Genomic DNA, 57,671 nt, shown 5'->3' on the forward strand with positions numbered 1-57,671 from the left:
CTCAGAAACGGTATGGCGATGACGGCTGACGTATTGCGCCGCATCTTGTGCTTCAGCAACCTGTTCACGCAATTCATCTACTCTATCCGCTAAATCATCATCAGCCAGTAAATGCATTTGAGCAACTAATCGGTTTACTGTCACTAATTGCTCTTTACAATTGGCAACTTGCTGTTGATTTTGTTTATCAATCGATTCTTGTGATGTTAATTGACGTTCAATTTCATTGCGTCTTGTCGCTAATTTTTGCGCCTCAGCTTCGGGATCGATATCAAAGGCAACCGATAAATATTCACCAATAAATTGACCAACATTTTGCTCAATACGTTGTAATTTTTGTAAATCAAATGAGAGATTAGCATAACGTTCATGCAGTTCATCTCGCTCTAATGATAGTTTTTCAAGATGAATTTCACGTGCTGCTCGCCCAAATAACGGAACTTTTGGAAAACTGGAGAAGCGCCATTGGCGTTCACCTGTTTTAACCAATACAGCCTTATTCATCTCTTCACAATCAAAAACACTATCATCAAATGAGGATGGATCACCTTCAATAAAATAGATATCTTCTGGATAATCTTCTTCACTGGTGGTCAGATTTTCAAGTTGTGCTTTAACTTGCGACAAATCCGGTACCACAATTGCTTGACGTGATGGGCCATATAACGCTGAGAAGTAAGGTGCATCATCAATGGTGACATCTTCGTAAATTTCAGAAAGTAATACACCATTAAATCGCTCAGCTAATGCCGATAAACGACCATCATCAACCCCACTTGGTTGATTAAGTTGTTCAATTTGAGTATCTAATTGATTTCGTTTGAACGTTATCTGATCGCGTTCTGTAACTAATGCGCGTTCTTGTTCAAGTAGCTGTTGCATATGTTGCGTAACAGCTTGACTGTGGGTAAAGCTTTGTCCAGTTTGCTCTTGTAGGGCAATTAAGGCATCTTGTGCTTTTATCCACATTGGTGCTTTTTGTCGATAATCCGCTATTTTGGATTGAATTTGTTCAAGTTCTTGTCTGAATTCGATTCGTTTTTCACTTGATTCATTGGCCAATATTGCGTTTTCATCAAGTTGTATTTCAAGTTCTTGTTTTAACTCGTCAAGTTGATCATATTCAATTTGGCGACCAATACGTTTACAGAATTGGGTTAATAGTGATTCGGCTTCTTTTTGTTCAAAAAAGCGTTGTTCTAATTCATCAAGTTGGAGTTGTAAATGTTCAGCTTGTTCAGCTTGATAACATTGTGACGGCCATTGTCTTAATGCTTCTTTCGCTGCACGCCAAGCATCACTACGAACAACATCGCCAACTAATTTCACCACTAATTGATATGCCCGATCAAATTGATTTATCGCCGCATCAGAAACACTGAGTCTTTGCTCCATTTCAAGCACTTGATCAGTTATTTCTTTTTGTTTTTCTTCAAAAACTTCAAAATGATTTTCGATATTACTTATGCCTAATTTGGGTAATTGACATAAAGATTGAGCATTTTTTAGTGCTTGCAGCGCTTGTTGATATTGAATTGCACGAGTTTGTTGTACATCAAGTGCTTGTTGATAATCCGCTAATTGCGTTTTGATTTCATCAACTTCGTGTTCGGTGTGTTCCACTTGATCTCGATAGGTTTGATACTGTTCATTCGCTTCAAGTACAACTTCATTTTGCTCTTCAAGTTTTAAATTGAGATCATCTAAATCAGCTTGATAACGGTCAATTTTTTCTTGTTGGCGTAGCGCTGTTTGCGCTAAATTAAGGTGATCATTGGCTGCTTGTAAGTCGGTTTCTAAGTCACTTTGTGCATCTTGGAACTCTTTAAGTTCTTTTGCCATTTCAACTTGGCGGAACTGGTTACTAATGAGCAAATCTTGTGTTTTGAACATATCACGACGTAAACCCAGCACCGATTCAATATGTACACGACGCTCGTTAGCATGACGCATATAATCCGCAGCCACGTAATCGGTTGATTCAGTGATAAGATGTTTAAATAGGTCCCGGTCAGATTGAGTCACCCGAATAGCTTCTAGTGTCATTCGGTTTTCACGAAGTGCCGCTTCCATATCCTGAAACGCTTTACGTACACCACTATTTTCAGGAAGTAAGTAATCACGAAGTGAGCGAGTAATCGCACTTGAAATACCACCATATAGTGACGCTTCAATCAATCGGTAATATTTACTACGATCGGATGAGGAACGTAAGCGCTTAGGTAATACACCAAAGTCAAACATAACCGAATGATAATCGGTAATTGAATTAAATTGCTTAAAGATAACGCCTTCTATTGTTTCGACTTTATCTTTTAATTCAGGCAAGGATAAAATTCTAGCTTGTTTATCATTTAAACGTTCGGTTACCAGTTCAGTTGGGCTAATGCCAACAGGTAAACCTTGTAATAGAAAAGGTTTGATATCGACTTTTTTATCACGCCCAGCCACTTGCTGTAATCGAACACCACATATAATTCGCTGATTACGTGAATTAATGACATCGAGCATGGAATAACAAACGCCAGGTTTTAATTTACCGTGTAAACCTTTATCACGTGATCCTGATGTTGCACCGGCTTCAGTAGTATTTCGAAAGTGTAATAGTGTTAAATCAGGAATTAATGCGGTCACAAACGCCGCCATGGTTGTGGATTTACCTGCCCCATTCCCTCCTGAAAGCGTGGTGACAAGTTGATCTAATTCAAATGTTCTGGCAAAAAAACCATTCCAGTTTATTAGGGTTAATGAGTGAAACTTACCGTGTCCAATCATAATTATTCAATCTCCTCATTAACATCTTCTTCTTGTTCTTCGTTATTATCATCGTCTAGGATAAGCGATGATTCGATTTTGATTGCTTCACCGTCTCGAATTAAACGTAATTGCGCTTCTTGTGCATCATCACTACTGCGCACATCCGCCCCAAAACGGAAGATAGATTCGTTGATACGAAAACGGCTACTGTCATTTCCTACAATAAAATATATCATGCCTAAACGACGTAATCGATTAAGTGCCGTTTTGACTTTATCAAATAGCTTTTGCCGATCCAAATCTGATCCAGTCGACCGTTGATTAACTAATTTAAGTAATTTACTTTCATCCGCTAACGAAACAAGTTCATCAAAGAGTTCTTGTAAAGTAAAAATACCTTCATGCGCTAGCCGTTCAGGACTTAGATATAAGTAACAAAGGACTTTACCGACTAACATATCAAGTTCTGATAATACCGAACGTGGGATTAATGTTGTTGAACGAGGACGAAGGTAGAAAAAGCCTTCTGGTGCACGAATTAATTCGACATTATAACGTTGATAAAATTGTTCCAGTTCGAGTTGAAAATCCATTAAAAAGGCGTGATTATCCAGTTCATCTATACCGATATGACGTCCGGAACGCAATAAACTATCAAGCTCAGGAAAAAGGGGATTGGCAATTGCCTGTGCTAATTTAACGGGCATATATTTATCGATAGATGCTTGGGAACTTGACGCAATGTGCCCCATGACTTCATCAAGATGATGAGCTGTTTGTTCTAATTCTAAATCTTTAGTATCTGTTGATGACATGTGCTTGTACCTTAGCTCCATAATCGTTAATAGGTTTCCATTCGGCAGGGATACCGAGTAAATCATTTTCGGCAATCCCTAAACGAATAGCCTGATCGATAAATAATCTTGCAATATCAAAATGTTGTTCTCGAGGGAACTGTGCGAGATAACTATGAATAGCGATACTCATATCCAGTGGTTTATTTTCTTGTTTGAAGACCAATAAATTTTGTTCGATATGGGCAATAATGTGTTCTTGAATCTCTTCAATCATTTCAAATTCAAGTTCTGACGGTAATTCACCTGTTACTTCTGCTTCATGTAGTGCAAGTTCTTCATCACGCATATCAAGTAGGCGATCAGCATTGGCAAAAATAAGTGACCATGGTAAATCGAAATAGCCTTGTATTGATTTACGTAATCGCTGTGAAAAGACTCTATTTTTATCTAAATCAATAGCGGTACGGATAAATTTATGAACATGGCGATCATAACCAATCCAAAGATCAATCGCCTTTTGTCCCCAGCCAATAATACGATCAAGTTTGCCTTGTAAATCCATAACCACATTATTGATTTTATCAAGTTCAGGATTATCCATGGTTGCATCTTGAATCAAGAGCAGACTTGCTTGGAGTTTATCGCCCGCAGCGGCTAGCGTATCTTGCAATTCTCGTAATGTTTGTGACGTTTCAGTGAGTAAGCCTTCACAACTACTAATTGCTGCTTGCCAATCTTGGCTCAATAATGCCGAAATATTTTGTTTTACATCCGCTTGTTGCTCATCCATTACCCGTTGGGTAATATCAATACTATCAAAAATCTCTGCAACGGAGTATTTCAAGGGTGCAAAAACGTTACGATGCCAGTGAAGATCATCACCACCTTCAAGTGCTGCATCAGCCGCACGTTTTAGCTCTTGAGCAACAATAGAAAGCTGAATTGATAAACGTAACGTAGAAAATTCTCGTTGACGAATATAGTAATCCGAAATGCCAATTCCTAAAGGGGTCAAACGATAAATTGAATAACCATCAGTCATTTCGCTAGCAAAACGCGTAATTAATCGCTGGCGTACTAAATCATTAATGGCATTATTTGCTCGAACAGCAATGGTATCTTCACTCTGTTCAAAAATTTGTGATACATGCCTGAAAGCATCAATTAATTCAGATTCAGTCATTTCACCATCAAAGCGTTCGCTATTTAAGACGGCTATCGCCAATAAAAAAGCGAGCCGTTCAACTGGCAAATTAATTGAAAAATCATTTTTTTTTGCCCAAGAGACCAGTTCTGGCACTGATTGGGAAAAATCCATCATAGTGGTTCCTTAATAATAGATGCTCAATTGTTGAATGCGCCCTAAATATAAATGAGTAAGACAATATATTGCGTTAAGGACAAAATACTTTTGATTATATAACAAATTGTAATAGTTAAAAATAGCAAGTTTAAGATTTGTTATTCATAATATGTTTTTATATATCAAAAAAATAAAAACACAATTTGGTTATTTATATTCAAGAATTGTAATGCAATTATTTTATTACTAAAGCGATCAAAAACGAACAAAACATATTTTATATTTAATTATCATATTAAACATTTTTTGATGATCAATAATTACACAAATAGCATTGACTTTTTTTATATCGATATGATAATGATTATCATTTTCATAAAATATAAGGATTTTTATCATGCGTAAATTATTTGTACTCATCTTATCAGGAAGTGTTATTTGTATGATATCACAATCGCTTTCTGCTCATGGTATTTGGATCGCTAATCGGGTTGATCAAAAGCAAATCGTTTTAGGTGAAGGCCCGTTAGATAATGGTTATCAAACGGAAAATGTAAAACAGATAAATGCTTATAATGATAATTGGGCTTCTTTACCGATTAATCAAAAAAAACATCAAAATTATGTGACCGTTAAACCGACAGACAATACCGCTGTTGTAACAGTTAGTTTTGATTATGGCTATTGGACGAAAAATGCACAGGGTAAATATGTTAATCTTCCAATGAATAAAGTAGAAGGAGCGAATAAAGGAACCCATGCCATTAAATACAGTGTCAATTATTTATCATCCGTCAACGCACCTAAACGGGTTGAAGATATTCCGTTACAAATAGTACCAGCAGTTGATCCAACCCAATTAAAACGCGGTGATAATTTACTTGTAACGGTCTATAAAGATAATCAGCCATTAACAAATACTGCTGTTATTATCGATGTCGTTAATAATTTAGATAAAACGGTTATAACTGATGATAAAGGTCAAGCGACCATTACTATTCCTAATCAAGGCTTAAACGTAGTAGGTGTCGAAATAGGTTTTCCCCTAAAAGATAGCCAACTTGCGACTCAAGAAAAATTTTTTACAACACTAGTTTTTACACTCATGCCAGAAGAAGATTAATTTAAACAATAAAAACGGGATTAAAAAATCCCGTTTTTATCTTGATTTTATACTTCAGCTTCGACAGGTCGAGGAATAAAGAAACTACAAACTAAGGCTAAAATTGTAATGATTAATCCTAATAACATTCCATTAAAATAACCCTTAACGGTATAACCACTTATCATTTGTACAGCAGGCAATAAAGCAAAACTTAATCCTGCACCTAAATTAAAAGCCCCTGCATTCATGCCTGGCAGAAAACCTAAGTTTTCTTTAGGCGATAAGACTATACCAAGACCATTTAAAATGATATTCGCCATTCCTGCATAAAAAATACCTAATGCAATAACACCAATAATTAATATCGGTAGTGAATCAATCCCGTAGAACATGATCATTAATTGACTAATGACACATCCTATTAAACCTAATTTAAGTACCTTATTGTAACCTAAACTTGGCGCCAAACGTCCAGAAAATGGTCCTATCAACCACCCAATTAAGGCATAAGGTGTTAATAAAATAAGTGAAGCCCAATCAGCTTCTAAACCAAATCCGATTTCAGTATTTTGCGCTAATGACATCACTAACCCATTAACGACGGCAAAAATCCCTGTCATAGTTAATAGTGTGGTTAACAATATTGCCCAAGTTGCTCTGGTTTTTAAATGTACTATCGTTACTAATGGTTGTTTACTGGTTTTTTCTGTTTTCCAAAATAGAATAAAACAGATACCAGCAAAAATAGTTAATCCTATGACTTTAAACCAGTTGGCAAGGGCTAAATTCCCTGCTTCATTTAGCGCTAGTAACAATGCAGCAACGGTAAGCACAATGAACAGCACGCCTAACCAATCCATTTTGGTTCCTTCAGAAGGTTTAGACTCAGGTGCATAACGATGAACAAAATAGGTAGATAGCGCTGCGGAAATCGCAATAACCCAAAACACCGAACGAAAACCGCAATAAGTTGCAAGCAGACCGCCGGCAATTGCATCTATGCCAGCAATACCGCCATTTACAGCGGTCACAATGCCCATTAACATGCCATATTTTTTGACATCTTTAACTTCATGACTGAGCATCAGTAAACAAAGTGGAACGACTGGCCCTGATACACCTTGAATAATTCGCGCAATATATAATACAACGATATTCGGGGCAACCGCTGCAAGCACCGTACCTAATGTCATAATAAACAACATAATCGTTAAGACTTTTTTACGACCTTTTATATCACTTAAACGGGGTAAAAATAATGAAAACAGTGCAGCAGAGGTAAAAAAAGCGGTTTGGGATAATCCGACTTGAGCGTCGTTGGAACCTAATTCTTTAGCAATAGTGACTAATACTGGGCTTAACATACTCGCATTGAGTTGAAATGCTACACAAGCAGCAAGCAATGCAAACATTAATGTTAGCATACTATTTTTTTTCTGGCTTAATTCGGCCATATTTTACCTCGTTAATACTTATTATTGGACAATACTTGGTTTTACCATAACCTCAACAGCAAATTACAGGGCTATTAATTGTTACGTATAAATCAAAACAACACTGTTTTGTGTTTATAAGACTGACACTAAAAATCCCAACGATTTAATATCAATTGGGATAGGTTGACGTTTTATCTCGCCAGCATTATTTACCGATTTTTCCATAAATCTTTTTAATTGAACTATTTTTATTGAATGTTCTGATAAATTCCAAGTTTTATACGATGAATCACAAGCCAACTAAACCTGTTTTCTTTCTAATAAATGCAAAGCTATCAGTAGAAGGAATGATCAATTTTAGGTAAACTAACACATCTATTTCTTCCTTAATTAGTTCACTATCAAAAAGATTTAATCACATTGGTTGCAGGGTAAATATTTTAATTTTAATTCACAGATTTAAAATCCAATTATTATTAAATTTAATATTAATATTTCGATAATAAAAAATAAATTCCCTACTCGCACCGTCGCTAATTTATGCTAAAATCGAGAAACATTTACAAGCTCACTTAACATAAGGACGTAACGCAATGCATATCGGTATACCTAAAGAACGGTTAGCCAATGAAGCAAGAGTTGCTGCTACACCACAAACTGTTGGACAACTGTTAAAACTTGGTTTTACAGTTTCAGTTGAACAAGGTGCTGGACATGCTGCTCATTTCGAAGACCAAGCTTTCATTGATGCTGGAGCCACAATTCAAAATACTCAAGATATTTGGCAAAATGACTTAATTCTTAAATTTCACGCACCAACTGATGAAGAAATCGCGTTGATGAAAGAAGGATCAACCCTCATTAGCTATATTTATCCTGCTCAGCATAAAGAGTTATTGGAAAAACTTGCTGCCAAAAACATAACAGTCATGGCAATGGATTGTGTGCCACGTATTTCACGAGCACAATCACTTGATGCATTAAGTTCAATGTCTAACATCGCTGGTTATCGTTCAGTTATTGAAGCGGCAAATCAATTTGGTCGTTTTTTTACCGGTCAAGTTACCGCTGCAGGTAAAGTCCCACCAGCAAAAGTTTTAGTCATTGGTGCCGGTGTTGCCGGTCTTGCTGCAATCGGTGCAGCGGTGAGTTTAGGTGCAATTGTTCGGGCATTTGATACTCGCCCTGAAGTTGCCGAACAAATTAATAGTATGGGCGCTGATTTTTTAGAATTAGATTTTGAAGAAGAAGCCGGTTCAGGCGACGGCTATGCAAAACAAATGTCAGCAGCTTTTATTGAAGCTGAAATGGCTTTATTTGCTGAACAAGCCAAAGATGTAGATATCATCATCACAACCGCTCTTATCCCCGGTAAACCTGCGCCGAAGTTGATTTCTAAAGAAATGGTAGAGTCAATGAAACCAGGTAGTGTGATTGTAGATTTAGCGGCACTAACAGGTGGTAACTGCGAATTAACCAAACCAGGTAAAGTTTTTGAAACCAATAATAACGTTAAAATCGTTGGTTATACTGATTTAGCTAATCGTATGCCTGCGCAAGCCTCACAACTTTATGGTACGAATATTGTTAATTTGCTAAAACTGCTCGCTAAAGAGAAAGACGGCAATATTGATATCAATTTTGATGATGTTGTTATTCGTGGCGTGACAGTGGTTAAAGATAAAGAAATCACTTGGCCTGCCCCACCAATACAAGTATCGGCTCAACCGCAACAAAAAGCGACAACACCTATGGTGAAACCCGAACCGAAACAAATGGCACCACAAAAGAAATTTGGAATTCTGGCACTATTAATCATCGTCTATTTTTGGATTGCTAATTCAGTTCCGGAAAGCTTTTTAGGTCATTTTACTGTTTTTGCCTTATCCTGTGTCGTGGGTTATTACGTTGTTTGGAATGTCACCCACTCTTTACATACACCACTTATGTCTGTAACAAATGCGATTTCGGGCATTATTTTAGTCGGTGCCATATTGCAAATCGGTGATGATAATGGTTTAACGACTGCCATTGCTTTTGTGGCTATTTTGATTGCTAGCATCAATATTTTTGGTGGATTCTTTGTTACTCAAAGAATGCTAAAAATGTTCCAACGTGGCAAATAGAGGGGAGTATCAATAATGTTCAGTAATGGAATTATTCAAGCAGCCTATGTGATTGCTGCATTACTTTTTATATTTAGTCTACGTGGACTTTCAAATCAAGAGACAGCTAAATCTGGCAATATTTACGGTATGATCGGCATGGCTATTGCACTTATTGCTGCCGTTGCAAGTATTAAAGGTGGATTGCATTGGATCATTATTGCCATGATTCTGGGCGCTGCTATTGGTTTATACCTAGCCAAAAAAGTCGAAATGACGCAAATGCCAGAACTGGTGGCATTACTTCATAGCTTTGTTGGGATGGCAGCAGTACTTGTTGGTTTAAATAGCTTTTTAGATTTAAATAGTGCAATACTGATATACCATAGTAGTGAAATGACCGTCCATTTAGTCGAGATTTTTGTCGGTGTCTTTATTGGTGCAGTAACATTCTCAGGTTCTATTGTCGCATTTGGCAAACTTAATGGACGCATTAGCTCTAAACCGTTATCTATTCCAAATAAACATTATTGGAATTTAGCTGCAATTGTTGTCTCAATCATTTTAATGTTTACGTTCATTGAGCTAAAAACAGGCGCTGGCGCACTGGTCTGCTTACTTGCCATGACCATTATTGCATTCGTATTTGGCTTCCACCTTGTTGCATCTATCGGTGGTGCAGATATGCCTGTGGTTATTTCGATGTTAAACTCCTATTCAGGTTGGGCTGCCGCCGCTGCCGGATTTATGCTAAGTAATGATTTATTAATTGTTACCGGCGCATTAGTTGGTTCTTCAGGCGCCATTCTTTCTTATATTATGTGTAAAGCAATGAATCGCTCTTTCATTAGCGTTATTGCAGGCGGTTTTGGTACTGACGGTAGCTCAGCTAACACTACTGATGAAGAACAAGGTGAATATCGTGAAATGCAACCTGCTGAAGTTGCACAAACGTTAAAAGAAGCGCGTTCTGTCATTATTGTACCAGGTTATGGTATGGCAGTTGCGCAAGCACAAGGCGCTGTCAGTAATATTACAGAAAAACTACGTGGTATGGGAATTGAAGTAAGATTCGGGATTCACCCCGTTGCAGGACGTTTACCAGGTCACATGAATGTATTATTAGCAGAAGCTAAAGTCCCTTATGATATCGTACTAGAAATGGACGAAATCAATGATGATTTTCCTGATACAGATGTTGTTTGGGTCATTGGTGCAAATGATACGGTTAACCCTGCGGCAGAAGAAGATCCAAATAGCCCTATCGCAGGCATGCCTGTACTTGAAGTTTGGAAAGCGAAAACGGTGATTATTTCTAAACGTTCAATGAATACGGGTTATGCAGGCGTACAAAACCCACTATTTTTTAAAGAAAATAGCTATATGTTATTTGGTGATGCGAAAGATAGTGTTGAAAAAGTATTACAGAATCTTTAATGATTATTGATTAAATCATTTTATTTAACTGCGGTTTAAACCGCAGTTTTTTTATAACCAAATTATAGGTTTTATTAAATAAAAAAATTAAATTAGCGATTTTCGAGTTTAATTTGTTCTTTATGATAAAGATAATAGGCGCCACGTGAAACCATACGAAGTTGAAATATCAGATCTTCGATAAGTTCCTGACGTTGAACGATATCAAAATCAATTGCTTCCGCACCCGCATTAAATGCAATGGTTACCATTGCCTCTGCTTGAGCTTCATTATAGTAATGGGGCATGTTATTGGCATTATCAAGATAATCAACCAGTTCAACAATAAAATGTTGTATTTCGCGAGCGATAGCGGAGCGAAAAGCTGATGAGGTTCCGGCTTTTTCACGTAGTAATAATAAAAAAACTTTCGGATTTTTATCAATAAACTCAATGAAAGTTGTGACAGAGGTGCGTAAGACACTGCCTCCTTTCTCAATACGTTTTCGAGCTTGACGTAATAATTGACGAAGTGTTAGACCACTTTCGTCAACCATTGCTAAACCTAACTCATCCATATCTCGAAAATGACGGTAAAAAGAGGTCGCTGCAATACCTGCTTCACGTGCAACTTCACGCAAACTTAAACTTGCAAAACCTTGCTCTGCGTTAAGTTGATTAAATGCTGCATCGATTAAGCTACGGCGTGTTTTTTCTTTTTGTTTTGCACGCACGCCACCTGATTTGCTATTTTTCATTTTTATTTTTAATAACTTTAAATAAATTGATTCGTTCTAAAATAATTATTTCGCCACGTTAAGTAATTTTTCTTTTTCAGCAAATACTTTTGGCATATGATCACGAATTGTTTTAGCAATGGTTTCATAACGAGACCGTAATGGTGAACCTGGTCGATAAATCAGCTCAATACTTCGTGAAGGAACAGGATCAGTACAAGGGATATAACAAATATTATCACGAGTTCGCTCGTTTGGCGCGGCTAACTCAGGAAATAAAGTAATTCCACGACCGGCTGAAATCATACTGCGTAAAGTCTCAAGACTTGTTGCTTTAAATTGCTTGTCTTCGTCGATTCCAACTTGGAAACAATAACCCATAGCGTGTTCACGTAGACAGTGTCCGTCTTCTAACATGAGGAATTTTTGCCCTTTCAAATCTGAAAGCTTGATGGTTTTTTGATTAGCTAAATCGCTATTTGTAGGTACAGCTAAGAACATTGGTTCATCAAATAAAGGTAATTCAATAAATTGTGCTGTCTCTTTAACTTGAGCAACAATCGCACAATCAAGTTTACCACTTTCAAGTTGTGCAACAATATTGGCCGTTTGAGCTTCGTGCAAATAAAGTTCTAATTGAGGGAAAGATTCATGTAAAACCGTGATGACATGAGGCAATAAATAAGGTGCAATGGTGGGAATTAATCCAATATGCATTGGCCCTGACATCTCTTCACCTTGGCGGCTTGCCATCTCTTTCAAAATTTGGATATTACGTAATATCTCTTTGGCTTGTTCTACAAGCATCATGCCAGTTTGAGTAAATAAAACCTTGCGACTAGTGCGTTCTAACAACATTACGCCAAGTTCATCTTCCAATTTTCTGATCTGTCCACTTAAGGTTGGTTGACTTACATTACAAGCATCAGCTGCTTTACGAAAATGCCGGAATTCAGCTAAAGAAACAAAATATTCTAAATCACGAATATTCATAATGCCCCCGATAAGTTATCAGTTAATAGTATATACTCAAGTGATTTTGGGAACTTAATTGCAGTATAAAAATTAACGGTAAAAATGTCTTGTAATCATGTTTTAACGTTGTGTCTGTTGCTGGAAATTATTGTTTCCCTACAATTAACTCAAAAAAATTCAAGTATAAGTTTAAATAATTATAATCAGTTCCATGATATTACATAGATACAAACGAAATTAAATAAGTCGTTTTGATTGAACGATATTACTATATTGTACTATATAAATAAATGTTATTTTTGATAATTGTATTTAAAAAAATCAGATAGAAAAATCATTGACTGTTTTACGACGACTTATTCAAGGAGTTTAATGATTACTTAATAGTTATTGGTTTGAGCCGTGGAAAGTTAAATTCAATTAGGCTATAATTCGGCATTATATTTGGTTTACAATTTATAACAAATTTTGAGGTGCGCTATTTTTAAACAAGTTTCCCGCTTTTATCGTAAAATGTTTTGCCATGATAAACACCCTGAATCACATTATGTGTCCATTCCTCGTAATGAACATAATATCTCTCGCAAAGAGATAAGTGAAAATGCGCTTAAAGTACTTCATCGATTAAATAAACAAGGGTATGAGGCTTATTTAGTTGGAGGGTGTATTCGGGATCTTCTTTTAGGCAAAAAGCCAAAAGACTTCGATATTACAACCAATGCGACACCAGAACAAATACAAAAGATTTTCCGTAATTGCCGTTTAGTTGGAAGACGTTTTAGACTTGCCCATATTATGTTTGGTAAAGAAATTATTGAAGTGGCAACTTTCCGTGGTGAACATGATAATCAATTGGATCAAACCAATATGTCTAGACGTTCGCAATCCGGAATGTTATTACGCGATAATGTGTATGGAACCATAGAGCAAGATGCTATCCGTCGGGATTTCACCATAAATGCACTGTATTACAGTTTAAAAGACTTTAGCTTACGTGATTATTGTGGCGGTATTGCAGATTTACAAAAAGGTCTAATTCGCTTAATCGGCGATCCTCAAGTACGCTACCGAGAAGATCCGGTCAGGATGTTAAGAACGGTACGCTTTGCCGCTAAATTGGATATGGAAATTGAAGCACAAACAGCAAAACCCATTAAGCACCTAGCACCATTATTGAAAAATATTCCAGCTGCTCGACTTTTTGATGAGTCTCTCAAACTTTTACAAACGGGAAATGGTTACGCAACTTATAAATTATTAAAAGAATATCATCTTTTTGAACAACTTTTTCCAGTTATTCACCGATTGTTCACAAATAATCAAAATAGCTTTTTAGAAAAAATCATTGAGCAAGTTCTTAAAAATACCGATTATCGCATTGCTAATAATAAAAGGGTTAATCCGGCATTTTTGTTTGCTGCATTTTTTTGGTACCCAATTATTGAGCAAACACAATTAACTTGTATTGAAGGTGGTTTGCAATTTCACGACGCTTTTTCTGTTGCTATCAACGATGTTCTTGCTGAACAATGTAAAGTGCTTGCCATCCCTCGACGGTTAACCTCTATTATGGGCGATATATGGCGTTTACAGCTACGCATGAAGAAAAGAGAAGGCAAACGAGCATTTGCAATTTTAGAAAATCCTAAGTTTCGTGCTGCTTATGATCTTCTAGAAATGCGAGCATCAATTGAAAAAGGCGAATTACTTGAACTGGCTAAATGGTGGGATGAATTTCAATTTACATCACCTGAAAAACGAGTAATCATGGTCAAACAACTCAATAAAACATTTAAACGCAAAGGAAAACGTTAATTTTTCATTCGCACTTTTATAAATAACCGTTATAATGTGTTAATTATAAAAAACATAATTAATTTTAATCATTGATGAAAAAATTAACGCCATCACTAATCACATTAACCATAGTTTTTTCCTTATATAACAATGTTTGTTACGCTATTGCTTTGCCAAAATCTGATAGCAATAACGCTCAATGTCTAAATAATTTGCCTAGATTTGATCGACCATTAGTCAATGGTAATATCAATACATTACCGGTTAATGCTGAATCAAACGAATTTGAAGCTAATTATCCAAATACAGCCACTTACAAGGGTAATGTATCAATTGAACAAGGCAATCGGGTTATAAAAGCCGATAAAGTGACAATAAACTCAGAAAATAATACCCAAACCGTCACCCTCGATGGCAGTATCAATTATCAAGATAATTTAATTCAAATGAAAGGCGATCATGCATCGATGAATCTTAATAATAACGATACTGCAATAACATCAAGTAAATACCATTTGGTAAATCGCCTTGGTCGTGGTCAAGCCGATGAAATCAAACTTGAGAATAATCGTTATGTGATCTTGAAAAATGGTAGTTTTACGTCTTGTCCTATTGATAACAATACTTGGAGTATCAAGGGTACAACCGTAATTCATGACAATAAAGAAGAATTGCTTGAAGTTTGGAATGCGGTTTTTCGAGTGGGAAAAGTACCTGTTTTATATTCACCTTATTTACAATTACCTACCGGAAATAAACGACGTTCAGGGTTATTAATGCCGAATCTTAGCTTTAATAACAAAGATGGCGTTGATTTTTCGCTACCTATTTATTGGAATATTGCACCTAACTATGATGCAACTTTTCAACCAAGAATCCTAGTAAAAAGAGGATTTCAATTAAAAACTGAGTTCCGTTATCTTAACGAACTTGGTGCTGGTACGCTTGCCTTTGATTGGCTACAACATGATAGTCAATATAATAAAGACCGTGATAATAAAGCCAATGGTATTAATTATGATGATAATCGTCAACGCTGGTTATTCTATTGGAAAAACGATGAACTGATTAATTACAATTGGCGACTAAAAATTAATGCTACACGTGTCAGTGATAACCAATATCTTTCGGATTTAGATTCCGATTATGTTTCATCAACGGCGGGTTACCTTTCTCAGCTTTATCAGTTGGGTTATAACGACGAAAATTGGGACATTACATTAAGCCAATTAAACTTTCAGACTTTCCGTACTAATTTAAAAGATAATCTTTATCAAACTCAACCTCAGTTAGATATTACCTATTACAATTATGATTTCGGGCCATTTAAATTTAAAAACTATGCGCAAATCAGTCATTTTGTAAGTAAAGGAAAAAATGAACCTAAAACTTGGCGTACTCACATCGAACCAACATTAAACTATACGTTAACTAATTCTTGGTCTTCGATATCAACTGAAGCTGGTTTTATGGCCACTTATTACAATCAAGATTTACCAAGTAATAGTAACCGTTTCAAAAATCTTGATAAAAATGTCAGTCGATTTATACCCAAAATATCGATTGATGGTAAAATTATTTTTGAACGAGATACAACCCTCATTGAAGGCTATACCCAAACATTAGAGCCACGTGTAAAATACATTTATATACCTTATAAGAAACAATCGAATATATTAAATTACGATTCGACCTTACTCCAATCAGACTATATCGGATTATTTAGGGATCAACCTTATAGCGGTCTAGACCGAATTCCATCTACTAATAAAATTTCAACCGGTATAACAACACGTTTCTATGATATAAATAAAGTTGAACGATTCAATTTTTCGATTGGGCAAACCACGTATTTTACTAAATCAAGAACCAGTGAAAACAATACCAAATTGGATAGAAATTCTGATACGGGTAGTATAACTTGGGCAGCAGACAACTTTTGGCAAATTTCAGATGAAATTGTATTTAGAGGTGGGGTGCAATATGATACTCGCCTTGATGCAATATCATTAGCCAACAGTATTTTTGAATATCGTCCTTCGAGTAATAAATTAATTCAATTATCATACCGTTATGCAAATCATAAATACATCGATACGGTTGATTTAAACTCGATTTATAATAACTATAAGCAAAATATTTCTCAAACTGGTATTATGACTACTTGGCCACTATCTGAAACAGTTTCAGCAGTTGGGTCGTATTATCATGATGTCAAAAAAGGACAAATGGTCGATGGGTTCGTTGGATTACATTACAGCGACTGTTGTTGGGGGATGACAGTGCAATATGGACGAAAACTAACTGATTGGAATATCGATACGCATAAAAGTAAATATGAAAATAAATTGTCTTTAAACTTTGAATTACAAGGATTTGGACGCCGAAGTGACGCAAAAGCAAAAATGTTAAATTACGGCAAACTTCCTTATGTCTCAGCGTTTGAATAAATTGTTCAAAAAAACATAATCAATTAATTTATTACTATAGCAATGACACTATAGCAAAAAAATGAGTTAAAAATATGAAATTATTAAAACTAATTATTGCGTTAAATTTAAGTTTAAGTATTGGTTTGCTTAATCCTTTAACAGCAAATGCTGCGCCACGCGTTATTGAGCAGGTTGCTGCTGTTGTCAATAATAACGTCATTTTAGAAAGTGATGTTCAAGAAATGCTTAAAACCATTAAAGCAAGCACAAATCCTAACAATTTACCGAATGATAAAATACTTCGTCAACAAATCATTGATCGTTTAATTGTTGAAAACTTAATATTACAAAAAGCAGCTAAAGCTAAAATTACAGTCAGTGATGATGAAGTAACTAAAGCAATAGCTCAGATTGCAAGTGAAAATGGCATGACCGTAAATCAATTACGCAGTAAGTTATCAACGATGGGAATTAGTTATTCAGCTTATCGTGAACGTATTCATAACGATATGCTAATTGATCAAACCCGTATGAATGAAGTTAGACATCGTATCAATATTTCTGACAAAGAAGTGGAAAATCTATCAAAAAGTTTGACCAAACAACTCACGAATAATTTAAGCGTAAAGATTAGTCACATTTTAATTGCTATTCCTGAGAAAGCGTCTAAACAACAAGTTGATGTTGCAACCGAAAAAGCACGGGATGTAATCAATCGAGCTAAAAAAGGCGAAAATTTTGCTAAACTGGCTGCCTCATATTCAAACGATGATCTTGCCTTAAAAGGCGGTAACATGGGGTGGCGTAAACTCAACGAGCTACCAACGATATTTGAAGAACGTTTAGTTCGTGCACCTAAGGATAGTATCATAGGACCAATTCGTTCTGGGGTAGGATTACATATTTTAAAAGTTGATGATACTCGCACTGAAAAACCAAAAGCAATTACTGTTCAAGAAGTGGATGCTCGTCATATTTTGATTAAAACAAATGTCCTTGTTACTGACCAAATAGCTAAACAGAAATTAACAGACATTCGAAAAGCAATCGTGAGTGGTGCTACCACTTTTGAAGCAGCAGCGAAAGCGTATTCTGAAGATCCCGGTTCAGCCGATAACGGCGGTAATTTAGGTTGGAGTATGCCAGAACGTTATGATACCGGCTTTAAAAATGGATTACTTAAACTTAAAAAAGGTGAAATCAGTCAGCCTGTTCAATCTGCTTATGGTTGGCATTTAATTCAGCTACTCGATACCAGAAAGGCAGACAAAACCGAATCAGCAAAACAAGATCATGCTTATCGACTTATATTTAATCGTAAATTTGCTGAAGAATCTCAAATCTGGATTCAAGAGTTAAAAGGTGACGCATATATCAAAATCAAAGGTGTAGATGATAATGAATAATCGAGTTCACCAAGGACATTTTGCCCGTAAACGTTTTGGGCAAAACTTTTTACATGATGATTATATTATTGAAAGTATTGTTGCCGCAATTCAACCTAATAAAGATCAGGCACTTGTTGAAATTGGGCCTGGTCTTGCAGCACTAACTATACCCGTGAGTAAACTTGTCGATCACCTTACTGTCATAGAAATTGACCGTGATTTGGCGGAAAGACTAAAACAAAATCCTTTATTAACTGACAAGTTGACCGTAATCGAACAAGATGCACTTAATTATGACTTTAATATACTTGCAACTGAATTAGGTAAACCATTACGCGTGTTTGGTAATTTACCTTATAATATTTCCACACCTTTAATGTTTCACCTTTTTGAATTTGCAAATATCATCACTGATATGCATTTTATGCTACAAAAAGAGGTGGTTACTCGCTTGGTCGCAGCGCCGAATAGCAAAGATTATGGTAGATTGAGTGTTATGGCACAATACTATTGCCAAATCATTCCCGTTTTAGAAGTTCCTCCGAGTGCTTTTAAACCTGCGCCTAAAGTTGATTCGGCGGTAGTTAAATTAATCCCTTATAAGCAAAAACCTTACTTAGTTAATGATGTTAAGATACTTTCTCGATTAACTACTGAAGCCTTTAACCAAAGACGTAAAACGATTCGTAATAGCTTATCCAATATGTTCTCTGTAGAACAACTCATTGAATTAGATATTGATCCAACGCTACGAGCTGAAAATTTAACTGTGCAGCAATATTGCCAGCTTGCCAACGCATGGAAATGATGTCATGGCAAACTTACTTATCGGTGATATTCATGGTTGTTATGATGAGTTTATGCGATTGCTTGAAAAAGCTGGATTTTCCTCAACCGATACGTTATGGCTAACAGGTGATCTTGTAGCACGAGGTCCTAAATCATTAGAAGTTTTAAGATTTGTCAAAACGAATACCAGCCAAATTCGGCTGGTATTAGGTAATCATGATCTTCATTTGTTATCAGTTTATGCTAATGTTACGCCGCCTAAAAAGAAAGATAATCTTGAAGAGGTGATCAATGCACCAGACTATGATGAATTGATGAACTGGTTACGTAAACAGCCTTTAGTTCAAATTGATGAAAAGTTAAAAATCATTATGACCCATGCAGGTGTCTCACCGCAGTGGGATATGGAAACATTAAAAAAATGTGCTGATGATCTCAATAAAATATTATCTAGTGATTCTTATCCCCTCTTTCTTGACAAAATGTATGGAAACTTTCCGGATGAATGGTCATCTGAATTACAAGGTTTTGATCGTCTACGTTATGCCACCAATGCGTTAACACGTATGCGATTTTGTTATGATGATGGTCGACTTGATTTTTATTATAAAAAACCACCTGAGCAAGCGCCAACCAAACTTAAACCCTGGTTTTTAATTCCTAGCCAAATACCGCCTGAATATTGTATCGTTTTTGGACATTGGGCGGCACTGAATGGTAAAGGTACGCCAGAAAATATTTTTGCACTTGATACGGGATGTTGTTGGGGTGGAAAATTAACTTGTTTAAGATTTGAAGATAAGAAGTATTTTAAGAAAAGAAATATTGAAGCTAAAAAATTAGATAAATCATTATGAAAGGGTCATTTACTATGTCTGTTTTATCCGTCATTAAATCCATATGGAAAGTTATCAATTTCCTAAGAGAGCTTTTTTTTAACATTATATTCTTGATTGCCATATTACTCATTTCAAGTTTTATTGCATTATTTAAAGAATCACAAAGTTTAGACGACGTTCCACAAAATGGCACATTAGTTTTAGATCTTGAAGGTGTTATTGTTGATAGCACACTTTATAATGATGATATTTATCATTTACAAAACAAGATATATGGAAAACGAGTAAATCTTGCTCGAGAAAACAGTTTATTTGAATTAACACAAAAGATAGATCAAGCTGCCGCAGATCCAAATATTGAAAATATGGTATTAAGATTAGATAATTTTGTTGGGGCAGATTTGAGTTCACTACAATATATAGGTAAATATCTCACTAAATTTAAAAAGGCGAATAAACCCATTTATGCCTCAGGCACAAACTTTAATCAAAGCCAATATTATTTAGCAAGTTATGCTGATAAAATTTCTCTTACCCCGCAAGGTGCCATTAATGTCTATGGGCTTGCTGCTAATAACCTATATTACAAGACTTTACTGGATAATTTAAAAGTGAACACGCATGTTTTCCGTGTTGGTACCTACAAATCAGCTATCGAGCCTTTTATCCGTAATGATATGTCTGCTGAAGCAAAAGCGAATACCACAAGATGGTTAACATTGATGTGGAATAATTATTTAAATGATATTGCTTCCCAACGAAAACAAGCACCATCACAACTGGTTCCTAGTCCGGAAATCATGCTATCTAGATTGCACGAGGCTAATGGCAGCATGAGTCAATATGCGTTATCAAATGGTTTAGTGGATTTCGTAAAATCGGATTACCTTTTTGAACAAGATTTTTATGAATTTGTTCTAAAAGATAAAGATTTACCTGAAGTCAGTATTTATGACTACAAATTAAAAGATGATAAAAAACAGGATACTAATTCTGTTTCTAAACCGCTTATTTCTATAGTTTTTGTAAATGGTACGATTTCAGATGGTGAAAATGATAGCAATATCGCCGGCAGTCAAGAAATTGTTGATCAACTCAGAACAATTCGTGAAAATTTAACCGACAATAACATTCAAGCTGTTGTGTTAAGAGTCAATAGTCCTGGTGGCGGTGTAGAAGCATCAGAAGCCATTCGTAGCGAACTTGAAGCATTACATGAATATCAAATTCCTATTGTGGTTTCAATGGGTGGTATGGCTGCGTCAGGAGGATACTGGATTTCAACGGCATCGGATTATATTGTTGCTAGCCCTAATACGATAACTGGATCTATTGGTATTTTTGGTATGATTCCAACTTTTGAAAACTCGCTTTCTCATATAGGGGTTTATAGTGATGGCGTGTCAACTTCTCCATTGGCAAATAATAACTTTGCTAAAAACTTGCCTGAAGAGATGAATCAACTCATACAGATGAATATTGATAATGGTTATAGTACATTCATTTCTTTAGTGGCAAAATCACGTAAAATGACCACAGAAACAGTGGATAAAATTGGTCAAGGCCAAGTTTGGCTAGGTGAAGAAGCCTTTAAAAATGGGTTAGTAGATAAACTAGGTGATTTTGATGATGCCATTGAAATCGCCGCAACGTTAGCTAATTTAACTGACTATCGAATTGATTGGCAAAAACCGGAAGTCAACTGGTTTAGCGCCTTTTATTCAGATATGATTGCTATGTTACCAAAATCAACGGCGGAAGTTTTATTTGAAAAACTTCCTGAAGTAAAAAAAATTCGTGAACAAGTCTCTTTATGGGATAAATTTACCGATAAACAAAATCGCTATATTTATTGTCTGAATTGTGCTGATGTTAAATAACATCATCTTATGCCACCAAAATTTTGGTGGCATAATTTTATTTATTACCTTCCTGATAAAAGTATCGCATTTTATTCATCGCATCTTGAATGTATTGATAGTTTGGCGTTTGATCAACTTCATGATTTCGTGAATCCATATAATGGCTAATACCCATTCGATTAACAAAATAGATATTATCCAACGTTCGTACCGCATAAGAACTGTAATTTGACATTAACAACCAATTTCTATCTGTGATTGGACTAAATAAATCATACCCTGTTGAATAATCAGATACGTCATTTTGAACATGTAAATAATGTTTCATTAACGAAGGTACAACATCTTCATGACTTGTCAAACGTTGACTATTTTCCTGAAGAATTTTTAGATCTTTCGCTCCAATGATAATAAAAGGCACCTTAGTTTGTGCATCGGTATAATTCCCATTATGCCCCCAAAACCCTAGTCCATTATCATTGATTTCTTGAGAATGATCACCCGTAATAATTATTAACGTATTATTGAGTGTTCCCGATTTTTTTAGTTCATCATAAATATTTTGCATCAAATAATCATCATAATAGACACTCTGTTTATAACGATTAAGAATTGGCAGTGGGTTAGTATTATTATTCAAGGTGATATAATTTATATCGCCTACGGGTTTATACTTTACTTCAAAGTCATTCGGAAAATCATAACCATGAGGAGCATCATAAAATAAAAACGAAAAAGTCGGTTTAGAGGTATCCCGATTTTGATACCAAGCTAGCCAATCATTGGTCATCTGTTTATCACGATATGAAGGCGTACCATTTGGACTGCTAATTCTCAAATTTTTAATGGTTACAAATGCTGTGCGGTCAAATTCAGGAGACGAAACTTTAGCAGAGGTAAAAATACCAATATTATAATTTTGTTGCTGTAAAGTAGTAATAAAAAGTGAAGGAATACTATTACGCAAAAATGCATCCCAATAAGTACCAGGGATACCATAAAATAATCCAAAAATTCCAGTACGGGTTGCATTACCTGTTGAATAATGATTATCAAAAATGACACCATTATTTTGTTTAACAAATCGATAGGTATTGGGTGAATTATCTTCATTGAAAGTATCGTAACGCCATGAATCTAAGACGATAAACATAATATTCATTTTTTCTTTATTTTCAGGATCAATCACTAAACTATTTTTAGGATAATAGATATTTGCACTTGATTTGGTGTACTGATTAATCACTTTACGCTCCCCTGCTTTATCAAAAAAACCCATGATTTTTTTTGAAGTAAAGGGACGATAAAGAGGAAGATACTCTTTAACTACCATAATGGGTGAATAAGCATAATAGAAAGCCACCATATGGATTACATGACTAATTAACGCAGAACCCAATAACATGATTGTGGCTATAACAATCATTCGTGTCTTCTTTCGATGAGCTTTTGATTTAGTCATCTTTTTATCTAAAAAACACAGAATAAGTAATTCGATACAAAATACTAAAGTGGCAAGTGCTAACATTACAATATAAGTAATAGTTGAAAAGTCTACCACTTGTCCAGAAAAGACTAATGAAAGAACCGATTGATTAATATGAAAGCGATATTGTTGAAAAACAATAGTATCACAAAATAATACTATCTGCGCTAAACTAACCAACAAAGCAGCAATAGTATTAAAATAACATTTTTTTAACCAAATTAAAGAAACGAGAATCAAAAAAATCAGAAGATATAATGAAAAAAAATGCCCTAGCACGGCAAAAAATGAAAAAAAACCACTTTGCCATGAAAACGTGATTCCTGGTATCAAAAAGTATCTGATTGCAATTATGGATGAGATAAAGGTATTGATTAAAATAAATGTATATAATTTTTTCATAATAATTGATTACTTTTAAAAATATTCAGCCATATATCAATTAGATAATACAGTAAGATATAATTAAAATTCCATTTACAGAAAAGTTGATGCTTAAAAGTTGGATTACAACGAGAGCAATAAGGGCTCAAAAGAGCCCTTACTATATGAATAAATTTGAAACTATCGACGATCAGCAAAAATTCTTAACAACAAAATAAACAAGTTGATAAAATCAAGATAAAGCGTTAATGCTCCAAGAATAACATAACGTCTAAACATATTCGGGTCATCTTGTGATATGTTTTCGCCTAATTCTTTTAATTTTTGAGTGTCATACGCTGTTAACCCTGCAAAAACAAAAACACCAATATAGGTTACTGCCCACATTAATGGTTCACTTTGTAAAAATATATTTACGATCGAAGCGATAATAATACCAACTAATCCCATAAATAGGAAACGCCCAAAACCGGATAAATCACGTTTTGTCGTATACCCATAAAATGCAAGTGCACCAAACATACCCGCAGTGATAAAGAAGACGCTTGCTATTGAAGATGAGGTATAAACAAGGAAATAAATAGAAAAAGTACAACCATTTAAGACTGAATATAACATAAATAATGTTGTCGCCGCTGCACCTGATAATCGGTTAATTAAACCAGAGATAACAAATACTAATCCAAGCTCAGCAATCAATAGAACCCACATTATGTTATATAATACTCGCATAAGATGCACATTCGTTGATGCAAACCACGCAATCATTGCCGTTAAAAGCAAACCTACCGTCATCCAACCATAAACATGACTCATATATGTTTGCACACGGCTACCGGATTGTTCAATAATTGAACCATTAGGAGTATATCCTGCCATTCCTTACCTCTCATTAAAAATAAATTGACATAACATAGCTATTATATAGTAAATAGTAATTAATACCATTTTTTCAATGCATCAACATCAGATTTTTTTGCTTCAACCCAATTATTACCATCAATAGTATTTTCTTTTTTCCAAAACGGCGCTTCATTTTTTAATATATCCATAATAAACTCAGCTGCCGCAAATGCATCTGAGCGATGTGCACTACTCACCCCAACGAATACAATTTTTTCATTAGTTTTAATATCACCCACTCGATGAATGACAGCGATTCGACTCAATTGCCAACGTTGTCTAGCTTGTACAACAATATTGCTCACTACCTTTTCTGTCATTCCCGCATAATGCTCTAAATAAAGTCCAATGGTCTTTTTTTCTGTACAACGAACTTTACCAATAAATGTTACCACCGCACCATCTTGTGGTAATTCAGAAAGCCAGCTAATAATGTCATTAGTATTAATCGATTCATCGTCAATTTTAATTATCTCCATTTTATCCTCCCGTTACGGGCGGGAAAAATGCAATTTCATCGCCTGATTGAATAATATAGTTAACATCCACAAATGTTTGATTCACTGCACATAATACTGTTTTTTCTTTTAATGCCAATGCCCACTTATCACCGCGTTGACTAAGTTGTCCAATAAGTTCAGAAATAGACCAGTGTTCGGCATTCAATTTAATATTATCTATTCCAACTAACTCTCTGGTTTGAGCAAAAAAAATAATTTTATTCATGATGTTCTTTTTCTATGTTTGTGCAACAAAATCACCAGATTTTCCACCGGTTTTTGATAGCAACCTTACTTGTGTTATTACCATATCTTTTTGAACTGCTTTACACATATCATAAATGGTTAATGCGGCAACCGAGGCAGCAACCAGCGCTTCCATTTCAACGCCGGTTTGCCCATTTAATCGGCAAAAAGATTCAATTCTTATACAACTTCTATCAATATCTGCTTGAATATTGATTTCAATTTTAGTTAATAATAATGGATGACATAAAGGAATCAGTTCCCAAGTTTTTTTTGCTGCTTGAATTCCAGCAATTCGTGCTGTTGCAAACACATCCCCTTTTTGATGCTTTTCTTCTAGAATCATATTTAATGTTTTTTCACTCATTAAAATTATTGACTCTGCTTTCGCTTCTCGCGTTGTTATTTTTTTTTCTGAGACATCAACCATGTGCGCATCACCACGCTGATTAATATGTGAAAATAACTCTGACATCTTTTATCCCTTTCATAGTCATCAAAAATCCGATAAGATCAAGATAGCAAATTTTACAACTTGAAACCACTTTTCACATCTTAAAATTAGATTTCATGGTGTAGCTTTTGCGAGTTCATTTAATTTTACGTACAATACGAGTTTAATTTAACCATTGATGTGATTTTTCATGCTTATCGCTCATGTAGCTTTACCTGTACCATTACACCAACTTTATGATTATCAATTAACTATGCCTGCTCAAATTGGTATGCGGGTGAAGGTTCCTTTTGGTCATCGTGATGCAATAGGCATAATTGTTAATATCGATAAACATACCGATGTTGATATTAGTCATTTGAAATCCATAAAATCAATTGTTGATGAATCACCCATATTTAATGATTCAATATGGCAATTATTAAATTGGGCAGCAAGTTATTATCATTATCCAATAGGTGAGGTGTTATTTCATGCTTTACCCATTTTATTAAGACAAGGACGAGCAGCAAGTAAGGATGAAATTAAAAAATGGCAATTAACTGAGCTTGGTAAGCAGTTCAATATAGACTCAATGCCTCGTGCGACCAAACAAAAACAACTATTATTAGCATTAAAAAATGATACGCTACAAGAAACCGACTTTAATTCAGCTGTCTATCTTGCATTACAGAAAAAACAGTTAATAGAACAAGTCCGTTGTTTACCAGACAGTACTGAATGGCAAACTTGCTATTCAACAAATACAACTACAATTGAACTCAATGCACAACAATCAAATGCCATTCAAAGCGTCAATAAACAGATTGATAATTTTAATGTGTTTCTTTTAGAGGGAGTAACCGGTTCAGGCAAAACTGAAGTCTATTTAAATATTTTATCTCACGTGTTATCAATGGGAAAACAAGCATTGGTATTAGTACCTGAAATCAGTCTTACACCGCAAACCATTACCCGATTTAAACAACGTTTTAATGCACCGATTGACATTTTACACTCAGGATTAACGGTCAAAGAAAGACTGGGGGTATGGTTAAGAAGTCGTAATGGCGAAACAGCTATTGTCGTTGGAACACGCTCTTCACTTTTTACACCATTTAAAGAGTTAGGTATCATTATTATCGATGAAGAACATGATAGCTCTTATAAACAACAAGAAGGTTGGCGCTATCATGCTCGAGATTTGGCAATAATTCGAGCCAAAATTGAAAATGTTCCGATTTTGTTGGGTTCTGCAACACCTTCACTTGAAACGCTCAAAAATGCTATCTATCATAAATATCAGTTACTCCAGCTTACTGAAAGAGCGGGTAATGCAACGCTGGCTAAACAGTCTATTTTAGATATTCGAGGTTTAAACCTCGATGCAGGATTATCACAACCATTAATTGAGCAAATCCAGAAACACTTATTTGATAATAATCAAGTCATGCTCTTTTTAAACCGACGGGGTTTTTCACCATTACTGATCTGCCATGACTGTGGTTGGATTGCAGAATGTCCTCGTTGTGACAGACCCTATACTTATCATCACAAACAGCACAAATTGAGTTGTCACCATTGTGATACACCACGAGCTGTTCCTCAACAATGCCCTAAATGTGGATCGACTCACCTCGTGCCAATTGGATTTGGAACTGAACAGCTTGAAAAAAGACTCGAAGTTTTATTCCCCGATATTAAAATTAGTCGCATTGATCGCGATACAGTCAGTAAAAAAGGCGCATTGAATAATTATTTACATGATATTCAACAAGGCGGAGCTCATATCTTAGTTGGCACTCAAATTTTAGCGAAAGGCCATCATTTTCCAGATGTTACTTTAGTTGGAATTATCGATGTAGACGGAGCGCTATTTTCAAGTGATTTTAGAGCAACAGAACGATTTGCACAAATTTATACTCAAGTTTCTGGTCGGGCAGGTCGGGCAACTAAAGCTGGCGAAGTTATTTTGCAAACCTATCATCCAGATCACCCACTTCTTAATATTTTATTAAATGAGGGATATCAAAAATTTGCAAGCGTAACACTACACGAACGTCAATTAACACAGTTACCCCCTTTTAGCTATCAAGTATTGATCCGTGCAGCAGATCGTAATAATCGTTATGCTCCCATTTTTTTACAAAAAATTCATGACTGGTTAAAAGCAAACTGTGATTTAGGTTTATGGCAACTTGGCCCGATGCCTGCAAATCAAGCTAAAAAGGCAGACTACCATCGGTGGCAATTACTTTTACAACATACTAATCGCAAATTGTTACAAAAAATATTGGATAAACTTATTCTCAACATTGAAAATTGGGGAGAAAGTTCACGAGTACGTTGGAATATAGATGTCGATCCGGTAGATTATTAGGGTTAGGCATTTTCCACCAATATGAATTGGTGGAAAATAATATCACAACGCTATTTTCCCGATGTTTTTATCAAGAGTGGCTTGCCCGATACCAGAGACTTCTTTAAGTTGTTCAACCGATACAAATGGTCCAAATTTTTCACGATATTCAACAATTTTTTGAGCTTTACTTAATCCAATTCCTGTTAATATTTTTGTCAGTTCTTGCGCTGACGCAGTATTAATATTAACTTGAATGGTCTGCTTTTGTTCTTGCTTAACGGGTGATATTGGCGTTGGTTCCGCTAAACTGATTGATGAAAAGATAAAAGACGATAGTAAAATACCAAATAATGAAATTCGTTTCATATAATTAACCTCTAAAATAGTTACGCAATTAAATTTGCGTTAGCACTATCTCATTTAATTTAATGAAACGATTTAACTTGTTATAAAAATGAGAAAAGCCACACAAGTGGCTTTTAGTTTTAACAGTGTCTATATCAAATTTTCGATGTATATCACAAATTTGAGTTTGGCATAATTTCAATTTTTGCTCTAGAACGCATATCCGTAGCTAAAGAATTATAGGTATTTTGCAAATAATAACGCAGTAAATAAGATGAAACATCTTGCCACTCACCATCTTTAACTTGTGTTAATACCGTGATATAAGCATCATGTTTATTGATGTATTCAACCCCATATATACGTTTATCGGTTGCCGAAGGAACTAAATTAAACACCATATCAACCACTTTCCTATCAAGTTCATTAGAATCTCTTTTCAAGGTATAATTGGTAGAAAATTGTACTTGTTTTGATGTGCCTTTTTCATTTAACTCTTTCACAATATCATCTACTGTTGATTTAAAACGACTATCAACAATATCATCATAAAGTTTTTGATGTATTTCGTTTTTTACCTCTTCAAATGAAGCAATTCCTTCAGGTTTATAATCGACAACTTGAATGATAAAATCTGACATGTCTAAATCTCGTCCTACAGGTATTATTTCTGAAATTTTACCCGTCACTTTATCATCAGCAATCATGTCGCTACTAAATATGACATCTCGTACTTCTGGATAACGAGCAATTGAACTTGCATCATTATAATAAGTCCAATCTGTTTCTTTAACGTCTAAACCAGCCTCTTTAGCTATCGCATCGAAATCGTTAGAATGGTTAACTAGCGCTGACTTCATTTTATCTTCAGCATTTTCAAAATGTTGTTGAATTTTGTTTTCTTGAAGCTTGGTCTTAATTTGGTATTTTGCATAATCATAATCCATAGATTTAGCTTTTTGTAAATCATCTAGTTTGACAATGACATAACCACCTTCGACTTGTATTGGTTTAGAAACTTCACCAATATTATGTAAATTTGCCTCTTTAAAAGGTTGTGGTAAGTCATCATTATCAGCAAACCAACCTAGTGAACCATTTTTGCCATAAGGGGAAACATCTTCATTCTGATTAATATTCTTCAATACTGTTGAAAATTCGGTTCCCGATGATAGGTCTTTGACGATATCTTCAGCTTGATTATAGTCTTTTACAAAAATCACACTAAACGATTTTTTGGCAGGATAGGTATATTCCTTTAGGTTATCATTAAATTCTTTTTTAATGTCTTTATCATCAATACTGATAGTGTTTAGATAATCTTGCTTAGAATTTGTTATGTATTTAAATTTAACTCTTTCCTTTCTAAAAAAAGAATTTTTATGCTCATCATAGTATTTTTGCTCATCTTCAGTCGTAATATTGACATCATCCATTTTGACAATAGAAGAACTGATTGGCGCGGCATAAATAGTTCTTGTTTGATCAAGTAATTGTGACAAATCAGAATCATTTGGTACAACAAAATCACTATAGATTAATGAACTGATAAGCTGTTGTCGCTGTGCAGCTGCTCTAATAGACTCCGCATAAGCCTCTGGTGTAAAGTTATTTGCCGCAAGAAGATTTAAATATTTTTGATTACTAAACTTTCCGTTTTCAAAAAATTCCTTTTGCTTGCTAATCATTTCTTTTAAACGATCGTCACTAATATTAAGGTTGAGCTCTTTAGATAATTGGTAAGCGAGATAGTTATTAATTTGATCAGCAAGAACATCTCGACGAATTTGTTTAATAAAAGTGCTATCACCCATCGCTCTTGATGATTCTGCACTAGCCTGAGCCTCAAATTGCGCTCGACTAATCCCTTCACCATCCACTTTCGCTATATATATTTGTTCATCACGTGCACTATTACCGCCACTGAACACGCCGGTAAAAATAAAACTTATAATAATTATAGCGAATATAATTTTAACAGCTACATGGTTTGCAGCTGCTCGGATTGTTTCCATCATTTCTAAAGATTCTCCATAAAACCAATAATTAATTTGGCAAGTATAGCATATTTACTAAAATAGGCTATTGTCAGAATGTTAAGCAAAAAAAAGATCAACATGCGTTGATCTTTTTGAAATTTAGATAATTAATTTAATCGAGCTGGCACTTCAACATTCCCTTTTACTTTTTTAATCGCCTTTTTAGTCGGTTGTTTTAAAGTAACTTTATTGGTAACAGGTTCCATTCCAAATGGGTTATTTTGAAGTGCTACGGTTATAACATCATCAATCCATTTTACAGGTATAATTTCAACTTCAGATTTAACATTGTCTGGGATGTCTTCCAGATCTTTGACATTATCCATTGGAATTAACACAGTTTTAATGCCACCACGATGTGCTGCAAGAAGCTTTTCTTTCAAACCACCAATTGGTAACACTTCTCCACGCAATGTGATCTCGCCTGTCATTGCAACATCAGAACGAACAGGATTACCCGTTAATGTTGATATTAATGAAGTACACATAGCAATGCCTGCACTTGGACCATCTTTTGGTGTCGCACCATCTGGCACGTGCACATGAATATCACGTTTTTCATAAAAATCACTATTGATACCCAATTTCTCCGCTCGAGAACGAACAACTGTTAATGCAGTTTGAATGGACTCTTGCATAACATCACCTAATGATCCAGTATAGGTAAGTTTTCCTTTACCTGGAACACTGACAGATTCAATAGTTAACAAATCACCACCGACCTCTGTCCAGGCAAGTCCAATAACTTGTCCTATTCGGTTTTCATTATCCGTTTTTCCATAATCGAAACGTTGCACGCCTAAGAACTCTGCTAAATTAGCTTGAGTGACTTTCACTTTTTTCAATTTACTATCTAGCGCTAATTGTTTAACAACTTTGCGACAAATTTTGGCTATTTCACGCTCTAAACTTCGCACACCTGCTTCACGAGTATAATAACGAATAATACCGATAATGGCAGAATCTTCAATGTCAATTTCTTTTGATTTTAAGCCATTATTTTCAATCTGTTTAGCAATTAGATGTTGTTTAGCAATATTCAATTTTTCGTCTTCTGTGTAACCAGAAAGTCGAATCACTTCCATTCTATCAAGTAATGGAGCAGGAATATTCATTGAATTTGCCGTTGCAACAAACATCACATCGGATAAATCATAGTCAACTTCCAAATAGTGATCACTAAATGCATTATTTTGCTCTGGATCAAGAACTTCTAATAAGGCAGAAGCAGGATCACCACGCATATCAGATGCCATTTTATCAATCTCATCTAATAAGAATAATGGATTTTTCACCCCAACTTTAACCATACGTTGAATTAATTTACCCGGCATAGAACCGATATAAGTACGTCGATGTCCACGTATTTCTGCTTCATCACGTACACCACCTAAAGCCATTCGGACATACTCTCGCCCTGTTGCTTTAGCTATTGACTGACCAAGCGAAGTTTTACCAACACCTGGTGGCCCAACTAAACATAAAATAGGGCCTTTTACTTTATTGACTCGTCCTTGCACAGCTAAATACTCTAAAATTCGGTCTTTGACTCTCTCAAGTCCATAATGATCCTTATCTAGAATCTTTTGAGCAGCTTCAATATCTTTTTTCACTTTACTTCGTTTATGCCAAGGAACTTGTAACATCCAATCAATATAACCACGTACCACGGTCGCTTCCGCTGACATTGCTGGCATCATCTTAAGTTTATTAAGTTCAGCCATAGCTTTTTCTGTGGCTTCTTTTGGCATTTTTGCTTTAGTGATTTTGGTTTTTAACTCTTCAAACTCATCAGGTTTATTATCAATATCACCCAATTCTTTATGAATAGCTTTGATTTGTTCATTTAAGTAATATTCTTTTTGCGCTTTTTCCATTTGTTGTTTTACACGCTGACGAATATTTTTTTCAACTTGCAACAAATCGATTTCAGCTTCCATCATTGCAATAAGCAATTCGAAACGTTTTTCTAAATCAGCTGTGACTAGAATTTGTTGTTTCTGATCCACTTTCAAAAATAGCGTTGCCGCAATAGAATCTGATAATTGTGAAGGTTCTTTTATTAAACGAATTGAATCAACCACTTCTTGTGTGATTTTTTTGTTGAGTTTTGAATATTCTTCAAAATTAGATAATACAACGCGGACAAGCGCTTCATTGAGATCTTGAGCACGTTTTTTCTCACTAAGTGGTTTAATATTAGCAATTAAAAAGTCATCATCATTTTGATCGACAATATCAACTATTTTAGCTCGCTCTACGCCTTCGACTAAAACTTTCACTGTGCCATCTGGCAATTGGAGTAATTGTAGAATATTCGCTATCGTGCCAATTTCATATAAATCTTCAATATCTGGATCATCTTGCGATGGATTTTTTTGGGTAACAAGAAAAACTTGCTTATCCATTTCCATTGCACTTTCAAGGCAACGTATAGATTTATTTCGTCCTACAAAGAGAGGGATCACCATGTGTGGGAACACAACAACATCACGTAATGGTAAAATAGGCATAATCATTGATTTAGTTTGTTTTGTTTTCATATTGTTCTCTCTGGTAATACAAACTTATTAGGTAGATATTGGGATTGTTTTGAGATATTCAAGCCTATTTTATTATTGTTTAAAACATATTATTCCTTAAAAGCCTTGACGAATTCAATCACACATAATGTTTAGTTTTACTTATACAATTTTTTCATCGGTATACTGCCACTTTCATGGCAGTTTATTTCTATCATTAAGCTAAAAGTTTCGTGTTATCTCGATACACTAGCTTAGGTGGTTGAGATTTTTCAACCGTGTCTTGTTCAACAATCACTTGTTTAATATTTTTTTCTGATGGTAAATCATACATCGTATCTAATAAAATATTTTCAACAATCGAGCGTAAACCACGCGCCCCTGTTTTACGTTGCATCGCTTTGACGGCTATGGCGTCTAATGCTTCTTTAGAAAACTCAAGATCTACACCATCTAAATCAAACAATGCTTGATATTGTTTAGTTAATGCATTTTTAGGTTCAGTCAATATACTGATTAGCGCATCTTTATCCAGTTCAGATAGTGTACCAATCACAGGTAACCGTCCAATAAATTCTGGAATTAAGCCAAATTTCACTAAATCTTCAGCTTCGATTTGGGCTAACAGTTCAGATTCAGAAGCTTTTTGCTTGGTACTTTTAACATCAGCGCCAAAACCGATTCCTGTATTAGTTGAAACACGATTTTCAATGACTTTATCCAAGCCACTAAATGCGCCACCACAAATAAATAGGATTTTTGATGTATCAACTTGTAAAAATTCTTGTTGAGGATGTTTACGTCCCCCTTTAGGTGGAACGGATGCAACCGTACCTTCAATAATTTTTAACAATGCTTGTTGAACTCCTTCGCCCGACACATCCCGTGTGATTGATGGATTATCTGATTTTCGTGAAATTTTATCAATTTCATCTACATAAATAATACCACGTTGCGCTTTTTCAACGTCGTAATCGCAATTTTGTAGTAATTTTTGAATAATATTCTCAACATCTTCGCCCACATAACCCGCTTCCGTTAGCGTTGTGGCATCGGTCATTGCAAAAGGAACATCCAGATATCGAGCCAATGTTTCAGCTAATAATGTCTTTCCACTACCTGTTGGTCCAATTAATAAAATATTACTTTTACCTAATTCAACATCTCTCGGATTAGAATAGTTGCGTAACCGTTTATAATGATTGTAAACCGCTACAGATAATACTTTTTTGGCGCGATCTTGACCAATAACGTACTCATCAAGATGTGCACGAATTTCATGAGGGGTTGGTAAAGGTTTACTGATAAACTCTTCATGGGAAAGAAAGTTTTTAGTTTCCTCTTTCAAGATATCATTACACAAACCAATACATTCGTTGCAAATATAAATAGATGATGGCCCTGCAATGAGTTTACGAACTTCATGCTGACTCTTACCACAAAAAGTACAATAAAGTAATTTTTCGGAATTTGTTTTATTCACTTTAACCACCTACCTAGTCTGTTATTAAGATCGTTTACTGTATATGGCATCCACTAAACCATATTCAACCGCTTTTTCAGCAGACATAAAGTTATCACGATCTGTATCTCTTTCAATCACGCTAATATCTTGACCTGTATGCATCGCCATAATTTTATTTAATCGACTTTTAACCTGTAAAATTTCTTGAGCATGAATTTGTATATCAGAAGCTTGACCTTGAAAACCGCCTAATGGTTGATGGATCATCACTCGAGCATTAGGCAAGCAGTAACGTTTTCCTTTTGTACCGGCAGTTAGAAGTAAAGACCCCATTGAACAAGCTTGGCCTAAACAAATAGTGCTAACATCAGGTTTGATAAATTGCATCGTATCATAGATTGCCATTCCTGCTGTTACTACACCACCAGGTGAATTGATATAGAGATGAATATCTTTTTCAGGATTTTCGGCTTCTAAAAATAGCATTTGAGCAATAATTAAATTAGCCATGTTATCTTCAACTTGACCTGTTAAAAATATAATCCGCTCTTTCAATAAACGTGAATATATATCATAAGCCCTCTCTCCACGAGAACTTTGCTCAACCACCATTGGTATAACACTCATAAATGGTTCTAACGGCATTTTTATCTCCTAATTAAACAAAATAGCCCAAACAGATAATCCTTATTTGGGCTTTAAAGTAATTTTTTAAACTGAATAAAACTGCTAATTAAGCCATTTGCTGATTCATTAATTCAGAAAATGAAGAATTTTTATCAGTTACTTTTGCACTAGCTAATAACAGATCAACAACTTGATCTTCTAGCGCTACAGAACGGATATTGTCCATCGCTTTTTTATCTTTGCGGTAATATTCTATCACTTCTTTAGGATCTTCATAAGCCGTTGCTATTTCATCAATCAATGTTTGCACACGAGCCTCATCAGCTTTGAGTTTATTACTTTCAATGATTTCACTGAATAATAATCCAATACTGACACGTCGTTTTGCTTCAGCTTCAAATAACTCTTTTGGTAGTTCCATTGGTTGTTTCATGTTGCCACCAAAACGTGATAAAGCCTGTTGACGTAATACATCAACTTCACGATCGATTAACGCAGTTGGAACGTCAATTTCATTATTTTTAACCAATCCGTCGATAACTTGTGATTTGATTTTGTTACGAATTGTCGCATTAAGTTCACGTGTCATATTTTTACGAACTTCAGCGCGTAAACTTTCGATTGTTCCATCAGCAATACCAAAACGTTTAATAACATCTTCAGTCAGCTCAGGAAGTTCAAGCTCTTCAACTTTTGTCAATGTTGCAGCAAATACAGCTGGTTTACCTTTCAAGTTTTCAGCGTGATAATCTTCCGGGAAGGTTACATTAATATCAAACGAATCACCTGCTTTATGCCCAATAATCGCATCTTCAAAACCGGGGATCATTCGACCTTGCCCTAAAACTAATGCAAAATCATTAGCTTTTCCACCTTCAAACTCTTCTCCATCTACTTTACCCACAAAATCTAAAGTCACTCGATTTTGTTCGCCTGCAGCTTGTTCTGTTACTTTCCAAGTACCTTGTTGTTTACGTAGTGTTTCAATCATAGTTTCAACATCTGCATCGACAACTTCTGCAACAGGTTTTTCAACTTCAATTTTATCTAAATCTTTAACTTTAACGTCAGGATACACTTCGAATTCAACGTTAAATGTGTAATCTTCTCCATTTTTATATTCTTTAGGAGTATAAGTTGGAGCACCAGCTGGATTTAATTTTTCTTGAATAATCGCATCAATAAAACTTTTTTGCATTAAATCACTTAATGCTTCTTGTAAAATTGAAGCACCGTAACGCTGTTCAACAAGTTTTAAAGGCACTTTTCCTTTACGGAAACCATCAATACGAACTTTTTTAGCCGTATTAACTAATTCTTTATCAATAGCTTTTTTAATATTTTCAGCTTTAATAGTAATTGACAAACGTCGACCTAAACCTTGTGTTGTTTCTACCGAAACTTGCATCTTTATACCTCGGAATTATTGAATATATTCAGCCCATAAATAAATCATCAATGATATTTGGGCTTAAAAAAATTATAAAATAGGTTGGCATTATACCGACCGAAACTGGCTACGTCGAGCTATTTAATAGTTTCTTCTCAAGTGATTTCAAGCGTTTATTCATTTCATCAATATGTAAAACTAATGAAGCGGTTTTTCGCCATATTTTATTCTCTTGCAATGGAATACCTGATGAATAAACGCCTGGCTTAGTGATCGGGCGCATAACCATGCCCATTCCAGTCACAGTGACTTGATCACAAATTTCCATATGTCCATTGATTACACTTGCGCCACCAATTAAACAATGACGTCCTATAGTCAGACTTCCTGCCATTATTACACCACCAGCAACGGCAGTATGGTCACCTATAATATCATTATGGGCAATTTGGCATTGATTATCAATAATCACCCCATTACCAATCACGGTATCATCAAGTGCACCACGATCTATCGTAGTTGATGCCCCAATTTCGACATTATCACCGATAATAACACGTCCAAGTTGAGGGATTTTAATCCATTTACCTTTGTCGTTCGCATAACCAAATCCATCAGAGCCAATAACGGTTCCAGATTGAATCAGGCAATTTTTACCAATAACGCAATTATGATAAACAGTTACATTAGCCCACAATTTAGTGTCGGCACCAATAGTCGTATTTTTTCCTACAAAACAACCCGCTCCGATAATGCAGCCATCCCCTAAATGTACACCGCTTTCGATAACGGCATTAGCACCGACCGAAACATTAGCGCCTAATTGAGCGGTAGGGTCGATCACAGCAGAAGGCGCGATATCTTTGGCAGGATCGGGGGTTGTATCAAGATATTGTGCTAATTTTGCATAGGCAAGATAAGGATTTTTAACAATCAATGCAGCACCGTGCCAATACTTAAGGCTATCTTCAGTCATCACAATAGCAGAAGCTTTACATTCTGCTAATTTGCTTTGCAATTTTTGATCCGCCAAAAAAGTGATTTGCCCAGATACAGCGCTTTTCATTGAAGCTATACCGGTAATGAGTATATCTGCATTACCGTGTAATTGTGCGTCAAGATAGTTTGCTAGTTGCTCTAAACGACAAGCCAACATTATTTTTTGACCTTTTCCAATACTTTTTCAGTGATATCAACGGCATCAGAGGCAGAAAGTGCTGCTTCGGCTTTCAAAATAAGATCATATTTTTCAGTAGCAACAATCTCTTTAACTGCACTTTGAATTTGTTTCAATAATTTTTCTGCTTCTTCATTTTCACGTTTACGATATTTTATTGAAAAATCTTTTGCTTTACTTTCAAAATCAGCAATTGTTTTATTCAATTTGCTTTTTTCCGATGCAGATAGTGTTGGACCATCTTTTTTCAAACGAGCGCTTGCATTCTTCGCTTTTTCTTCTTGATCTTGTAACGATTTGATTTGTGATTCAAATTCCTTATCTAATGCTTTACCAACGGCTTCCCGTTGAGGCATTTGTTGTAATACAGACATCACATCTATAACACCAATTTTTATTTCTGCATTAGCTATACCTGTATAGAGAAGCGCTGCACTAAGACTAATAATAGATATAATTTTTTTCACTTTTTTCACCTATGTGTATTTCATTTAATTACAACATGGTTTTACCATGTTGAACCTATGTTAAACTGGAATTGTTGAGACGAATCGCCGTCATATTTCTTAAGCGGTATTGCGTAAGAAAATACTAATGGTCCAAGTGGTGACATCCACTGTACTGCAACACCTAGCGAAACTCGTATATTTGAAGGAGAACTGTAATCATGCAAATGATTACCTTTTAAGTTCCATTCGGTATCCCAAACCGTACCTGCATCAACAAAGAATGATGTTCGAATACTATCGGAATACTTTTCACTAATAAAAGGCGTTGGAACAATTAATTCAGCACTTGCAAATGCTAATGCATTACCACCTACCGCATCCTTAGACTCTACACATCCTGAAGTATTATTTAAATTACTACAGTTTGCTCTATTAAAATAGACTGCTTTAGGCCCAACAGTATTGGATTTAAATCCTCGAAGCACGGTCGAACCACCTGCATAAAAGTTTTCATAAAATGGTAGCTGTTTTCCACCAAAACCATTTCCATAACCTAATCGACCACGCGTTAAGAATACCCAATTATGATCGTTATCAAGAGGATAATAATAAGATGCATCTGCAACCACTTTATAGAAGCGGTTATCAAATATTGGAGCCGTAATTTTTGCGTTAGCCGATACTTTTAAACCTTCTGTCGGGAAATAACCACGATTTAATGAATTATATGTCCAATTCGCATTTAATAATAAATCATTAGTATCATAGGTCATGGAGTGTTTATTTTTAGTGTTTTCACCCATTGAATGGAAGTAACGCCACATACCATATTGTGGTTTCATATCGGATAATTTCCGATTAGCATACTCGCTACCAAAACGGATAAAATTATTTTCACTAATTGGGAAACCTAAATTAGCTGATGCACCCCACAACTTACTTGAATAAACAGATTCATCATCATCATCATCTGCTTTATAAGTATTGTAATAAATGCTTCCACCTAAGCTCACCCCATCAATAGTAAAGTAAGGGTTTACAACTGATATCGATGCAGTTTTATCGGTATTTGTCGTATTTACATCGAATGAAACACTATTACCCGTACCTAACCAGTTATCTTGCGAAATACCAGCATTAAAACTAATACCACTATCAGAACCAATACCGACACCAAGTTTGATGCTACCTGTGTTACGCTCCGCGACTTTGTAAGTAATATCAACTTGATCTTCGGCCCCCGGAACACGCTCAGTTTCAACATCTACTGATTCAAAAAATCCTAGACGACTTAAGCGATCTTTACCTAATTCTACAAGTCCATTACTCAGCCAAGAACCTTCCATTTGACGAAGTTCACGACGGATAACACCTTCACTTGTTATGGTATTACCTTCAATGTTGATATTACGAACATAATAACGCGGCCCTACATCAACAAACATAATTAATTTTACGGTATGCGTTGAATCATCCATTTCAGGTTGAATACTGACTTTTGGATAAGCATAACCAAAATTTGCAAGTAGCTGTTTTACATTATCTTCAATATCAGTAATTTTTTTACCATTATACAAATCACCTGTTGAAACACGCTCTTTTGCTATTTTAGTAATCGCATCCTTATGTCCGGCAAAATCCCCTTTGAAGTCAAAATCAGATAATTTATATTGTTCACCTTCATGAATATTGATAGTGACATAAATACCTTTCTTATCTGGCGTTAAACTGACTTGCGTGGATTCAATATTAAAACGTGCATAACCTCGATTTAAGTAGAAGCTTTGTAATTCATCTAAATCAGAAGCTAATTTTTGTTTTTGATATTTACGATCGCCAAGCATGTTCCACCACGGCACTTCATCACGCAGTGAAAAGCGTGAAATTAGCTCTTCGGACGAAAATGCCTTAGCCCCAACAATGTTGATTTGATCGATTAACGCTGATTTACCTTCCGCTACAACTAGCTTTAAATCAACGCGGTTACGAGATAATGGTGTGACAACAGCTTTAATTCGAGCATTATATTTACCGACGCTATAATAAAAATCTTCTAGCCCTTTTTCCATGGCAGAAAGCATGGTTCTATCAAGTGCGTCGCCTTCCCGAATACCTGAGCTATCTAAATTCTTTTTCAGCATATCATCTTTAATTGATTTATTACCTGAAAAAGTAATACTCGCAATGGTTGGACGCTCTTCAACATGAATGATTAGGCTATTACCATCTCTAGAAATAGTAATATTATCGAAGTTTCCACTCGAGTAAAGTGATTTAACAATATGCCCCAAATCAGACTCACTGACATAATCACCAACTTGGATTGGCATATCAAGCAATGCTGCCCCTTGAGTTACCCGTTGTAATCCTTCAAATTTGATTTCTTTTACTACAAAATCATCAACACAAAATGCATTGGAACTATATACTGCTGTTGTGCTAAACAGCAAAGATGCTATAAGTAATTTATTTATTTTTTTCATTGTAAATGTTTATAACCTCATTCCATCACAATCGTAAAACATCATTAAATAGTGCAATCCCCATTATTACCAGTAAAAAAGCAAATCCGAAACGATAAAAACGTTCTTTTGCTTTAATTGATAAGCTTTTACCTTTTATTTTTTCAAATAATAAAAAAATTAGGTGCCCACCATCTAGCATTGGTAATGGAACAAGATTGATTACCCCCAAACTTATACTAATAAATGCCAGAAAATATAAGTAAGGTGTGAAACCATAACTTGCTGTTTGCCCTGCGCTTTTTGCTATTGTTATTGGTCCTGATAAATGATTAAGTCCAATAACACCTGTTACTAACTGATAAAAAGAACGAATTGTTAACTGAGTAGTTAACACTGTTTGTTCTAATCCTTTGCCAAACCCTTCTAAACATCCATACTGCTTAATGACTGCTTCCGAGGTAAGATATAGCCCCGCAATACCTTCACCATTTGCCTGTATTGACGGCGTTAAATCAAGGTAAAGATTTTTATTTTCACGCTCAATTTTTAATCTTATTTGATTACCTTTCTTTATTATAGCTGAAAAATCATTCCAATCTACATAAGGGTGTTCATCATAACTTAGAATCTTATCACCAATTTGTAAACCCGCTTTTTCGGCAGCTGAATTTGGTATAATTTTACTCACAATTGGATAAATTTCCAATGTTTTAGGTACCAACCCAAAGGTCTTTATTGCTGATTCTTTTTCAATATCAAAATGCCAATGACGAATATCAACACGTTGACTAACTTCTTTTTGAAGATTATTACCAGCATTAATCAAATAGGTAATTGTCACATCATCTTGTCCTAAAATAGACATTAATGCAAAATTTACATCATTCCAACTTTCGATCTGTACATTATTAATCTTTTTTAACTCTGCCCCTGAAGGGATATTCACAGTAGCAACAGGTGTATTGGGTATTGTACTGCCTATTTTAACCGGATAGGTAACAACACCAAGCATAAAAATTATCCAATAAAGAATGAAAGCTAAAATAAAGTTAGCAAATGGACCTGCAAATATAATTGCTGCTCGTTGCCATATCTTTTTTTTATCAAAAACCAGTTTTTCTTCGTCGGTTGATAAGTTTTTCGCATTTCCGTCCAGCATTCTAACATAACCACCTAGTGGAATCATAGCAATGACAAATTCTGTTCCACCTGAAAACTTATGTGACCATATTTTTTTCCCAAATCCTATGGAAAAACACTCAACCCGAACGCCACATAGCCTTGCCACGAAAAAATGCCCAAATTCGTGTACTGTAACTAATATACTAATGGTAATGATAAATAACAACAGAGACCAAAGCAAAGTTAATTACCTTATTTAAAATAAATTGAAAGATAATGCTGCAAAAATCGGCACTGCAGCAGTCAAACTATCAATACGATCTAAAATACCGCCATGTCCAGGGATTAAATTTCCACTATCTTTGATGCCTGCTTCACGTTTGAACATGCTTTCAGTTAAATCACCTAATGCTGATGCAAAAATAGCGAATAAAGAACTCATAATAAAACTGGTCAAATTAATTGAAATAAATCCGGTAAAGTAGGCAATAAAACTAATAACAACGGCAACAATCACACCGCCAATAAATCCCTCTAAAGTTTTACCGGGTGAAACTTTTGGTGCTAATTTACGTTTCCCCATACTGCGCCCAACAAAATAAGCGCCAGTATCTGTTGCCCAGACTAAAATAAAGACATATAACAGACAATAAGCGCCGGTATAAGTATTCGCACTATAATTAATCATTCTAAGTTCGATCATCCCGATAAAAAAAGGAACGAGAGTAAAAAAAGCAAATATTAATTTAGCAGTGATAGAACCACACCAATATTTAGTCGTATTTGGATAGGTAAGAACTAAAAATAGTGCAACCAACCACCAACATAACGAAAGTAACAATAACCCTGAATATAACTTCAATTTTACCACAACCGGAATGGGTAATAGACAGAGTAAACTTAATAAAATAATAACGACTAAAGCAAATATAACTCTTTGCGGTTTTTGGGTTATTGCTAAAAACTGCGACCACTCAAACGCTGCAAGACCACAAATAAAAATCATAATATAAGTGAAGAGTGATAATGGCGCGAAAAAAAGCGTTAGTATAACAATAGGTATTAGAATAATAGCAGCTAAAATACGGTGAATTAACATGATTGCTCCTCCACTAGAATACCGCCAAAACGACGATCCCGGGTATTAAAATCACTGATTGCTTGATCAAATAAAGCCTGATCGAAATCTGGCCATAAGGTATCAGTAAAATAAAGTTCAGCATAAGCAATTTGCCATAATAAAAAATTACTTATTCTGTATTCACCACCAGTACGAATAACTAAATCAACATCTGGAAAATCACCCATTGACATTTCTAACCCTAAACGTTCCTCAGTAATATCATCTATCATCAACTCACCATGTTTTACTTGTATTGCTATATTGCGGGCTGATTGTAATATATCCCAGCGTCCGCCATAGTTAGCGGCAATATTTAACACCAGTCCCGAATTATTTTTAGTTAATGCCTCTGCATTAACTATCATAGTTTGAAGTTGCTCATTAAAACGCGAAATATCCCCAATGATATTCAAACGAATATTATTTTTATGTAAACTTTTTGTTTCTCGGTTTAATGCATAAATAAATAGCGAAAGTAAAGATGACACTTCATTGGATGAGCGTTTCCAATTTTCACTACTAAACGCATATAAAGTTAGTACTTTGATACCAATGGTAGCAGCATAACTCACAATTTTACGCACAGCTTTCAAACCGGCACGATGACCAAATGCTCGTAATTGATTTTGTTTTTTTGCCCAGCGACCATTTCCATCCATAATTATAGCCACATGACTTGGAATACATCTTTCTTGTGTCATGTAATATCTCGCGTTATATCAATCATGTTATGACTAAATTTCGTAATATTTTTCAATTATCGTGTACCATAAACGACAATCGTTTTACCGTGTGCAGAGATGAGATGCTGATCTTCAAGCATTTTTAAAATTCGCCCTACTGTTTCTCGTGAACAACCAACTATCTGACCTATTTCTTGACGAGTAATTTTGATTTGCATGCCATCCGGATGCGTCATCGCATCGGGCTGTTTTGCTAAATTTAACAAAGTTTGTGCAATACGACCGGCAACATCAAGAAAAGCTAAATTACTGACTTTTTCTGAAGTCACTTGTAAACGACTTGCCATTTGGCTTGCCAATCGCATCAAAATATCAGGATTAACTTGTACAAGTTGTTTAAATTTTTTGTACGATATTTCAGCCACTTCGCAACTTGTTTTCGCTTTAACCCAAGCACTTCGTTCTGTGCCTTCTTCAAAAAGTCCTAATTCGCCCAAAAACTGACCTTGATTTAAGTAAGACAAAATCATTTCATTGCCTTCATCATCCTTGATTAAAACAGCAACAGAACCTTTAACGATGTAATAGAGAGTTTCGGCTTTTTCTCCTTGGTGAATCAGGGTACTTTTAGCTGGATATTTATGAATATGGCAATGAGACAAAAACCATTCCAACGTTGTATCCGATTGTTGCTTACCGATAATCATTCAGTCCTCTCTATACTATTTTACAATTTACAACTTATACACTATAACAAAATTACATAATAAATTATATACTCACAATTAAGATAATCCGTTTTTTATTCTAGATAAATCGTTGTTATATCACTTATTATAGCTATAATATCAGGACTAAATATTTAAGTTTGATTTTTACACAATTTCTGGAAGATAACGATGAAAAATGAATTCGTGAATCTAATTTATATAACAATTAAATATTTATAAAGAATTCAATTAGGCAAAAAGTATATTGATTTAATTCTAATTATACTTTAACAAACGTGATGACCAAGTAGGTCATCGTAAGCAATATCAATGACCAATGGAACAACTTCACCGTCAAAAATGCTGTGATTGATCTGTGATTCGCTTTAAATGTTCTGAAATCTCTTTTTGGGTTTTTAGTGTCCTAATCTGACTAAGTAAGTCTGATGCAGGTGCATAGTATTGCCGAAAATAAGCAAGCCACTGTTTAATGCGAGCTGAGTGATATAACGGTTTTACATCTTCTATCGTTGTGGTTGCGTAACGCATTAATAGATTTAATACGTTTTGCCAGCTTAAAGGCGCTTCATTAAAACGTATTATATTCGCTAAATTTGGTATCGTTAATATTCCGCGTCCTAGCATAATATCGCTTGTTTGGCTTTGCCTTACACAATCTTGCGCATGTTGTATAGAAAAAATCTCGCCATTGGCTATGATCGGAATATAGACTCGTTGCTTTATATTTCCAATTGTTTGCCAATCAATTTTATCGGCTTGATAACCATCCGCTTTTGTTCGACCATGAATAACCAACTCATTTGCACCAGCAAGTGCAATGGCGTCAGCAATTTCATAACAATAAGATTTATCTGCCCAACCTAAACGAATCTTAACGGATAATATTTCGGATGTTCCTATTGCTTGTCTGACTTGCTTAACAATATTGAAGATTTGATCTGGATATTGCAATAGATATGCGCCACCATGACTACCAACGACGGTTTTAGCAGGACAGCCAAAATTAATATCTACCCCATGCGAGCCTAATTCAATTGCTTTAACGGCATTTTCTGCCATCCACTCGGGTGATTGTCCAAGAATCTGCACACGAACTGGAGTACCGGATGCCGTTATGCCGCCATGATGCAGCTCGGGACAAAGTCGATAAAAAGTTCGATTGGATAATTTATGATGGGTAATGCGCACAAACTCGGTCACACAATAATCCAATGCGTTTATTTCAGTCAAAATTTGACGGACATGATAATCAAGTACCCCTTCCATTGGCGCTAAAATAATACGATCGATGTTCATTGTGTTACCTATATTTTATGACTGTTTCCACAAACCTGACAATCTGGCTGTTTCGACAAAGATACGTGATTAAAATGCATACTTTTTGCATCAATCATCAGTACACGACCAACCAAAGGTTGACCATAATCAGTCAAAACTTTAATTGCCTCTAATGCCTGCATGGAACCAAACATACCTACTAAAGGCGCCATTACACCCGCTTCAACACATGTCAGTTGATCCTGCCCAAACAATCGACTTAAACAGTGATAACAAGGCTCATTTGCTTGATAAGTAAAAGTCGTTAATATGCCTTCCATTCGAATTGCAGCACCAGACACTAACGGTATTTTTACTTGGAAACAGCAGCGGTTAATCTGCTCTCTGGAGGATAAATTATCGGTACAATCAATGACAAGATTATGTTGTTTTATAAGAGAAGTTAACGAAACATCATCAAGTTTCTGATTAATAGTCTCGATTTCAATATCAGAATTCATTTTAATTAATGTTTGTTTCGCCACATCTACTTTCAGTTGGTTAATCGCTTGATTAGTATATAAAATTTGACGATTTAAATTGGATTCTGATACGGTATCAAAATCAACTAGCGTCAATTTACCTATACCTGCACGACTCAAATAAAGCGAAGCTGCGCACCCTAAACCGCCTAGCCCGATGATCAATACCGCACTATTTTTTAACATTTGCTGTTTATCGATATCAAAACCTAGTAAGGAAATTTGCCTGTCATAACGAAGTAATTCTTGATCGGTTAGTGCTAGCATAGGGAATCATCATCGTGATTAATCATAAAGAATCTATTATAGCAGAAACTTGGCACAGCATTGTGCCAAGTCATAAACATTATTTATCAAAACTCGCTAAGAAGCTTAAATACTCGTCTTTGGTCATCAATGGTTTATAGTTTGATAATAATGTTTGAGCTGGTTTTGCGTCATCATACAGCAAATCGATAATGGTACATGCCATCATCTGGGCTGGACGAATATAAGCCATCTCTTCATCAAATACCGTATAATCTTTGCCATGTAACACACCTCTAACGGATCCTATCCACGGATGACTAACAGGCATGATATGCGATAAATCGCCCGTATCTGTGCTACCGGTCATATGCGGTGCAACCGACACATGTTCCTCGCCAATTAACGCTTCAGCATTTGACTTCAAAAAAGCATTTAAGGTTGGATTATTTTGCAATGGGAGATAACCCGGTAAATCTTTAATTTCACAAGTTGCCCCTACAGCCATTGCCCCAGCTTTTAATGCCTGATTAATTCTTTCATTAGCATCAATCATTGCCGGGACATTACCCGCTCGAACATAGCTTTCCATTCTGACATCACTTGGTACAACATTTACCAAATCACCGCCTTGGGTAATGATTGGATGAAAACGAATATAATTTTTTTCCTGAAACGTTTCACGTATGGCATGAACGCCCATCATCCCCATCATTGCTGCATTTAACGCATTAACACCAGCATGAGGAGCCGCCGCCGCATGTGCAGCTTCACCTTTATACTTGATTAATTTACCGATAAATCCATTACTTGTGGTTGAAATCTCAATAAATCCGTCTTGGCGATCGTTTGGTACGCTGGTTAAATGAATTTGAAGTGCCATATCCACATCATCAAATTCACCCCGTGAAATAAGTTCGGGTTTACCGCCAATATACTTAATTTTACCTTCTTCAATCAGACGATTACGATAAGTAATTTCAACGTATTCTTCGGCCGGTACTGCAAAAGGAACGACATCACCGGCTAAAAATTGCATCGCTCCAGAATCGATTAATCCCATGGTGACAGCCATCATATTCGCTATTTGAGCATTATGACCACAGCAATGGGCAGCGCCAGAGGTTTCATCGGCTGCAGGATGGTCAGCACAGATAATGGCATCAAGCTCACCAATAATTGCGACACTGCAATGGCTTCCTTTTCCACCTTTTAAGCGCCCTTTGACCCCTGTTAACGCCAATTTATTTTTATAGGGTACACCAAGTTTTTCAAAAGCTTCTTCAACTTTTTTTGCGGTTTTGTGTTCTTTATAGCCCAGTTCAGGTTCAGCCCAAATTGCCTCAGCAATCGCTTTTATATCTGCTTTACGATTAGCAATGGCACTGCAAACTTGTCGTTTTAGTTCTTCTTTTGTCATACATTAAATCCTACCTAATATTAAATCACACCTTCCCACTTTAAGGTAATTTGGGCAATGATGGCGGCAAAAAGGAAAGTACCGGAAAACACCGCTAATGAAACGGGGATAATTCGCCATGAGATACTTTTGAATAAAGCAAGATCTTTACCAATGGCTAATCCAGCGTAAGCAAGCACTGGTGTACAAACAGCAAGTAAAGAGACATGTTCAGTTATCGCAACAACTTGCTCATGAAATGGAAATATCGGTGAAGAAGCCACAGCCGCCACAACTGACACCCACAAAATAACAGGAAGTTTATTGAATAATGGCACTTTGCTTATAAAAAAACCAACAACCGATATTGCGACAAGCACAGCTAAAGCTTGTAATGACAGCATAAAATCAACATGATAACCGACTGTATTGCCAGCAGCCATGATAATTGCGACTAAAATCAATAAAAAAACCGTTTCGAAAATCTTCATGATAGTGAGCTCCTTTTACTGCTTTGGAAACGAGCAAAAACATTATAGAGAAAAGAAGCAAACGGTAGTGAGAATAATGTATAAATATAAATACCAACTATACTAGACATTAAATTAGCCGTTGTTGCATAAGCTTTGATGTCACTCGCCATATTCGGATAAAGGTCACTTATCGGCGCAAGTGATGCCGCCATCATACTACCACTACCAACCCCTGCCCCCATGGCTAATGCATATGGATGAAGAACGTCTAATTTTGCCATTACACTAGCAAGGATACTCATCCAAATCGCCCCATAGAGCGTACCACAAACATACATTGCCATGACACCACGACCTTCGGGCGAATCCAATCCATATTTATCTGCCACAATGGCAATATTGGGTTCACGTGCAACAGAATAGGTTGCCCCGACCGCTTCACGCTTCATACCTAACATCATTGCCAACGGTAAACCGAGTAAAATAGTACCCGCAAAATGCCCTAATTCTTGTAAAATCAAAGCCAACTTGGCATCATGCAAAATCATATCAATTTTAGGTCCTACCGCAACGCCTAATTTGGCAATCAGTAACATTAACGTCACAATCATCACCGAACTAGCATGAAGCATATTTTTATGTTTTAAGATTTTTAATTTAGGAAGACTGATAAGACCACCAATAATCATGGCAAATAGCATAGGATACAACATGATAATCCAGATAGACTGCCTACCAACAAACTCACATACTAAAACAACTATCAGCGCAAGCAAGTGCACTCTATAGTCTTTTAAAATTTCCATCCTTTCACGCCTCTTTACATAAATTTCCGGTCAATAAAACTATCCATGACAGCTATTATCATAATAATTATTATTTTGCACAGCTAATATACATAACCCAGATTACTTGCGTCAACACGCATCTACCATTAAATACACATAACCAAACAATATATTTCAATGACGCAAAAATAATTAAAGAATAAATCTCAACAAATGCCTTTATAAGGACACTATTTGATTTATAATACCTCATATTTTTTTATAAGATTGGTATTTAAACAGGATATTTTATGCGTTCAATTTATTGCGGTCATTTAACAGCATCTCATATTAATCAAGAAGTCACATTATGCGGTTGGGTCAATAAGCGTCGAGATTTTGGCGGTATGATATTTATTGATATGCGTGATCGCGAAGGGATTGTACAAGTATTTTTTGATCCTGAATATCAACAAGCTTATCAACTTGCCAGTGAACTTCGTAATGAATTTTGCATTCAAATTAAAGGAAAAGTAAGAGCAAGACCAGAAGGACAAGCAAATAAAGACATGGCTACGGGTGAAGTTGAAATCTTAGCCACTGAGCTAACAATTTTCAATCGCAGTGATGTGCTGCCACTTGATTTTAACCAAAACAACAGTGAAGAACAGCGTTTAAAATATCGCTATATTGATTTACGTCGTCCTGAAATGACAAACATCTTCAAAACTCGTGCTCAAATTACTGCATTTGTACGTAACTTTATGAATGAGCATGGTTTTCTTGATATTGAAACCCCTATGTTAACCAAAGCAACGCCAGAAGGTGCGCGTGATTACCTTGTACCAAGTCGAATTCACAATGGTGAGTTTTATGCACTGCCACAATCACCGCAATTATTTAAACAACTATTAATGATGTCTGGCTTTGACCGCTATTATCAAATTGTAAAATGTTTTCGTGATGAAGATTTACGTGCAGATCGCCAACCAGAATTTACTCAAATTGATGTTGAAACTTCGTTTATGACCGCAGAGCAAGTCCGTGAAGTTATGGAGCAAATGATCCGTGAACTTTGGTTACATGTTAAAAATGTGGATTTAGGTCAATTCCCTATCATGACCTTTGCCGAAGCGATGCGCCGTTATGGTAGCGATAAACCTGATTTACGAAATCCGTTAGAAATCATAGATGTTGCCGATTTAGTAAAAGATGTCAATTTTAACGTATTCTCAACCCCAGCCAATGATCCAAAAGGTCGAGTTGCACTACTTTGCGTGCCAAACGGAGCCCAGTTAACCCGTAAACAGTTAGATGATTACACACAATTTATTTCGGTCTATGGCGCTAAAGGTATGGCATGGATTAAAGTCAACGACCGTAATAAAGGTCTTGAAGGGGTACAAAGTCCGGTTGCTAAATTCTTTAATGAAACGCAAATGGAAGCACTGTTGAATCGTGCTAATGCCAAAGATGGTGATATTTTATTATTTGGGGCAGATAGTTATAAAGTTGTCAGTGATGCATTAGGTGCACTACGATTAAAAGTAGGTAAAGATTTAAATCTGACTGATGAAAATAGGTGGGCTGTGCTTTGGGTAGTGGATTTCCCAATGTTTGAAGAAACGGAAGAAGGTCTTAGTGCGATGCACCATCCATTTACATCACCAAAAGACTTGACGCCAGAACAGCTTAAACAAAATCCTGAAAACGCGATAGCTAACGCTTATGACATGGTTATCAATGGATATGAAGTAGGTGGAGGGTCAGTACGTATTCACCGTAGTGAAATGCAACAAGCTGTGTTTTCTATTTTAGGTATAAATGAACACGATCAACGCGAAAAATTTGGCTTTTTGCTTGATGCGCTAAAATATGGTACACCGCCACATGCAGGACTTGCATTTGGTTTAGATAGATTAAGTATGCTATTAACAGGTACCGATAATATCAGGGATGTTATCGCATTTCCGAAAACAACAGCGGCAACTTGTTTAATGACAGATGCACCAAGCCCGGCAAATCCTAATGCATTAGCTGAGCTTGGTATTGAAGTTAGCAAAAAATAGTGATGTCTTAATGCAAAAGTTCAAAAACCCTGAATCTGTTTTAGTTGTTATTTACTGTCAAAAAACTTTGCGTTGTCTTATGCTACAACGCAAAGATGATCCCAATTTTTGGCAGTCAGTAACAGGTAGCATGGAAGATAACGAATTGCCGGTTGAAACTGCCATTCGTGAGGTTTTTGAAGAAACAGGCATTGATATTTTGGGTAAAAATCTTAATTTAATCGATATTAACCATACGGTTGAATTCAAGATTTTTCCACAATTTAGGCATCGATATGCACCTGAAGTTGAAATAAATAAAGAACATTGGTTTTATTTACCGCTCGAAAATGAAATAACACCAACGCTTACTGAACATTTAGCCTATCAATGGTTGACAATTAGCGATGCAGCTAAAATAACAGCATCGCCAAATAATCAAGAAGCAATTAATGAAATTATTCAATTAAACAAGATTAACTAAGGAGTAGGAAATGAAATTAAGTCAGTATGTCATTGTGTTATCAAGCTTATTGTATTTTATACCTAATAGTTATGCTGAAATTAACATTAAAACATGTCAAACCAACAAAACTGATTATATAATTTTCGATGAAATCGATTCGCAAATCGCTGAAAATATTATCGAACACAAATTACATAATCAACCTGAAATACGAGAAAATACCATCATCAAAGTGTTTGCTAATGAAAACAATGATGATAGAAACTATTGGATTGCTTCTTTTGAGTTTGAAGATCAAACGACCCAATATCTTTTTTATCAAGTAGATGAAAATAAATTTATTGATATCGACCAACAGCAATTTAAAACATTATTACCTAAAATTGTGAAGTGCAATCTAAATCAACAAGTGCCTATTTATAGTGAAAATTTTGACGCTGACTAGTTGATGACAAAATAACGTTAACATTTAGGATGTTAGACTACCTTAAATTAGTGTAAACAAAGGCAGATTAATAGGGAGTAATTATTTTTATGAACTTGACCAATTTTCGTGATTTTTTAAATTATCTTGAAGAACAAGGTGAATTAAAACGAATTCCCTATCCTGTTAATCCTTATTTGGAAATGACCGAAATTGCAGATCGTGTTTTACGTTCTAAAGGCCCAGCCTTATTATTCGAAAATCCTATTGGTTATGACATGCCCGTACTTTGTAACCTATTTGGAACACCCAAACGTGTTGCGATGGGAATGGGGTTAGAAGATACATCGCAATTACGTGAAATTGGTGAATTATTAGCTTTTTTACGTGAGCCAGAACCACCAAAAGGCATTAAGCAATTTTTTAATGTGTTACCCAAATATAAGCAAATATTAAATATGCCTGTTAAGCGACGATCGTCTGCGCCTTGTCAGGAATTGATTTTTAAAAATGAAGAAGTTGATTTAACTCGTCTGCCAATCATGCATTGTTGGCCCGATGATGTAGCACCACTTTTAACTTGGGGACTAACGATAACGAAAGGACCTTATAAAGAAAGGCAAAATGTCGGCGTTTATCGCTTACAATTATTGGGTAAAAATAAGTTAATCATGCGCTGGCTATCTCATCGAGGAGGAGCGCTTGATTTTGCAGAATGGCAACAAGCCCATCCTAATGAAAAGTTTCCTGTTAGTGTTGCCATTGGTGCAGATCCAGCAACCATTTTAAGTGCAGTCACTCCCGTACCAGATACCTTACCAGAATACGCCTTTGCAGGTCTGTTACGCAATAGTCGAACTGAAGTAGTAAAATCGCTATCCAATGATTTAGATGTCCCCGCTACCGCCGAAATTATCTTAGAAGGCTATATTGATCCGAATGAATTAGCGCCTGAAGGCCCATATGGTGATCATACTGGTTACTACAACGAAGTTGAAAAATTTGCTGTTTTTACGGTTACGCATTTAACTCGTCGAAAAGATGCGATTTATCACTCTACCTATACGGGTCGTCCACCCGATGAACCAGCCGTAATGGGACTCGCTTTAAATGAGGTATTTATCCCTATTTTACAAAAACAATTTCCTGAAATTGTCGATTTTTATTTACCACCCGAAGGATGTTCCTACCGGATTGCAATTGTGACCATCAAAAAACAGTATCCAGGCCATGCTAAACGTGTCATGATGGGCGTTTGGTCTTACTTACGCCAATTTATGTATACCAAATTTGTTATTGTATGTGATGATGATATCAATGCCCGAGATTGGAAAGATGTCATGTGGGCTATTTCAACGCGCATGGATCCTCATCGTGATACCACATTTATTGACAATACGCCGATTGATTATTTAGATTTTGCTTCGCCTGTTTCTGGGTTAGGCTCAAAAATGGGATTAGATGCGACCAATAAATGGCAAGGCGAAACTCAGCGAGAATGGGGAAAAATCATCAAAAAAGATCCAAAAGTTGTGGCTTATATCGATGAAATTTGGGATAAACTTGGCTTAGAGTAAACTGACATGATAAGTTCAATTAAACACTCTACATTGGGTCAATAGCATCGATATTTATCGTTGATGACAAATAGGAATAAATAAATAGCCATTAAAATCATAAGCAAGCTCACATTGAACGGTAGTAACTTATTGTAATATCAATGATTTTTCATTGAACATAATTTAAAATTGATAAATACTCAAAACAGATTTAATTATCATCTATAAATTTATTAGTATATAATTAGTCATAATTTATTTTTTCCAATTTTAGAAATAAGGGGTTATAGATGGACAAGGAAAAAAACGCCGCACCATCATTTCAAGATGTATTAGAATATATTCGTTTATCACGTCGTTTAAACAAATTAAAACGTGAAATATCCGATAATGAGAAAAAAATCCGAGATAACCAAAAACGAGTATTATTACTTGAAAATTTGAGTGATTATATAAAACCAGATATGACTTATGACGAACTTCAAGCGATTATTGCTAACATGAAAAGTGATTATGATGATCGTGTAGATGATTATATTATCAAAAATGCTGAAATTTCAAAAGAACGCCGTGAAATCAGCAACAAAATGCGTAGCTATCGTTCTCACTAACATATAGCAGATTTACTCCCATTCAATAATGGGAGTAAAGACAATTACCACAACTCAACCACCGGCTAGCTTTACTTTAAAGCCTTTTTCTTCCAGCAAAGATTTGAGTAAATCACGTTTATCGCCTTGAATTTCAATGCTACCATTTTTAACTGCGCCACCACAACCACAACGTTTTTTGAGTTCCGCAGCTATTTTTTGAAGTTGGGCATCATCAAAATCAAATCCTGAAATGACGCACACACCTTTGCCTTTACGTCCGGATGTTTGGCGTTGAATTCGAATAATCCCATCCCCTTTAGGTCGAGATTCTTTTACTTCAACCGATTTAATACGACCTTGTTCGGTAGAATAAACAAGTGGATTATCAGACATCATGAAATTAACTCTTGCTCAAATCAAGGGTTGATAAAATAGTTTGCAATGCTAATGAAGGATCTTCTGCTTGCGTAATCGGACGACCAATAACCAGATAATCCGATCCTGCAGCTTGCGCACGTTGTGGCGTCATAATTCGACGCTGATCATCAGCATTTGAACCGGCGGGTCTGATACCTGGCGTCACTAACTTAAAATCACTCCCTAAGCGAGTTCTAAAACTTTGCACTTCTTTAGCGGAGCATACTACGCCATCAAGCCCACAATTTTTGGCTAACAAAGCTAATTTAGTGGCTTGTTCCAAAGGCGAAACAGGGATACCGATTTCTTGAAGATCTACCGACTCCATGCTGGTTAAAACAGTTACCGCAATTAAAAGAGGCGCATCTTTACCATATGGATAGAGTGCGTCTTTCGCCGCCTGCATCATCCGAGACCCACCACTAGCATGAACATTTGTCATCCAAACACCTAAATCAGCAGCAGCTACGATAGCTTTAGCAACCGTATTTGGAATATCATGAAATTTAAGATCCAAAAAAACATCGAAACCTTTATTCATAATCTGTTTAATAAAATCGGGCCCCGCATGCGTAAAAAGCTCTTTGCCAATTTTTAAACGACAATCTTTTGGCTCAACACGATCAATAAAATTCCAAGCTGATTTAACATCAGCAAAATCAACAGCAACGATAATAGGTGAAGACATAACAGATTTATTCCTTTTATTAATAACTAATCGCTATTTTTTTTAACAAATTCATTTAAATCATTATAAAAGATTTTGGCACTTTCTTTATAGCCTTGCAAGGTTTGATGTACTAAATCTGACCGAGCCAATCCAAACTTAGACCAAAGCTTAACCGAATGACTTCCCCCCATAGCGGCCTGCCAATCCCAAAACAGTGTTTTTTCTGATTTAGCCACTTGTTTTTGAATCCTTTTTACTAAATTATAAGACTTTGGAATTTCAGTTTGATTAATCATTGTATCAGGAGGTGAAATCAATAAAATTGCAGCATTCGGCAATAATTTTCGAATTTTACGAATGTTGTAGACTAAATTTTTCCGATATTCATCTGCATCTAAAGTCTCATCGAAACTCTCGTTTGTTCCATACTCCAAAATAACCAAATCGCTTTTGGATAATAATAATTCCTGAAACCACTGAGGACGCCATTTTTGCCAAATTGTTTGCTTAGCCCCATTCGAACCAATCGCAGATACAATAACACCCGACTTGTTGGCTCGAGTTAACCAAAATCCACCAATTTCAGTGCTATCTTTACTTTTAATGGTAATAGGAAGCGTTGAAGTAAACGTTGTCGTTTGCCAACCACCAAATTTATTCTTGAAACTAAAGGTAATTTTATCTTTATTATAGATACTTAATGGATTTTTAGTTATTTTCTTAGTTTTAAAAATAAGGCTAACTTTCCATATATCTCTATCGTCTGCTTTAAGTGCCAACTCAACAGAAGCTTGAGAATTAATAGGTTTAGCGATAAAACCGCCCATAGGAAAATCGAGATTACTTAATACTCGGCTACTTAACAATTCCCAATTAGAATCTTTCAAACTAACTCGAGTATGGTTTTGCCCTTTAACCCAAATAGGAGGAACCCAACCTATACCTGCATCACCATATTTATCTTGCATCAACGCTCTAAATTCGCCTGTAAAAAAATCTGCAGCGGTATGAGAATCACCAAATTGGGTGATATTAACAACTTTATGGGTGTGGTCTTGATTATTGACTAATGAATTTAAGCGTAAAACAAATTGTTTAGCATTTGGATCGCCAAAATCAACAATCACAGACTTAGACGTTGGAATACTTTCAGCCATAGTACTAAAACTGACAGTAAACACCACCAAAAAAACAGCAACCATAGTTTTAATGCATTGATTCAATGTGGGAATCCTCTGATAAAGTGGATGTGATTTGGTTCAAAATTGCTTGAGCTAAAAGCTTTTGTCCAGTTATTGTAAAATGAATACCATCGTCTATTCTCACTTTAATTTTTTGCTTATTAGTCTCAATATAGCTGTTAAATTGATCGTAAGAACAACCTAATAATGTATTGGTTTCCATAAAATGTTGATGCGCTTTTTCAACTTCGGATTCATATAAATGGCTTAAATAATTCATTCCGTCATTCAACTTTGGTTTACGCATACAAGGTGGAGAAAGCCAAAGTACTTTTACATTATGTTGATTCGCGATATCTAATATTGATGCAACACGTAAACGGTACTGTTCTTCCCACAATTGCGATTTAAACTTAGCATATTTAGCATATCCCTTAACAGGAAAATCCCACGGATCATTAGGGCCTAAAAAAATGACGATTAATTTAATGGAGGCATCAGCACTGATTGCATCATTAATTGTTTTTGGCCAATCAAAAGCTTTTGGATAAGCAAGCCCAGTACTTTGTTTACTCAAGTTAATGCTTTCTATCTTATATTGTTTAAATAACATTTTTTTAACATATGGTGCAACCCCTTGCATTAATGAATCCCCCGCAAAAAGGACTTTGTCATTTTTAGTTAAAACAATCGGTGAAAGTTCAGTAAAATTGGTATTATTGCTAAGTCTTGGGTTACTTGATTCATCCAATGTTACCGTTTTACCTAACGCTGTATTAGTCCGAGTACTGTATAGTTGACTATCAGAATGAGTTTGACGTTTATTAGTAGCTTGCAGGCTATCACCCTTAATTAACGGTAATTTTTGTTTATTATTTTCAGTTGTGTGATTGGATTTTATTGTTTTGTTTTGCCGGTTATTTTGTTGTAACTGTTTATCTGCAATTACATTTGCAGTCACGACATTAGGATGTTTTTGATTATCCTTTTCAATATTCGTGTTTTCTAACTCCTCTGATTCATACGATTCATTAGTCCATTTTGTCTGATCATCCTCAGTGACATTAGCATCATCCACCATTAATGCCATATCAAAAAACTCAAAATGGTAAGATTGCTGGCAATAAATCAATATTGATTTATGAAACAAAACCATTAAAGCAATAGCTGTAACAACTAACACTATAACAATATAAAATGCAGATAAGGTTTTGTTAGTTGGCATTGTTAGCATATTACTTAACTTCATAAAATCCTTCAAATTACTGTTCCTTGTCAAAACTGATCTTAAAAAATTTTAAAACACAATTAAAAACTGGCATAAATAAAATCGGGCATACCTGACGGCGCAAAATAAATGACACACCACAAAATTAATATCATTATCACAGGTAAACATAATTTATTAACTTTAGATAACAGTACCGTTGCCAAATTTG

The 57,671-nt window shown here is 35.5% G+C and carries 49 protein-coding genes (2 of these 49 running past the window's edge); 15 read left to right on the forward strand and 34 right to left on the reverse strand.

Annotated elements, in window-relative coordinates; translation table 11 throughout:
- The 3 genes in view from mukB to mukF are tightly spaced (at most 43 nt apart) and all read right to left on the reverse strand, a layout consistent with a single transcriptional unit that may run on beyond the window.
- On the reverse strand, positions 1-2,775 hold the 5' portion of the coding sequence (gene mukB, locus ACGH46_RS07240; protein WP_411605022.1) for a chromosome partition protein MukB. 1,644 nt of this gene lie to the left of the window's left edge; 2,775 of the gene's 4,419 nt are visible here — the first part of the coding sequence; its start codon is at positions 2,773-2,775; its stop codon lies beyond the left edge, outside the window.
- A 2-nt stretch (positions 2,776-2,777) separates the two neighbouring features.
- Complete coding sequence (mukE, locus tag ACGH46_RS07245) at positions 2,778-3,509, reverse strand: chromosome partition protein MukE (RefSeq protein WP_411605103.1); 732 nt, start codon at positions 3,507-3,509, stop codon at positions 2,778-2,780.
- A gap of 43 nt (positions 3,510-3,552) precedes the next feature.
- Positions 3,553-4,875: a chromosome partition protein MukF gene (gene mukF / locus ACGH46_RS07250; RefSeq protein ID WP_267352378.1), complete on the reverse strand. Its 1,323-nt coding sequence runs from the start codon at positions 4,873-4,875 to the stop codon at positions 3,553-3,555.
- Positions 4,876-5,254: 379 nt separating this feature from the next.
- Between mukF and ACGH46_RS07255 the strand changes: the two genes are divergently transcribed.
- Complete coding sequence (locus ACGH46_RS07255) at positions 5,255-5,980, forward strand: DUF4198 domain-containing protein (RefSeq protein WP_411605025.1); 726 nt, start codon at positions 5,255-5,257, stop codon at positions 5,978-5,980.
- Between the two features lie 47 nt (positions 5,981-6,027).
- Here the strand turns inward: ACGH46_RS07255 and ACGH46_RS07260 are convergent, their stop codons facing one another.
- A complete protein-coding gene (locus ACGH46_RS07260; protein ID WP_411599069.1) occupies positions 6,028-7,416 on the reverse strand; it encodes an MFS transporter in 1,389 nt (462 codons plus the stop codon).
- A gap of 575 nt (positions 7,417-7,991) precedes the next feature.
- Between ACGH46_RS07260 and pntA the strand changes: the two genes are divergently transcribed.
- Complete coding sequence (gene pntA, locus ACGH46_RS07265) at positions 7,992-9,524, forward strand: Re/Si-specific NAD(P)(+) transhydrogenase subunit alpha (RefSeq protein WP_411605027.1); 1,533 nt, start codon at positions 7,992-7,994, stop codon at positions 9,522-9,524.
- A 15-nt stretch (positions 9,525-9,539) separates the two neighbouring features.
- A complete protein-coding gene (gene pntB, locus ACGH46_RS07270; RefSeq protein ID WP_267352382.1) occupies positions 9,540-10,940 on the forward strand; it encodes a Re/Si-specific NAD(P)(+) transhydrogenase subunit beta in 1,401 nt (466 codons plus the stop codon).
- 92 nt (positions 10,941-11,032) lie between these two features.
- Here pntB and fabR read toward each other — a convergent pair whose 3' ends face one another.
- Both fabR and oxyR read right to left on the reverse strand, forming a co-directional pair.
- A complete protein-coding gene (fabR, locus tag ACGH46_RS07275; RefSeq protein ID WP_267352383.1) occupies positions 11,033-11,677 on the reverse strand; it encodes an HTH-type transcriptional repressor FabR in 645 nt (214 codons plus the stop codon).
- 45 nt (positions 11,678-11,722) lie between these two features.
- A complete protein-coding gene (oxyR, locus tag ACGH46_RS07280) occupies positions 11,723-12,649 on the reverse strand; it encodes a DNA-binding transcriptional regulator OxyR (protein WP_267361364.1) in 927 nt (308 codons plus the stop codon).
- A gap of 462 nt (positions 12,650-13,111) precedes the next feature.
- On the opposite strand from oxyR, the gene pcnB reads away from it, so the two are divergent.
- From pcnB to sppA, 6 genes are all read left to right on the forward strand, one after another.
- Positions 13,112-14,446 (forward strand): polynucleotide adenylyltransferase PcnB, encoded by a 1,335-nt coding sequence (pcnB, locus tag ACGH46_RS07285; protein ID WP_411605105.1) that lies wholly within the window; start codon positions 13,112-13,114, stop codon positions 14,444-14,446.
- Between the two features lie 74 nt (positions 14,447-14,520).
- Entirely contained in the window at positions 14,521-16,878 is a 2,358-nt protein-coding gene (gene lptD / locus ACGH46_RS07290; RefSeq protein ID WP_411605030.1) for an LPS assembly protein LptD, read from the forward strand.
- A gap of 74 nt (positions 16,879-16,952) precedes the next feature.
- Complete coding sequence (gene surA, locus ACGH46_RS07295) at positions 16,953-18,266, forward strand: peptidylprolyl isomerase SurA (protein ID WP_267352387.1); 1,314 nt, start codon at positions 16,953-16,955, stop codon at positions 18,264-18,266.
- Positions 18,259-19,056, forward strand: a complete 798-nt coding sequence (gene rsmA, locus ACGH46_RS07300; protein WP_267361358.1) for a 16S rRNA (adenine(1518)-N(6)/adenine(1519)-N(6))-dimethyltransferase RsmA — start codon at positions 18,259-18,261, stop codon at positions 19,054-19,056. The genes surA and rsmA overlap by 8 nt, the downstream gene beginning before the upstream one ends.
- A 4-nt stretch (positions 19,057-19,060) precedes the next feature.
- Complete coding sequence (gene apaH, locus ACGH46_RS07305) at positions 19,061-19,894, forward strand: bis(5'-nucleosyl)-tetraphosphatase (symmetrical) ApaH (RefSeq protein WP_411589945.1); 834 nt, start codon at positions 19,061-19,063, stop codon at positions 19,892-19,894.
- Positions 19,895-19,908: 14 nt separating this feature from the next.
- Positions 19,909-21,756 (forward strand): signal peptide peptidase SppA, encoded by a 1,848-nt coding sequence (gene sppA / locus ACGH46_RS07310; RefSeq protein WP_411605031.1) that lies wholly within the window; start codon positions 19,909-19,911, stop codon positions 21,754-21,756.
- 37 nt (positions 21,757-21,793) lie between these two features.
- Here the strand turns inward: sppA and ACGH46_RS07315 are convergent, their stop codons facing one another.
- The 5 genes from ACGH46_RS07315 to moaC all read right to left on the reverse strand — a co-directional run bounded on the left by ACGH46_RS07315 (position 21,794) and on the right by moaC (position 25,732).
- Positions 21,794-23,626: a sulfatase-like hydrolase/transferase gene (locus ACGH46_RS07315; RefSeq protein WP_411605034.1), complete on the reverse strand. Its 1,833-nt coding sequence runs from the start codon at positions 23,624-23,626 to the stop codon at positions 21,794-21,796.
- Positions 23,627-23,788: 162 nt separating this feature from the next.
- Complete coding sequence (locus ACGH46_RS07320) at positions 23,789-24,487, reverse strand: Bax inhibitor-1/YccA family protein (protein ID WP_411589948.1); 699 nt, start codon at positions 24,485-24,487, stop codon at positions 23,789-23,791.
- 59 nt (positions 24,488-24,546) lie between these two features.
- Positions 24,547-24,990 (reverse strand): molybdopterin synthase catalytic subunit MoaE, encoded by a 444-nt coding sequence (gene moaE / locus ACGH46_RS07325; RefSeq protein ID WP_411605037.1) that lies wholly within the window; start codon positions 24,988-24,990, stop codon positions 24,547-24,549.
- A 1-nt stretch (position 24,991) separates the two neighbouring features.
- Positions 24,992-25,237 (reverse strand): molybdopterin synthase sulfur carrier subunit, encoded by a 246-nt coding sequence (moaD, locus tag ACGH46_RS07330; RefSeq protein ID WP_411599079.1) that lies wholly within the window; start codon positions 25,235-25,237, stop codon positions 24,992-24,994.
- 12 nt (positions 25,238-25,249) lie between these two features.
- The gene (gene moaC, locus ACGH46_RS07335; RefSeq protein WP_267361344.1) at positions 25,250-25,732 is read right to left on the reverse strand and encodes a cyclic pyranopterin monophosphate synthase MoaC; all 483 of its coding nucleotides are present in this window, start codon (positions 25,730-25,732) and stop codon (positions 25,250-25,252) included.
- Between the two features lie 169 nt (positions 25,733-25,901).
- Here moaC and priA point away from each other — a divergent pair, with 169 nt between their 5' ends.
- Positions 25,902-28,070, forward strand: coding sequence for a primosomal protein N' (gene priA / locus ACGH46_RS07340; protein WP_411605040.1), 2,169 nt, complete (start codon positions 25,902-25,904; stop codon positions 28,068-28,070).
- 42 nt (positions 28,071-28,112) lie between these two features.
- Here the strand turns inward: priA and ACGH46_RS07345 are convergent, their stop codons facing one another.
- From ACGH46_RS07345 to ACGH46_RS07430, 18 genes are all read right to left on the reverse strand, one after another.
- A complete protein-coding gene (locus ACGH46_RS07345) occupies positions 28,113-28,418 on the reverse strand; it encodes a ComEA family DNA-binding protein (RefSeq protein WP_267352397.1) in 306 nt (101 codons plus the stop codon).
- Between the two features lie 152 nt (positions 28,419-28,570).
- The gene (locus ACGH46_RS07350) at positions 28,571-30,415 is read right to left on the reverse strand and encodes a SurA N-terminal domain-containing protein (protein WP_411605042.1); all 1,845 of its coding nucleotides are present in this window, start codon (positions 30,413-30,415) and stop codon (positions 28,571-28,573) included.
- A gap of 128 nt (positions 30,416-30,543) precedes the next feature.
- Positions 30,544-32,979, reverse strand: coding sequence for an endopeptidase La (gene lon / locus ACGH46_RS07355; protein WP_267352399.1), 2,436 nt, complete (start codon positions 32,977-32,979; stop codon positions 30,544-30,546).
- A 196-nt stretch (positions 32,980-33,175) separates the two neighbouring features.
- Positions 33,176-34,441: an ATP-dependent protease ATP-binding subunit ClpX gene (clpX, locus tag ACGH46_RS07360; RefSeq protein WP_267361334.1), complete on the reverse strand. Its 1,266-nt coding sequence runs from the start codon at positions 34,439-34,441 to the stop codon at positions 33,176-33,178.
- Positions 34,442-34,465: 24 nt separating this feature from the next.
- Positions 34,466-35,068: an ATP-dependent Clp endopeptidase proteolytic subunit ClpP gene (clpP, locus tag ACGH46_RS07365; protein ID WP_065558960.1), complete on the reverse strand. Its 603-nt coding sequence runs from the start codon at positions 35,066-35,068 to the stop codon at positions 34,466-34,468.
- Positions 35,069-35,156: 88 nt separating this feature from the next.
- On the reverse strand, positions 35,157-36,458 hold the full coding sequence (gene tig / locus ACGH46_RS07370) for a trigger factor (RefSeq protein WP_267352401.1): 1,302 nt from the start codon (positions 36,456-36,458) through the stop codon (positions 35,157-35,159).
- A gap of 109 nt (positions 36,459-36,567) precedes the next feature.
- Entirely contained in the window at positions 36,568-37,596 is a 1,029-nt protein-coding gene (gene lpxD, locus ACGH46_RS07375) for a UDP-3-O-(3-hydroxymyristoyl)glucosamine N-acyltransferase (protein WP_267352402.1), read from the reverse strand.
- The gene (locus ACGH46_RS07380) at positions 37,596-38,084 is read right to left on the reverse strand and encodes an OmpH family outer membrane protein (RefSeq protein WP_267352403.1); all 489 of its coding nucleotides are present in this window, start codon (positions 38,082-38,084) and stop codon (positions 37,596-37,598) included. Before ACGH46_RS07380 ends, lpxD begins: the two co-directional genes overlap by 1 nt.
- A gap of 41 nt (positions 38,085-38,125) precedes the next feature.
- Positions 38,126-40,549: an outer membrane protein assembly factor BamA gene (gene bamA, locus ACGH46_RS07385; protein WP_267361331.1), complete on the reverse strand. Its 2,424-nt coding sequence runs from the start codon at positions 40,547-40,549 to the stop codon at positions 38,126-38,128.
- 25 nt (positions 40,550-40,574) lie between these two features.
- Positions 40,575-41,894, reverse strand: a complete 1,320-nt coding sequence (rseP, locus tag ACGH46_RS07390; RefSeq protein ID WP_411605044.1) for an RIP metalloprotease RseP — start codon at positions 41,892-41,894, stop codon at positions 40,575-40,577.
- Positions 41,895-41,909: 15 nt separating this feature from the next.
- Positions 41,910-42,752: a phosphatidate cytidylyltransferase gene (locus ACGH46_RS07395; protein WP_411605047.1), complete on the reverse strand. Its 843-nt coding sequence runs from the start codon at positions 42,750-42,752 to the stop codon at positions 41,910-41,912.
- Positions 42,746-43,477, reverse strand: a complete 732-nt coding sequence (locus ACGH46_RS07400; RefSeq protein WP_267352407.1) for an isoprenyl transferase — start codon at positions 43,475-43,477, stop codon at positions 42,746-42,748. The genes ACGH46_RS07395 and ACGH46_RS07400 overlap by 7 nt, the downstream gene beginning before the upstream one ends.
- A gap of 56 nt (positions 43,478-43,533) precedes the next feature.
- The gene (gene crp, locus ACGH46_RS07405) at positions 43,534-44,166 is read right to left on the reverse strand and encodes a cAMP-activated global transcriptional regulator CRP (protein ID WP_267352408.1); all 633 of its coding nucleotides are present in this window, start codon (positions 44,164-44,166) and stop codon (positions 43,534-43,536) included.
- A 357-nt stretch (positions 44,167-44,523) separates the two neighbouring features.
- Positions 44,524-45,486, reverse strand: coding sequence for a tRNA dihydrouridine(16) synthase DusC (dusC, locus tag ACGH46_RS07410; RefSeq protein WP_411605050.1), 963 nt, complete (start codon positions 45,484-45,486; stop codon positions 44,524-44,526).
- An 8-nt stretch (positions 45,487-45,494) separates the two neighbouring features.
- Positions 45,495-46,256 (reverse strand): molybdopterin-synthase adenylyltransferase MoeB, encoded by a 762-nt coding sequence (locus tag ACGH46_RS07415; protein ID WP_411605053.1) that lies wholly within the window; start codon positions 46,254-46,256, stop codon positions 45,495-45,497.
- Between the two features lie 79 nt (positions 46,257-46,335).
- Entirely contained in the window at positions 46,336-47,655 is a 1,320-nt protein-coding gene (locus tag ACGH46_RS07420; RefSeq protein WP_411605055.1) for an amidohydrolase, read from the reverse strand.
- 20 nt (positions 47,656-47,675) lie between these two features.
- A complete protein-coding gene (locus ACGH46_RS07425) occupies positions 47,676-48,125 on the reverse strand; it encodes a hypothetical protein (RefSeq protein WP_267352412.1) in 450 nt (149 codons plus the stop codon).
- Complete coding sequence (locus ACGH46_RS07430; RefSeq protein ID WP_411605058.1) at positions 48,122-48,913, reverse strand: DUF3100 domain-containing protein; 792 nt, start codon at positions 48,911-48,913, stop codon at positions 48,122-48,124. The genes ACGH46_RS07425 and ACGH46_RS07430 overlap by 4 nt, the downstream gene beginning before the upstream one ends.
- A 272-nt stretch (positions 48,914-49,185) precedes the next feature.
- Here ACGH46_RS07430 and aspS point away from each other — a divergent pair, with 272 nt between their 5' ends.
- The 5 genes from aspS (at position 49,186) to tmaR (ending at position 53,982) form a co-directional block, all read left to right on the forward strand.
- Positions 49,186-50,943 (forward strand): aspartate--tRNA ligase, encoded by a 1,758-nt coding sequence (aspS, locus tag ACGH46_RS07435; RefSeq protein ID WP_267352414.1) that lies wholly within the window; start codon positions 49,186-49,188, stop codon positions 50,941-50,943.
- 10 nt (positions 50,944-50,953) lie between these two features.
- On the forward strand, positions 50,954-51,406 hold the full coding sequence (gene nudB, locus ACGH46_RS07440; protein WP_411605061.1) for a dihydroneopterin triphosphate diphosphatase: 453 nt from the start codon (positions 50,954-50,956) through the stop codon (positions 51,404-51,406).
- Between the two features lie 10 nt (positions 51,407-51,416).
- The gene (locus tag ACGH46_RS07445) at positions 51,417-51,833 is read left to right on the forward strand and encodes a hypothetical protein (protein ID WP_411605063.1); all 417 of its coding nucleotides are present in this window, start codon (positions 51,417-51,419) and stop codon (positions 51,831-51,833) included.
- An 89-nt stretch (positions 51,834-51,922) separates the two neighbouring features.
- Positions 51,923-53,389, forward strand: a complete 1,467-nt coding sequence (gene ubiD, locus ACGH46_RS07450; protein WP_267352417.1) for a 4-hydroxy-3-polyprenylbenzoate decarboxylase — start codon at positions 51,923-51,925, stop codon at positions 53,387-53,389.
- Between the two features lie 272 nt (positions 53,390-53,661).
- Positions 53,662-53,982, forward strand: coding sequence for a PTS system regulator TmaR (gene tmaR / locus ACGH46_RS07455; protein ID WP_065558977.1), 321 nt, complete (start codon positions 53,662-53,664; stop codon positions 53,980-53,982).
- A gap of 54 nt (positions 53,983-54,036) precedes the next feature.
- On the opposite strand, the gene yciH is transcribed toward tmaR, so the two are convergent.
- The 5 genes in view from yciH to ACGH46_RS07480 are tightly spaced (at most 59 nt apart) and all read right to left on the reverse strand, a layout consistent with a single transcriptional unit that may run on beyond the window.
- Entirely contained in the window at positions 54,037-54,360 is a 324-nt protein-coding gene (gene yciH / locus ACGH46_RS07460) for a stress response translation initiation inhibitor YciH (RefSeq protein WP_411605067.1), read from the reverse strand.
- A gap of 4 nt (positions 54,361-54,364) precedes the next feature.
- Entirely contained in the window at positions 54,365-55,069 is a 705-nt protein-coding gene (pyrF, locus tag ACGH46_RS07465) for an orotidine-5'-phosphate decarboxylase (RefSeq protein WP_267352418.1), read from the reverse strand.
- A 26-nt stretch (positions 55,070-55,095) separates the two neighbouring features.
- Positions 55,096-56,274, reverse strand: coding sequence for a GDSL-type esterase/lipase family protein (locus tag ACGH46_RS07470; RefSeq protein WP_411605070.1), 1,179 nt, complete (start codon positions 56,272-56,274; stop codon positions 55,096-55,098).
- Positions 56,258-57,481: a DUF459 domain-containing protein gene (locus ACGH46_RS07475; RefSeq protein ID WP_411605073.1), complete on the reverse strand. Its 1,224-nt coding sequence runs from the start codon at positions 57,479-57,481 to the stop codon at positions 56,258-56,260. Before ACGH46_RS07475 ends, ACGH46_RS07470 begins: the two co-directional genes overlap by 17 nt.
- A 59-nt stretch (positions 57,482-57,540) precedes the next feature.
- Positions 57,541-57,671, reverse strand: partial view of an MBOAT family O-acyltransferase gene (locus ACGH46_RS07480; protein ID WP_411605075.1) — the 3' end only. The gene runs 1,270 nt beyond the window's last position; the window shows 131 of its 1,401 coding nt (coding positions 1,271-1,401); the start codon falls outside the window, past its right edge; it ends in the stop codon at positions 57,541-57,543.

The sequence above is a fragment of the Gilliamella sp. CG22 genome (genome assembly GCF_046635725.1).
GTDB classification, from domain to species: domain Bacteria; phylum Pseudomonadota; class Gammaproteobacteria; order Enterobacterales; family Orbaceae; genus Gilliamella; species Gilliamella apicola_I.

Excerpts from the sequence above, each read along its gene's own strand:
- ACGH46_RS07445 (WP_411605063.1), top strand. The coding sequence starts at position 51,417 with ATGAAATTAAGTCAGTATGTCATTGTGTTATCAAGCTTATTGTATTTT.
- ACGH46_RS07400 (WP_267352407.1), bottom strand. The coding sequence starts at position 43,477 with ATGACACAAGAAAGATGTATTCCAAGTCATGTGGCTATAATTATGGAT.
- lpxD (WP_267352402.1), bottom strand. The coding sequence starts at position 37,596 with ATGTTGGCTTGTCGTTTAGAGCAACTAGCAAACTATCTTGACGCACAA.
- mukE (WP_411605103.1), bottom strand. The coding sequence starts at position 3,509 with ATGGGGCACATTGCGTCAAGTTCCCAAGCATCTATCGATAAATATATG.
- ubiD (WP_267352417.1), top strand. The coding sequence starts at position 51,923 with ATGAACTTGACCAATTTTCGTGATTTTTTAAATTATCTTGAAGAACAA.
- mukF (WP_267352378.1), bottom strand. The coding sequence starts at position 4,875 with ATGATGGATTTTTCCCAATCAGTGCCAGAACTGGTCTCTTGGGCAAAA.
- ACGH46_RS07415 (WP_411605053.1), bottom strand. The coding sequence starts at position 46,256 with ATGCTAGCACTAACCGATCAAGAATTACTTCGTTATGACAGGCAAATT.
- ACGH46_RS07350 (WP_411605042.1), bottom strand. The coding sequence starts at position 30,415 with ATGATGGAAACAATCCGAGCAGCTGCAAACCATGTAGCTGTTAAAATT.
- dusC (WP_411605050.1), bottom strand. The coding sequence starts at position 45,486 with ATGAACATCGATCGTATTATTTTAGCGCCAATGGAAGGGGTACTTGAT.
- pyrF (WP_267352418.1), bottom strand. The coding sequence starts at position 55,069 with ATGTCTTCACCTATTATCGTTGCTGTTGATTTTGCTGATGTTAAATCA.
- ACGH46_RS07395 (WP_411605047.1), bottom strand. The coding sequence starts at position 42,752 with ATGTTAATTCACCGTATTTTAGCTGCTATTATTCTAATACCTATTGTT.
- pntB (WP_267352382.1), top strand. The coding sequence starts at position 9,540 with ATGTTCAGTAATGGAATTATTCAAGCAGCCTATGTGATTGCTGCATTA.
- oxyR (WP_267361364.1), bottom strand. The coding sequence starts at position 12,649 with ATGAATATTCGTGATTTAGAATATTTTGTTTCTTTAGCTGAATTCCGG.
- yciH (WP_411605067.1), bottom strand. The coding sequence starts at position 54,360 with ATGATGTCTGATAATCCACTTGTTTATTCTACCGAACAAGGTCGTATT.
- aspS (WP_267352414.1), top strand. The coding sequence starts at position 49,186 with ATGCGTTCAATTTATTGCGGTCATTTAACAGCATCTCATATTAATCAA.
- pntA (WP_411605027.1), top strand. The coding sequence starts at position 7,992 with ATGCATATCGGTATACCTAAAGAACGGTTAGCCAATGAAGCAAGAGTT.
- lon (WP_267352399.1), bottom strand. The coding sequence starts at position 32,979 with ATGAAAACAAAACAAACTAAATCAATGATTATGCCTATTTTACCATTA.
- tmaR (WP_065558977.1), top strand. The coding sequence starts at position 53,662 with ATGGACAAGGAAAAAAACGCCGCACCATCATTTCAAGATGTATTAGAA.
- ACGH46_RS07315 (WP_411605034.1), bottom strand. The coding sequence starts at position 23,626 with ATGAAAAAATTATATACATTTATTTTAATCAATACCTTTATCTCATCC.
- moaC (WP_267361344.1), bottom strand. The coding sequence starts at position 25,732 with ATGTCAGAGTTATTTTCACATATTAATCAGCGTGGTGATGCGCACATG.
- nudB (WP_411605061.1), top strand. The coding sequence starts at position 50,954 with ATGCAAAAGTTCAAAAACCCTGAATCTGTTTTAGTTGTTATTTACTGT.
- ACGH46_RS07475 (WP_411605073.1), bottom strand. The coding sequence starts at position 57,481 with ATGAAGTTAAGTAATATGCTAACAATGCCAACTAACAAAACCTTATCT.
- moaD (WP_411599079.1), bottom strand. The coding sequence starts at position 25,237 with ATGAATAAAATTATTTTTTTTGCTCAAACCAGAGAGTTAGTTGGAATA.
- crp (WP_267352408.1), bottom strand. The coding sequence starts at position 44,166 with ATGATTATCGGTAAGCAACAATCGGATACAACGTTGGAATGGTTTTTG.
- ACGH46_RS07320 (WP_411589948.1), bottom strand. The coding sequence starts at position 24,487 with ATGGCAGGATATACTCCTAATGGTTCAATTATTGAACAATCCGGTAGC.
- clpP (WP_065558960.1), bottom strand. The coding sequence starts at position 35,068 with ATGCCGTTAGAACCATTTATGAGTGTTATACCAATGGTGGTTGAGCAA.
- moaE (WP_411605037.1), bottom strand. The coding sequence starts at position 24,990 with ATGGAGATAATTAAAATTGACGATGAATCGATTAATACTAATGACATT.
- ACGH46_RS07345 (WP_267352397.1), bottom strand. The coding sequence starts at position 28,418 with ATGAAACGAATTTCATTATTTGGTATTTTACTATCGTCTTTTATCTTT.
- priA (WP_411605040.1), top strand. The coding sequence starts at position 25,902 with ATGCTTATCGCTCATGTAGCTTTACCTGTACCATTACACCAACTTTAT.
- ACGH46_RS07260 (WP_411599069.1), bottom strand. The coding sequence starts at position 7,416 with ATGGCCGAATTAAGCCAGAAAAAAAATAGTATGCTAACATTAATGTTT.
- fabR (WP_267352383.1), bottom strand. The coding sequence starts at position 11,677 with ATGAAAAATAGCAAATCAGGTGGCGTGCGTGCAAAACAAAAAGAAAAA.
- ACGH46_RS07420 (WP_411605055.1), bottom strand. The coding sequence starts at position 47,655 with ATGACAAAAGAAGAACTAAAACGACAAGTTTGCAGTGCCATTGCTAAT.
- apaH (WP_411589945.1), top strand. The coding sequence starts at position 19,061 with ATGGCAAACTTACTTATCGGTGATATTCATGGTTGTTATGATGAGTTT.
- ACGH46_RS07425 (WP_267352412.1), bottom strand. The coding sequence starts at position 48,125 with ATGAAGATTTTCGAAACGGTTTTTTTATTGATTTTAGTCGCAATTATC.
- tig (WP_267352401.1), bottom strand. The coding sequence starts at position 36,458 with ATGCAAGTTTCGGTAGAAACAACACAAGGTTTAGGTCGACGTTTGTCA.
- surA (WP_267352387.1), top strand. The coding sequence starts at position 16,953 with ATGAAATTATTAAAACTAATTATTGCGTTAAATTTAAGTTTAAGTATT.
- ACGH46_RS07255 (WP_411605025.1), top strand. The coding sequence starts at position 5,255 with ATGCGTAAATTATTTGTACTCATCTTATCAGGAAGTGTTATTTGTATG.
- sppA (WP_411605031.1), top strand. The coding sequence starts at position 19,909 with ATGTCTGTTTTATCCGTCATTAAATCCATATGGAAAGTTATCAATTTC.
- lptD (WP_411605030.1), top strand. The coding sequence starts at position 14,521 with ATGAAAAAATTAACGCCATCACTAATCACATTAACCATAGTTTTTTCC.
- rsmA (WP_267361358.1), top strand. The coding sequence starts at position 18,259 with ATGAATAATCGAGTTCACCAAGGACATTTTGCCCGTAAACGTTTTGGG.
- bamA (WP_267361331.1), bottom strand. The coding sequence starts at position 40,549 with ATGAAAAAAATAAATAAATTACTTATAGCATCTTTGCTGTTTAGCACA.
- ACGH46_RS07430 (WP_411605058.1), bottom strand. The coding sequence starts at position 48,913 with ATGGAAATTTTAAAAGACTATAGAGTGCACTTGCTTGCGCTGATAGTT.